The organism is Streptomyces sp. NBC_00631, from assembly GCF_045206895.1.
Lineage (GTDB): Bacteria > Actinomycetota > Actinomycetes > Streptomycetales > Streptomycetaceae > Streptomyces.
This window is the reverse complement of the sequence record NZ_CP107734.1, coordinates 6,048,015-6,104,140: the sequence shown is the minus strand read 5'-3', so window position 1 is coordinate 6,104,140 and position 56,126 is coordinate 6,048,015. Positions and strand designations below refer to the sequence as shown.

Sequence of the window (56,126 nt, the reverse complement as noted above, 5' to 3'; positions counted from 1 at the left end):
TTCGTCGCCCCACGACGTCGAGCCGTCCAGGCCCGAGTGGTCGGTGAGGAAGACGACGTCACAGCCGAGGGCGCGCAGCCGCGGCACGTACTTCTTCGCCTGCTCGACCAGGCCCGTGAAGGCCATCTTCCCGGAGACGTTGTCCTTGTCCCACAGGGCGATGCCCGGGTTGGTGAGGCCGAGGATGCCGACCTTGATGTCCGGGCCGTGCGGGACCTTGATGTGCTTGACGGTGTAGGGCCGGAAGGCGGGCTTGAGCGTCTTGGCGTCCAGGGCGTTGGCGCCGAGCAGCGGGAAGTCGCACTGCTTCTCGAAGGTGCGGACGACCTCGATGCCGTAGTTGAACTCGTGGTTGCCGAGGGCGGCCGCGTCGTACCGCATCTCGTTCATGGCGATCGCCATGGGGTGCTTCGGGCCGCGCTTGCCGTCCTTGCCGGTGATCGGGTCGACGTTCGCGAAGTAGGAGGCGAGCGAGGTGCCCTGGATGATGTCGCCCGCGTCGACGAGGAGGACCCGGTCCGCGCCCTTCTCCTTGCGGATGTTCTTCACCAGGGTGGCGATGCGCGCGATGCCGTACGTGTTGCCCTTGGAGTCCACCGGGACGGCGTTGGTGTAGTAGTCCCAGTTGAAGACGTGGCTGTGCAGGTCGGTGGTGCCCAGGATGGAGAAGCTCCAGGTCTTGGGCGCCTTCGGCGGCTTGGCGTGGCCGTGGCCGGCCTCGGCGGCCTCGGCGCTGCCGGTACCGACCGTTCCCGCGACGGCCACGGCGGCGCCGGTGACGGCCGACTTCTGCACGAACTCACGGCGGTTCATGGGATTGACGGGCATTCAGGGCTCCTGAAAGGCGGAGAGGGCGGGTGTGGCATGCGGGAGGCGGCGGGCTACCCGCGTAGATGCTGACCCCCGCCCGTTACCGGCGTAACCACGGAAAGCCCAAGGGCCGGTCAAGGATTCCCAAGACCGGCCCAAGTGGACGCGCGTACACACGACTTCACGACCTACAGGAACGAGTTGATCTCGATCGTCTCGTCCCGGCCCGGACCCACGCCGATCGCGGAGATCGGGGCACCGGACATCTCCTCCAGCGCCTTGACGTAGTTCTGGGCGTTCTTCGGCAGATCGGAGAACGACTTGGCCTTGGTGATGTCCTCGGACCAGCCGGGCAGCGTCTCGTAGACCGGCTTCGCGTGGTGGAAGTCGCTCTGGGAGTACGGGAGTTCCTCGACGCGCTTGCCGTCGATCTCATACGCGACGCAGACCGGGATCTGCTCCCAGCCGGTCAGCACGTCGAGCTTGGTGAGGAAGAAGTCGGTCAGGCCGTTCACGCGGGTCGCGTAGCGGGCGATGACGGCGTCGAACCAGCCGCAGCGGCGGTCCCGGCCCGTCGTCACACCGCGCTCGCCGCCGATCCGGCGCAGCGCGTCGCCGTCCTCGTCGAAGAGCTCGGTCGGGAACGGTCCGGCGCCGACGCGGGTCGTGTACGCCTTCAGGATGCCGATGACCCGGCTGATCTTCGTCGGGCCGACACCGGAACCGGTGCAGGCACCGCCCGCGGTCGGGTTCGAGGACGTGACGAACGGATACGTGCCGTGGTCGATGTCCAGGAGCGTGCCCTGGCCACCCTCGAAGAGGACGACCTTGTCCTCCTCCAGGGCCTGGTTGAGGACCAGGACCGTGTCGGCGACGTACGGAGCGAGCTTCTCCGCGTAGCCGAGCAGCTCCTCGACGACCTGCTCGATGGCGATGGCGCGCCGGTTGTAGAGCTTGGTGAGCATCTGGTTCTTGGCGTCGAGGGCCGCCTCGACCTTCTGGGTCAGGATCGACTCGTCGTAGAGGTCCTGGACCCGGATGCCGACCCGGTTGATCTTGTCGGCGTAGGTCGGCCCGATACCGCGCCCGGTCGTACCGATCTTCCGCTTTCCGAGGAAGCGTTCCGTCACCTTGTCGACGGTCACGTTGTACGGCGTGATGATATGCGCGTTACCGCTGATCAGGAGCTTGGACGTGTCGACGCCACGCTCGTTCAGACCGCTCAGCTCGGAGAGCAGGACCGACGGGTCGACGACGACACCGTTGCCGATGACCGGGACACACGTGGGCGAGAGGATTCCGGAAGGGAGGAGGTGGAGCGCGTACTTCTGGTCGCCGACGACGACCGTGTGGCCGGCGTTGTTGCCGCCCTGGTAGCGCACCACATAATCGACGGAGCCACCTAGCAGGTCCGTCGCCTTTCCCTTGCCTTCGTCACCCCACTGAGCACCGAGCAGCACAAGTGCGGGCACGCGCGTACACCCCTTCCGGGCGGGGCATGTCCAAGGTCAGGGGCGTACGCGTAAGGTTCGTCGCCGCGTACCACCGCGACCGTCGTCGGCCGCACAACCGTCGGACCCGGATGCCCCGGAATAGACGAAGCCCCTGGCGCAATAGCGCAAGGGGCTCTTGCACAGTGATGCTACCCGAGGAAGCGAGGCAGGACCGAGGTGGCGACTTTCGCGACGTCCGATCAGCTGCTGGTGATCATCGATCCGGCGGCACGGGAAACGGACGGCGAATCCGTCCGGATCGCGAAAGACGTGCTCAGCGCGGGTGCGGCCGCGAAGGTGTGCATGCCGGACGGGCCCGAGGAATTCGCCCGCGTACTGGCCCGCCGGGGCGCGCGCCGGCCGGTGGTCATCGGCGACGACAGCGCCCTGATCCGTGCGGTGACGCTGCTGCACCGCCGCCGGGAGCTGACCGGATGCGTGCTGTCCATGGTCCCGGTCGGGGGCGCGCTGAACGTCGCGCACACGCTGGGGGTGCCCGCCGGCACGGTGGCGGCGGCACGGGCGGTCCTGGACGGGGTGGAGCGCCGGATGGACCTCCTCGTCGACGACAGCGACGGGGTGGTGCTGGGCGCGCTGCGGATCCCGGGGGTGACGGCCGTGGCCCAGGCCGCGGAACCGGCGGCGGCGCGCGGGTGGCTGCGGCCGTACCAGCACCTCGTACGGTCCCTGTCGGTCGCCCGCCCGGTCCCGGCCGTGCCCCGCCCGCCGGCGAGGCTGCGGGTGGAGGTCGACGGGGAGACGGTGGTGGACCTGGACCAGCCGGTGGAGAACATCTCGGTGACCCCGGGCGGCCGCCACGGCCTCGCCGACGTCGAGATACGGCCCCTGTCGGTGGGCGCGGAGGCGACCCCGGTACGGGCCGCGGGCCGCACGGTCACGGTGACCGGCGCCGACTTCCGCTACCGGGCCGACGGCGGCGTGGCGGGACCGGTACGACGGCGGACGTGGCGGGTGGTGGAGGGGGCCTGGGGGCTCACGGTGCCGGGGGCGCCGTGACGGGGGGAGGGAAGCCCGTGGTGTCAGGGTCGAGGTGACACGGACCGGCCACCACTCAGGGCGTCCGACCGATCACCGCTCCGTCGTCGCTTTCGTCTTTGAGACCCACCCCCGTCCGCCCCAGCTCCCGTCCCCTCCTCATCAGCGCCGCCAGCTTCTCCGCCGCCGTCTGGTACGTCAGACCTCGCGGCGGGCGGATGTTGCTCAGGCAGTTGCGGTCGGCGTCCGTGGTCACGCCCGGCACCGGCCGGTACGTCAGGTACGCGCCCAGGGAGTCCGCCGCCGACATGCCGGGGCGTTCGCCGATGAGGACGACCACCAGTGCCGTACCCATGGCGTGGGCGATGTCGTCGCCGAGGGCCACCCGCGCCTGTTCGGCGAGGACGACCGGGGCGATGCGCCAGCCGGCGAGGCGGGCCGCCGTGGCCCGCAGCACCGCCGCCGCGTGTTCGTGCACGGCCCGGCTCGACAGCCCGTCGGCGACCACGAAGACGACGTCCCAGCCGTCACCGGCCGGCAAGTGCGCCCGGTCCACGGGGTGGAGCCGACGGCCCAGGTCGGGGCGCTGGAGAAACGTCAGCCGATCCCCGGCGGCACTGCGCACCCGTACCGTCGGCAAGCCCGTCAGCCCCGCCGCCACCACGTCCGGCTCGAACGCCGAGTGCACCGCGTCCCGCGCGGCCGCGTGCGCGGCCTGCAGCTCCAGCCGGTGCCGGGTGGGAAGCCCCGCCCCGAACCGCCCGAGCCCGATCCTGGCCTGGGTGTGGCGGCGCAACAACGGCCACAGCTCCTCCCCTCCGGGGGAGGCCACCGCGGCCACACCAACCGCCTCGCCCGTCTCCGCCACCGCGGCCACGCCAACCCTCTCGCCCGTCTCCGCCACCGCGACCTTCCCGACCGTCTCAGCCATTCCAGCCATCTCGCCCATCTCCGCCGCCTCCGCCGCCTGGGCCGACTCGGGTGTCTCAGCGGTCTCCGCCGTCCCCACCACCTGGACCGCCTCGGATGTCTCAACCACTTTCGCCATCCCCACCGACCTCGGCCACCTCCGCCGTCTCCGCCGTCTGGGCCGTCTCCGCCGTCTGGGCCGTGTCGGCGGGACCAGTCGCCTCGGTCGGCTCCGTCATGCGGCCAGTTCCCTTCCGATCGCTGTCAGGGGGTGGCTGTCGGTCTCGCGCAGGGTGCCGGTCTCGTCCAGGAGGCCGGTCGACTCCAGCCACCTCTCGAACTCCGGGGCCGGGCGCAGGCCCAGCACCTCTCGTAGGTAGAGCGCGTCGTGGTAGGAGGCGGACTGGTAGTTGAGCATGATGTCGTCACCGCCCGGTGTGCAGATCACGAAGGACGCGCCCGCGACGGCGAGCATGGTCAGCATGGTGGCGATGTCGTCGTCATCGGCGTCGGCGTGGTTCGTGTAGCAGATGTCCAGGCCCATCGGCAGGCCGAGGAGCTTGCCGCAGAAGTGGTCCTCCAGAGCGGCCCGGAGGATCTGGCGGCCGTCGTAGAGGTACTCGGGGCCGATGAAGCCGACGACGGTGTTGACCAGCAGCGGACGGTAGCGTCGGGCCACCGCGTACGCCCGTGCCTCCACCGTCTGCTGGTCCACGCCGTGGTGCGCGTCCGCCGACAGGGCGCTGCCCTGCCCGGTCTCGAAGTACATGACGTTGTCGCCGACGGTGCCGCGGCCGAGCGCGAGCGCCGCCTCGTACGCCTCGTCCAGCAGACCGAGGGTCACCCCGAAGGAGGCGTTCGCGGCCTGCGTTCCGGCGATCGACTGGAAGACCAGGTCGACGGGGGCACCGCGCGCCATCAGGTCCACGCTCGTCGTTACATGGCAGAGCACGCAGGACTGGGTGGGGATGGCGTAGCGGGTGATCACGCCGTCCAGGAGGTTCAGCAGGTCACGGACCGCCTTCGGGCTGTCGGTCGCCGGGTTGATGCCGATCACCGCGTCGCCGGAGCCGAGGAGGAGGCCGTCCAGGAGGGCGGCCGCCACTCCCGCCGGGTCGTCGGTCGGATGGTTCGGCTGCAACCGTGTCGCCAGCCGGCCCGGCAGGCCGATCGTCGAGCGGAACGCGGTGACCACCCGCACCTTGCGGGCCACGGCCACCAGGTCCGCGTTCCCCATCAGCTTGGACACGGCGGCGGCCATCTCCGGCGTGATCCCCGGCGCGACCGCGGCCAGCGCCCCGGTGTCCGCCGTCAGCAGCCACTCCCGGAACTCGCCGACCGTCAGCCCGGCGACGGGGGCGAAGGCGGCCACGTCGTGCGTGTCCAGGATCAGCCGGGTCACGTCGTCGTCCTCGTACGGGATCACCGGCTCGGTCAGGAAGGTCGCGAGCGGCACCTCGGCGAGCGTCCAGCGCGCCGCGACCCGCTCCCGGGCGCTCGCGGCGGCGAGGCCGGCCAGCCGGTCGCCGGAGCGTTCGGGGCTCGCGGCGGCCAGCAGGCGGGCCAGGGAGCCGAAGCGGTGGCGTTCGCCGCCGAGGGTGGCCGTGTACGTACTCATGGCGGCGACCGTACGAGCCGGGTGTTGCCGACAGATTGCGCCAGATTTCTAAAGGTCTGGTTGACAGATATTTAACACTCCGAGACCCTCTGCCGACTCATTCGGCCTACAGAGTTCCGGTCCAGTACAGCCGGCGAACAGCAGGAGAGGGGCCACCCCGATGGCAGTGGACGAGGGAGTCGCCCCGGCGACGGAGACAGCAGGGCAGGCAGGGGGGGACGGCACGGTCCACCGGCTGAAGCCCAACGCGATCGGCCTGCTCGGCGTGGTCTTCATGGCCGTCGCGACCGCCGCGCCGATCACCGCGATGACCGGCAACGTGCCCTTCATGGTGTCGTCCGGCAACGGCATCGGCGCCCCGGCGAGCTATCTCGTCGCAATGGTCATCCTGGCAATCTTTTCCGTCGGTTTCACGTCGATGGCGAAGCACATCACCTCGACGGGCGCCTTCTACGGCTTCATCTCCTACGGCCTGGGCCGCACCGCGGGCCTGGCCTCGGGGCTGCTCGCCACCTTCGCGTACGTCGTCTTCGAACCGGCGCTGATCGGCATCTTCTCGGTCTTCGCCAACACGACGCTCAAGGACCAGACAGGACTCGACATCCCGTGGTGGGCGTTCGCGATCCTGATGCTCGCCATCAACGCGACCGGCACCTGGTTCGGCGTCAGCGTCGCCGAGAAGCTCCTCGTCGTCCTCCTCGGCACCGAGGTGACCGTCCTCGCGGCGATGGCGATCTCGGTCGCCCTGCACGGCGGCGGCCCACACGGCTTCACCTTCGCCCCGGTCAACCCGGTCAACGCCTTCAAGGGCACCTCGGCCGGTCTCGGCCTCTTCTTCGCCTTCTGGTCCTGGGTCGGCTTCGAGTCGACGGCGATGTACGGCGAGGAGTCCCGCGACCCGAAGAAGATCATCCCCAAGGCGACGATGATCTCGGTCCTCGGCGTCGGCGTCTTCTACGTCTTCGTCTCCTGGATGGCCATCACCGGCAACGGCGAGGCGGCGGCCGTGAAGGCGGCCTCCTCCGCGAACCCGCTCGCGCTCTTCTTCGACCCGACCGAGCACTACGTCGGCCACTGGGCGGTCGTCCTCATGCAGTGGCTGATGATCACCGGCTCGCTCGCCTGCGGCATGGCCTTCCACAACTGCGCGGCCCGCTACATGTACGCGCTGGGCCGGGAGGGTGTCCTCCCCTCGCTCCAGCGCACCATCGGCCGCACCCATGCCCGGCACGGCTCCCCGCACATCGCCGGCCTGGTGCAGACAGTGGTCTCCGCCGTCCTGATCGCCGCGTTCTGGATCGCGGGCAAGGACCCGTACAACGCCCTGTACGTCCTCCTCGCCATCCTCGGCACCATGGCGATCCTGGTCGTGCAGGCGGTCTGCTCGTTCGCGGTGCTGGTCTACTTCCGCCGCAACCACCCCGAGAGCCGGCACTGGTTCCGGACCTTCACCGCCCCCCTCGTCGGCGGCGTCGCGATGCTCGGCGTGGTCGCCCTGCTGGTGTCCAACATGGGCGCCGCGGCAGGCGCCGAGTCCGGCTCCCTGCTGCTGAAGGCGACACCGTGGCTGGTGGCCCTAGTCGCGGCGACGGGCGTCGGCTGCGCGCAGTACCTCAAGCACCGCTCCCCCGAGCGGTACGCGCTGCTGGGACGGACGGTCCTGGAGGAGACCAGGGAGCGCTAGGAACGCCGGTCGCGCCCCGCGCCCGCCGCCTGGCGATGCAGGTGGCGGGCGCGGGGCGTGCGGACGGTCAGTTCGGCGGCGGGCCGCTCAGCACTCGCCGCTGCGGTTGTCGGCGAACCGCTTGAACGCGGCCTGGGTGGCCGGTCCGGCGATTCCGTCGATGCTGCTGTCGTAGCCCCAGAACGCCTGCAGCAGGCGCTGCAACGCCGAGACCGTGCCGCCGCCGACGTCGCCGTCGATCGCGCCGGTGTAACCCCAGTACTCCTGCAGGTTGCGCTGGAAGGCCTTCCAGCTGTCGGTGCCGAGCTGCCCGTCGATCCCGTCGGTGTAGCCCCAGTAGTTCCGCAGCCAGCACTGGACGTACTTGGCCTGGGTCGTGCTCAGCCCCAGGTTCACCGTGGCGCGCGGGGCGACGGTCCGGGAACTGACCGCCTGCGTCGAAACCCGTGCGGAAGCCGGCGTGGCCGCGAAGCTGGTGCTCGCGCCCGCCAGGGTCCCGGCGGCTATCGCGACGGCGGTGGCGAGGGCGGCACATGTCCTCGGAACAGTATTCGGTCGCACTTCATCTCCTCCTGGAGCCGTGGATCACATCGCGGTGGCGGGCGGGGCCACCCGGTCCGGCGCACCGGAACGGGGGACCACCCCGCCGCCGACGATGCTCCGGTGGACCGGATCCAGGTGTCGACGACTGGCGGAAATCTGCTGGAACGACGGAACCGTACCGGCTCTGACCTGCGCCGATTCGGTGCCGGATGACGGATTCGCGGGTCGTACCGACTCAGGGCGCCGGGGCGGAGAAACACCTCGGAGCCTGCGCCGGTCCCCTCAGACATGCGGTGAGCCGGGAGGCACGGCCGACGACGGCGACCAGGTCCGTGTAGACGAACCCGGTGGTGTCGCTCGGGCGGGCGACGGTGACGCTCTGCGTCGGCCCGCCGGGAACCGTGAAACTGAGGATGTCCCCGAGGGAGGTGCTCCAGACCCTGGCCCAGGCGGCACGGCACATCGGGCTGTAGCGGATCTCCAGGCCGAAGCCGGACCGGATCTGCGTGTGGAGCAGCGTCTTCGGCTCCACACCGCACTTCTCCACTCCCGGGTCCAGCCCGTCGCAGGCGCTCCCGGTGCAGCCGACGTGGAAGGCCGCGGCCGAGGGCGCGGACAGCGCGGCGACCGCGCCGGGCCCGGAGGCGGTCCACCCGTGACCGGTGACCGCCAGAAGCGCGGCAAGCAGCATCACGGCAACGCCACCGGCCACCCCGAGACGCCATCGCGACGACCTCCGCGGGCCGGACACGGGTGGCTCGGACACGGGAGGCTCGGGCACGGGCGCCCTGGAGACGGATGGCCCGGACGCGGACGCCCCGGACGCGGACGCCCCGGACGCGGACGCCTCAGTCGCAGATGACCTGGACGCGGACGACCTGGACCCGGAGGACCCGGACGCGGACGACCCAGACCCGGAAGGCCCGGACGCTGACGCCTCAGACCCGGAAGGCCCGGACGCGGACGACCCAGACCCGGAAGACCCGGACGCGGACGCCTCAGACACAGATGACCTGGACCCGGAGGACCCGGACGCGGAAGGCCCGGACGCGGAAGGCCCGGACGCGGAAGGCCCGGACGGGAGCGTTGATTGCGGTCCGGACGTGGTCGTGGCCGCGGCCACTGCCACACGGCCGTCCCCCGTCGACGGTCTCTCCGCCGGCCTCGTGGGCTCCGTCGTCGCGATCGCGCCGCGGCGGCTCCAGTCGGACTCGGCCAGCTCCCACAGGGCCCGAAGCCGCGGCTCGGGCTCGTTCGCGAGGACGCACAGCGCGCGTACGGCGAGCCACGGCGGCAGCGCACGGCCCGTCAGGTACCGCTGCCAGGACGACTTGCTGTACGCCGACTCGACGGCCAGCGCGGACAGGCTCAGCCCTGAACGCGCACGCAGCAGGCGCAGTTCCGCGGCGAGGCGGGCGCACTCCGGCGGTGTCGGGGTCATCGTCTCAGCGCCGCCCAAGTCCGCGGGCCCACCTGGCCGTCGACATCCAGGTGGAACGCCTTCTGCGCACTGATCACCGCGGCCTCGGTGAGCGGGCCGAAGTTGCCGTCGACGCCGCCCGGCGATTCCCCCGCGTGCTGCAGCAGACACTGCAACTCGGCGACCTCGGGCCCCCACATGTCGACCTGAAGATGATCGGTGCGGGTCGCGCTGTTGCCCGCGTACCACAGCCCCGCCTTGCGGACGAAGTGGCAGGTGTACGTCACCGGTTTCGCCGCCGCCACGGTCGTACCGGGCTTGGCTGTCGCTGACGCGCTGTGCCCCGGTTCCATCACCAGCACCGCGATCACCGCGCCCGCCGCGGCCGAGAGACCGACCGTCGCCAACTGCCGCAGCAGCCTCCGGGCCCGGGAACCGGTCTCCTTCCCGGCCACGGCGGCACCGTCGTACCCGCCCTCGCCCCCGCCCTCGCCGAGTTCCCCCGAGGACACGAAGGCGTCCGCATGCTCCCGCAGCGGCTCCTCGCCCGCCCCAGCGTCGCCGAGATGGTCACGGCGCCATGCGTCGCTCGCCCTGTCGTACCGTGCGAGCAGCCGGGCCGTGTCCGCCGCCACCATCGTGGCCATCGACTCCACCGCCTCGCGCGGCGGCAGCAGCCGGCCGCCGAGATAACGCTCCCAGGACGAGGAGCTGTAGCCCGTGCCGGTGGCGAGGTCCCGCAGACTCAGCCCGGATGCGTCTTTCAACCGCCGTAATTCCGCGACGAATTCGACGACAGCCGGGTCGAGCCCGGCCGGCAACGCTTTCCAACGCGCCACGTCCGCCCCCTGTTTCGAAGCCGGGTGGGGCGCCTCGCGCCTCCGCGCCCCAGAAGGGATAGTAATGTCGCCGTTCTTCCGGCTGCGAACAGCTTCGAGGCGTCGGCCTGTCGCGCCGTCCGGGGCGCTGCCGCCTGCCGCTCAGGCCGGCCCGAAGGTCTTCTCCCGGTGCACCCGCCACCGCTCCATCATGGCCGCGACCTCCCCCTCGACGAACTCGAAGAAGGCGAGCGTCTCCGCCATCCGGCGGCCGGCCGGAGTGTGCTCGCCGAGGCTGGTAACCCCCTCTCGCAGCGCCCCCTCCCACCGCTTGATGAGGGTCTCGCGGTTGGTCAGCGCCTCGTACCACTGGTCGCCGTGCACCCGGTACCGCTCCCGCCGCGAACCGGGCTCCCGCTCGCGCGAGACCATGTGCGTCTGGGCCAGGTAGCGCACCGCGCCCGACACCGCGGCGGGGCTGATCCGCAGCCGTTCGCCCAGCTCGGCGGAGGTCAGCGCGCCCTCGTCGGAGGAGAGCAGCGCGGCGAAGACCCGGGCGGGCATGCGCTGCATCCCGGCCTCGACGAGCTGCGCCGCGAAGGACTCGACGAACTTCGACACGGCCTCCGCGTCCCGGCCACCGGCTGTTTCCGTCATGGACTCACCCTATCCGAGCTTCAGACCCTTCCTTAACTTCACAATTTTCTGAAAGAAGCGTACGTTCTGAACCATGACGAAGGCAATCACGGTCGCCGGGCTGCAGAAGTCCTTCGGCCGCACCCGCGCCCTGGACGGCCTCGACCTGACCGTCGAGGCCGGCGAGGTGCACGGCTTCCTCGGCCCCAACGGCGCCGGGAAGTCGACCACGATCCGGGTGCTGCTCGGCCTGCTGCGCGCCGACTCGGGCGCCGCGCGGATCCTGGGCCGCGACCCCTGGACGGACGCCGTGGAGGTGCACCGCCGGATCGCCTACGTCCCCGGGGACGTGACCCTCTGGCGCAACCTCTCCGGCGGCGAGGTCATCGACCTCTACGGCCGCCTGCGCGGAGGCCTCGACGCCCACCGCCGGGCCGAACTGCTCGACCGGTTCGAACTCGACCCGACGAAAAAGGGCCGCACGTACTCCAAGGGCAACCGGCAGAAGGTCGCCCTGGTGGCCGCCTTCGCCTCCGACGTCGACCTGCTGATCCTCGACGAACCGACCTCCGGCCTCGACCCCCTGATGGAGGAGGTCTTCCAGCGCTGCGTGGAGGAGGAGCGCGACCGGGGCAGGACGGTCCTGTTGTCGTCCCACATCCTGAGCGAGGTCGAGGAGCTCTGCGACCGCGTCAGCATCATCCGCGGCGGCCGGACCGTCGAGTCCGGCTCCCTGGCCGACCTGCGCCACCTCACCCGCACCAGCGTGACCGCCGAACTCGCCGGTCCCCCCAACGGGTTGGCGCACCTTCCCGGCGTCCACGACCTCGACGTCCAGGGCCGCCGGATCCGTCTCCAGGTGGACACCGACCAGCTCACCGCCGTACTCCGCGCGCTGTCCGAGACCGGTGTCCGCTCCCTCACCTCCACGCCCCCCACCCTGGAGGAGCTCTTCCTCCGCCACTACCAGGACGAGGCGGTCGTGCGATGACGACCCTCGCCGGCACCGGCACCCTGCTGCGCTTCGCGCTCCGCCGCGACCGCGTGACGACCCCGGTGTGGATCGCGGTGAACGCCCTGATGGTCCTCTCCATGCCGGACACGCTGAAGAGCCTGTACGGCACGGCGGCCGAACGCGCCGACCTGGTCCGCCAGTTGCAGACCAACGCCTCCTTCCGCGCCCTGATCGGCCCGCTCCACGACACCTCCCTCGGAGGTCTGACCGCCTGGCGGGTGGGCGTGTACGCCGGGCTCCTCACGGCCGTGACCAGCCTGCTCATCGTCGTACGGCACACCCGCGACGAGGAGGAGAGCGGCCGTGCGGAACTCGTGGCGTCGGGCGCGGTGGGCCGCCGGGCGCCGCTGACCGCGGCCCTGCTGGCGGCGGCGGTGGCCAACGGGGTGGTGGCCCTGCTCATCACCGCCGGCCTGGCGGGTCAGGGCACGGCCGGTGCGCTCTGCCTCGGCCTCGGCCTGGCCGCGACCGGCATGGTCTTCGCGACGACGGCGGCGATCGTCGCCCAGCTCACGGAGAGCGCCCGCCTGGCGCGGGGCCTGACGTCCGCCGTCCTGGGCGCGGCCTTCGTGCTGCGCGCGGCGGGCGACTCGGCGACGGCTGGGGGCACCTCCCAGGCTTTCGGCACTGGGGGAGGAGGGTCGGTGTGGACGTGGCTCTCCCCACTGGGCTGGCTGGAGAACCTGCGCCCCTTCGCCGCCGAACGCTGGTGGGTGCTCCTGCTCTTCGCGGCGGCGGTGCTGGCGCAGGGCCTCACGGCGTATGTGCTGGCCGGCCGCCGGGACCTCGGCATGAGCTTCTTCCCGGCCCGCCCCGGCCCGGCCACCGGCCGCCTCGGCTCCACCGCCGCCCTGGCCTGGCGGCTGCAGCGGGGCGGTGTGCTCGGCTGGTCGCTCGGCTTCTTCCTGGCCGGCGTGGTCTACGGCGGCCTGACGCAGGGCGCGGCCGACCTGGTCGGCGACAACAGGAGCGCCCGCCAGATCTTCGAACGGATGGGCGGCCAGAGCGGGCTGACGGACGCGTTCCTCGCCTCGATGGTCGGCATGCTGGGCCTGGTCGCCGCGCTGTACGTCGTGGCGTCGGTACTCCGGCTGCACGGCGAGGAGACCTCGGCGCGCGCCGAACCCCTCCTCGCCGCCCCCGTGAGCCGCCTGCGCTGGGCGGCCGGCCATCTGACGATCGCCTTCGGCGGCCCGGCCCTGATCATGCTCCTCGCGGGGGCGGGCTTCGCCGTCGGCTACGGCAGGCAGGCGGCCCCGATCCTGGGCGCCTGCCTGGTGCAGCTCCCGGCGGTGTGGGTGATCGGCGGGGTGACCGTGCTGTTGTACGGGGTCGCGCCCCGGTTCGCCCCGGCGGCCTGGGGTGTCGCGGTGGCGGTGCTGCTGATCGGCTGGGTGGGCCCGGCGCTCGACGCCCCACAACTCGTCCTGGACCTGTCCCCCTTCGGCCACCTGCCGAAGCTGCCGGGCGGGGAGATGGCGTGGGGACCGGTGCTGACCCTGCTGACCCTGGCCACGGCACTGACGGCCGGCGGCCTGGCGGGGCTGCGGCGCCGGGACCTGACGACCTGACCGGCGGGAGCCGGGAACCCGCGCGCGGCCGCACACGTCCCTCCCGGACATGCGACAACGTACGCAGGCCGCGGCGGGCTGCCTGACCGCGGCCGTCGGCGCGGCCACCGGACTCGCCGTACGGACGATCGACGTACGCTCACGGCTGTGGCGCTTCGAACAGGCCCCGGACCGGAGGGTCCTCTACGCCGAACTGCCTCCCCAGTGCCGAAAGCCTGGGAGGTGCCCCCAGCCGTCCTCGGCGGGACCGCCGTCGCACTCGCCGTCCGGGCCCTGGTCCACCGGCTCAGAGCGTGACGGCGAGCCCCTCAAGGCCCCGGATCACGAAGTTCGGCTTCCGTCGCGGCTCCGCCGCCAGGCTCAGCGCCGGCGCCCGTTCCAGCAACGCGGTCATGGACGCGGCCAGCTCGATGCGGGCCAGCGGTGCGCCGATGCAGTAGTGGATGCCGGCGCTGAAGGAGATGTGCGGGTTGTCGCGGCGGGTGAGGTCGAGTTCCCCGGGCCGGTGGAACACGTCGGGGTCGTGGTTGGCGGAGCCGAAGAGCATGGCGATCTCCGCACCGCGCGGGATCGTGCTCCCGTCGATCTCGATCTCGTCCAGCACCCAGCGTTCGAAGAGCTGGAGCGGGGTGTCGTAGCGCATCAGCTCCTCGATCGCGGTGGGGATCAGGGAGTGGTCGGCGCGGAGGGCGGCGAGCTGGGCGGGGTTGCGGAAGAGGGCGTACCAGCCGTTGACCGTGGCGTTGACGGTGGCCTCGTGACCGGCGTTCAGCAGGAGTACGGCGGTGGAGATCATCTCCTGCTCGGTGAGGCGGTCGCCCTCGTCGTGCGCCTCGATGAGCCCGGAGATCAGGTCGTCGCCGGGCTCCTTGCGCCGCTCGGCGATCAGTTCCCGCAGGTAGTCGGAGAACTCGACGGACGCCCGCACCGCCCTCGCGGCCGTCTCCTGCGACGGGTTCAGCTCGTACATCCCGCAGATGTCCGCCGACCAGGGGCGCAGGGGGGCGCGGTCCGCCTCCGGGATGCCGAGCATCTCGGCGATGACGGCGACGGGGAGGGGCTCGGCGACATCGGTGAGCAGGTCGCCCCCGCCCTTCGCCACCAGCCCGTCGACGAGCTCTCCGGCGAGCCGCGCCACGTACGGCTTGAGCCGCTCGACCGTGCGCGGGGTGAACGCCTTCGACACCAGGCGGCGGATGCGGGTGTGGTCCGGCGGTTCGAGGTCGAGCATGCCGTGGTCGTTGAGCGTGTGGAACGGCTCGTGCTCCGGCGGGGGCGCACTCCGCCCGAAGTCCTCGTGCGTGAACCGGTGCTGGTACGTCCGCCCCAGCCGCCGGTCCCGCAGCAGCGCCGAGACATCGGCGTGCCGTGGAACCAGCCACTGGTCGGTGGGCTCGAAGTACCGCACCCGACCGCCGGCCCGGAGCTCGGCGTAGGAGGGGTACGGGTCGGCCAGAAAGTCCGGGTCCCACGGGTCGAAGGCTGCCATGGACGGACGTTAGACCGCCGGTACCTCTTCTGACCAGGGGGTCTCGGCGCTCACCCGTCCGACGCGGCCTTGAGGTGACCGAGGAAACCGTTGGAGACGCGGTACCGCAGCGCCGTCTCGTGGATGCCGGGCGCGTGCCGCGGCATGGCCCGGCCAACACCCGGCTGAGCTCGGGATCAGGACATGTAACGCCGTTCCGCCGCCGATCGCGGATAGTCGGTGGGCTGCCAGGACTGCATGGCCGGGGCGGCGGCGGGGGACGGCGTGGCCGTCCGGTCGCGTTGGCCGCCCACGACCTCCGGGTCGAACATGACGATCGCCGCCGCCAGGATCAGGGCCGCCACCGGGCCGGCCAGCATGACCAGCAGGAAGGCCAGGAGGCTGGTCGAGGACTCGGCGTTCGTCTGCGTCTGGGCGACGTGGACGCTCACCGCGGACATTCCGGTGTAGTGCATGGCCGACACCGCCGCGCCCATCACCAGGCTGGCGCCGACGGTCGCCCAGACCGCGCTGATCGACACCGCCGCCCAGAGCGCGGCGGTCGCGGCGACCACGGCGATCACCACAGAGAGGACGACGACCGTGGTGCCGTAGCGCACGGTGCCGCCGGTGTTCATCGCGGTCATGCCCAGGTAGTGCATCGCCGCGACACCGAGACCGGTGAGAAGGCCCGCGGCGCCCAGGGTCGCCGGGCCCGAGCCCCGGTAGCCGACCAGGAAGACGCCGACGGCGACGACCGCGATGCAGACGACGAGGCTCAGCACCGTCCGGTCGGCGTCGTAGCTGACCAGGGTGCCGTCCACGCTGAAGCCGATCATCGCGATGAAGTGCATGGTCCAGATGCCGCAGCCGAGGGACACCGCGCCCAGAGCGAGCCAGCCGAAACGTTTCTCTCCGCGCCCGCGGCCTAGCGAACGGGTCGTGCAGCGCAGGGCCAGCACGGCGCCCAGACATGCCATCAGATACGCGGCGATCGGGGTGATCAGGCCGTAGTGGAACTCGGACACGTCAGCGGTCATCGCGGCAACTTTCTTCACGCGAAACGGGGACGGGGAAGGGAGCGGAGAAGGGGACGGCGACGGCTCCCGCGGGAAAACGGGAGTCGGGTCAGGAGGGGAGGATGCGGGGACGGGGGTGGCCGGAATCAGCCACCTGGCCGATTCCTTCACCATCCAAACACAACTTGAGCACACTGCGTCCACACCTGTACCGCCTGCGATCGAATCGCAACAACGCCTGTGCTCATGGCATGTGCGCCACCCCGCCACCTACCTCGGCGTCACCAGCCGTGCCTCGTACGCGAACACCGCCGCCTGGGTGCGGTCCCTGAGGCCCAGCTTCACCAGGATCCGGCTGACGTGGGTCTTCACGGTCGACTCGGCCACCACCAGGCGTTCCGCCATCTCCGCGTTGGACAGGCCGTGGGCGATGAGGACCAGGACCTCCGTCTCACGGTCGGTGAGGTCGCCGTAGGCCGCGTGGGCCGTGCGCATCAGGCGCGGGCTGTCGGAGAGCTTGGAGAACTCGGTGATCAGGCGTCTGGTGACCGAGGGGGCGAGAAGGGCCTCGCCCGACGCCACCACCCTCACGCCTTCGGCCAGCTGGCGGGCGGAGGCGTCCTTGAGGAGGAAGCCGGAGGCTCCGGCGCGCAGGGCCTGGTAGACGTACTCGTCGAGGTCGAAGGTGGTCAGGACGAGGACCTTGGCCGCGGTGTCGGCGGCGACTATCTCGCGGGTCGCCTCGATGCCGTTCAGCTCGGGCATGCGGATGTCCATCAGGACCACGTCAGGGGCGAGTTCACGGACACGGTCCACCGCCTCCCGGCCGTTGACCGCCTCGCCGACGACCTCGATGTCCGGCATCGCGTTCAGCAGGACCGAGAAGCCCTCGCGCACCATCATCTGGTCGTCGGCGATCAGTACGCGGATGGTGCGGTCGGTCATGCGTCACCTTCGCGGGTGGTGGCGACGGGAAGGAAGACCGTCACCTCGTAGCCTCCCTCGGGCGTCGGGGCCGCCGTCATCTCGCCGTTCAGCATGGAGACGCGCTCCCGCATGCCCGTGATGCCGTGACCGGCGCCCGGGGACGGTTTGATGAGGGCGGGCCGCGGCGGCGGACCGTTGACTATGCGCAGGCCCAGGCCGCCGATGACGTAGCCGATCTCGACACGGGCGCTCGCTCCGGGCGCATGGCGCAGGGTGTTGCTCAGCGCCTCCTGGACGATGCGGTACGCCGACAGCTCCACGCCCTGCGGGAGTTCACGCACCGCGCCTGTCACCCCCTTGTCGACGGCCGTCCCCGCCTCCCGCACGTTGTCCAGCAGCGCGTCCAGGTCGGCGAGGGTGGGCTGCGGGGCGTCCGGCGCCTCGTAGTCCTCGGCGCGGACCACGCCCAGCACCCGGCGCAGTTCGGTGAGCGCCGCCACCGCGTTCTCCCGGATCGTGACGAACGCCTTCTCCAGCTCCGGCGGCGGGTTCTCCACCCGGTAGGGGGCGGCTTCCGCCTGGATCGCGACGACGGACATGTGGTGGGCGACCACGTCGTGCAGTTCGCGGGCGATCGTGGTGCGCTCTTCGAGGAGCGTGCGCCGGGAACGCTCGTGTGCCGTCTGCGTCTGCTGCGCGGTCACCGTCTGCTCGGCCTCCCGGCGGATCTGCCGGATGGTGAGCGCCAGCAGGGCTATCGCGGAGGCGACCAGCATCGAGCCGACGTCGTTGTCGTAGTGGCCCGCGCCGAGGAGCTGGACGTTCACGACACCGTAGAACGCGGTGATCGCCCACATCCAGGCCGCGGTGCGCGGACGGGTGCGGACCGCGACGACCGTGAGCACCACCAGGTGGGAGAGGAAGTTGCCAGGCGCCCAGGGCCATTCGTCCCAGGCGTTGCTCAGCACGGCGCCGAGCCAGGACACGACGAGGGACAGCCAGAAGGCGGCGACCGGACGCACCAGCGTGAGCAGCACCGGCGCCAGGACGAGCAGCCCGGCCAGCAGGGCCACGGCCGGTCCCTCCGGTTGCCGTTCCGCGACGGACACCAGCAGCGCCAGCACGCCGGCCGCGGCCACTGCCAGATGCGTGCTCCAGGCCGCGTACTCGCGCAGCCGGCCGGGCAGCCGGCGGGCGAACGGACGCTCGGTGCTCAGCGGCGGCAGCGGCCGGTAGGCGAAGGCGTCCTGGAACAGGTCCTGTCGCAGCCTGCCCAGGGCGTCCAGCACCGCCCGGACCTCCGGGCTGCGCGGCTTGTACGGTTCGAACGAGCCGTCCGGCGGCTGCGGCGGCATCGGCTGCGAAGGGGTCGTCTCGGTCACGTACACGACCGTAGGCGGAGGCCGGGGTAGCCGTCGTCACCAGTGAGGCTGGTCCTCGGGCATCCCTCTCAGGTACTACGGGTGCGTCAAGGAGCAGCGGGAGCCCTCCGGTCAGCAACCGCACGGCTCAGTAACCGGAGGGCCGTACCAGCCCGGACTCGTAGGCGAACACCGCGGCCTGGGTGCGGTCCCTGAGGCCCAGCTTCACCAGGATCCGGCCCACATGCGTCTTCACGGTCTGCTCGGCGACGACCAGCCGCTCGGCGATCTCCGCGTTCGACAGGCCCTGCGCGATCAGCGTGAGGACCTCCGTCTCGCGCTCGGTCAGCTCGCCGACGCGGGCCTTCAGCGGGGCGCGCACCCCGCCGCCGTCCAGCCGGGAGAACTGGGTGATCAGCCGCCGGGTGATGCCGGGCGCGAGCAGCGCGTCACCGGCCGCCACCACCCGGACCGCCTCGGCGAGCTTGTCCGCGGACGCGTCCTTGAGCAGGAACCCGGACGCGCCGGAGCGCAACGCCTCGTACACGTACTCGTCCAGGTCGAAGGTGGTGAGCACCAGCACCTTGATGTGCGGGCGTTCACCGACGATCCGGCGAGTGGCCTCGATGCCGCCCAGCTCGGGCATGCGGATGTCCATGAGGACGACGTCCGGGGTGAGTTCGGCGACCTTGGCCACGGCCTCCAGACCGTCCACCGCCTGGCCGACCACCTCGATGCCGGGCTGGGCGTTCAGCAGCACGGTGAAGCCCTGCCGGACCATCTGCTGGTCGTCGGCGATGACCACGCGGATCGGGTCGCCACTGCTGCTCGTCATACGCGGTCGTCCTTCGGATCGGGGGCGGCACGGTCCGTGCCGGTGGCGGGGTCCGCCGGGTGACGGGGCACCAGGCCGGTGCCGGGCCCGGCGGCCGGGAGCTCCGCGAAGACCCGGTAGCCGCCGTCCGTCCGGGGCGCCGCCGTCAGCGACCCGCCGAGCATCGCGGCCCGCTCCCGCATCCCGAGCAGTCCGTGGCCGGCGCCCGGCGACGGCGGCGCCGGCCGGGTCGGCCGGGAGTTCGCGACGGACACCAGGAGTCCGTAGGGGATGTACTCGATCTCGACATGAGCGGTCGCTCCCGGCGCGTGCCGCAGGACGTTGCTCAGCGCCTCCTGCACGATCCGGTACGCCGACAGCTCCACGCCCGACTGCATGGGGCGGCGCTCGCCGTTGACCCGGGCGGTGACGGTCAGACCGGCCGCCCTGGTGTTCTCGACCAGCGCGTCCAGCCGGTCCAGGGTGGGCTGCGGGCTGTGCGGGCCGGTGCCGGGGTCGACCGGCGCGTCCTCGTCGGGGCTCTCGGAGCGCAGGACACCCAGCACCCGGCGCAGTTCGGTCAGCGCCTCCAGCGCGTTGTACCGGATGCCGTCGAGGTTCTCGCGCAGCTCGTCCGACGGGTTCTCCACCAGGTGCGGGGCGACCTGTGCCTGGATGGAGATGACCGACATGTGGTGGGCGACCACGTCGTGCAGCTCGCGCGCGATCCTGCTGCGCTCCTCCAGCAGGGTGCGCCGGGCCCGCTCCTCCTCGGTGAGCGAGGCCTGGTGGTCGAGTTCCGCGCGCGCCTCGCGGCGGCCCCGCAGCGCCGTGCCGAGCGCCACGACGATCACGGCCAGGACGACGGTGATCACCGACGTGGACTGGTGCGGCAGCGCTCCCCAGACGCCGTCGAGGAGCCAGGTGACCACTACGGTCAGGGCGAGTGCCTCGGCGGCCACGCGGGCACGGACCCGCAGCGTGAGCAGCAGCAGGACCAGCAGCTGCGCGATGATCCCGGCCACGGTCCAGGGCCACGTGAACAGGACCACGGGGGTCGTGCCCAGCCGGCCGTGCAGTGTGATGGCGGCCACCAGCATGGCCCCCGTCGACAGCCACCAGGCCGGGACGGGCCGCCACATCGCGAGGAGCACGGCGCCGCCCGGGGCGAACCCGAGCAGAGAGGCGAGACCGGCACCCAGATGCCCGTTGTGCTGGAGCTGTGCGATGCCGCCGATCGTGATGCCGAAGGCCGCCAGGCACAGCACACCGTGCGGCAGCCAGCGCAGCCATACGGAGGGGGGCAGCGGGTCCAGGCGGGCCGTGCACAGGTCGTCGCGGAGTATCCGCAGCCAGCGCGGCAGGCGGCCGGTCCGCTTAGCCCGCCGGGTCCCCGTGTCCATCACAGCGATCAGCCTAGACATGGCGGGCCCCGGCCGGTGCCGCCCGATCGGACGAGGGCTGCGTCCGCACGACCCGCGAGCGGGTCCGGGGCCGCCCGCGTTCGTACGCGTGGAACGCCGCCCAGCAGACGCCGAGCATCAGGGCGAAGGCCGGGAGCCAGAGCAGGCGGGCGGCGATCCAGGTGAGACCGCCGGGGGGTGTGTGCAGGCCGGGGAGGCGGCCGAGCAGGAGGCCCATGGCCGTGGTCGCCATCATGGCCGTCTGGTGCCAGAGGAAGATCGTCATCACGGAGAGGTTCACGAAGGCCACCGCCGCCCAGGCGAGAGGGCGGCGCATCGCCTCGCGCAGCCGCTCGCGCAGCAGCAGGGCCAGGCCGCACTGGGCCAGCCCGAAGGTGACGGCGGCCAGCGTGGGCGGGTCCAGGTTGGACACGGTGGATCCGGGGACGCCGACCATCGACGCCGGGTAGCCCGCCCACACGACGAGTCCGGCCGTCGCCGCCGCACCGCCGACGAGCAGGACCCAGCCGGCGCGCGGGCGGTCGAGCTCGCCGCGGGTCCAGGCGGCGCCCAGGGTGTAGGGCACCAGCCAGCCCGCCGCCAGGTTCACCCAGCCGACGGCGGGCGGGGCGCCGAGGCCGAAACGGAGCAGGTCCACGTGGAGGACGACGGCCAGCGGCCACAAAGGGTTGAGCCGGGTGACGAGGGGAGTCGCCGCCGTCAGCGCCGCGAAGACCACCAGGAACCAGAGGGGCGACAGGGCCAGTTTGGCGAGGGTGCGGACGGTGGTGAGGTCGGTGCCGGACAGGAGCAGGGCGGTGGTCGCGAGCGTCCAGAGGATGAGCAGCGCGGCGACCGGTGTGAAGAGCCGGGACAGACGGGCGGTCAGCCAGCGGTGGTAAGGGGTGCCCTGGGCCTGGGCGGTGGCGTAGCTGCGGGTGGCGACGTGGCCACCGACCAGGAAGAACACGGCGAGGGTCTGGAAGAGCCAGGAGACCGGGGCCAGCCACGGCAGGTGCTGGAGGGGGCTGCTGGTGTGCAGTTCGCCGCCGTCCGCCACCAGCGCCGTGACCAGCCAGTGGCCCAGCACCACACCGAGCACGGCGAACGCGCGCAGGGCGTCCACGGCACGGTCCCGGTCGGGTGGGGTGGCCGCGTCGACGCGGTGGGCGAGGCGCCGTATCGCTGCCAGGGGTCGCGCTGTGGGCTGTTCGGCCTTCCCATTGCGGGGTGTCGGCGGCTTACGCACGGGTGACCTCCGTTGTCTCGCCGAGGACGATCCGGGCGAGGTTGGCCAGGGAGGCCGAGCCCGGGGTGAAGTAGTCGCTGTGGCCGCCGGGGCCCGCCGCGAAGACGCGGGCGCCGAAGGCCGGGGAGACGGGGTCGGTGCCGAAGCCGACGGTCGTGCCGAAGAGGTCGGCGTGGACGTGCGGGACCTCGGCTATCCAGTCGTCGGCTCCCCGGGCCGCCCAGATACGGGCGGAGGTGTGCAGGGCCGCGGCCGAGTCGGCGCCGGTGCCGGGGCTGCCGACCAGGGCGATGTCGGTGACACCGAGGCCGGTGAGGGTGGGGGCGGTGCGGGCGCAGACCACCGTGCCGTAGGAGTGACAGAGAAGGGCGACGGCCGCCGGGCCTGGGGCGGTGAGGGTGCGCAGTTCACGGACGAACTCGCGCAGACGCGGGGCCGCCTGGCCGGCCCGGCCCGGGGTGAGGACCGTGGCGCTGATCGTGGCCGGGGGCCGGTAGCCGAGCCAGGCGATGACCGCGGTACGGGTGCCGCCGGGTGCCACATGGGTGAGGCGTCGGTACAGGGACTCGGCCGCCGCGTGGAAGCGGGCGTAGGTGTCGAGGGTGGTGTCCGAGCCGGGGACCAGGACGGCGATGCGCGTCGCGTGCGGCAAGTCGCCGAAGATCTCGGTGACTTGACCGTCGCCTCTTGCGTCGTAGCGGAGGAGGTGCCGGGCGGGGGACGCGAGGGCAGCGTCCGCGGCGGCCCGGGAGGCGTCGCCGTCGGCGGCGGCCATACGGGCGGCTTCGGCGGCGTTCTCGCGGTTCGCCTCGTAGGCGGTGGCGAGGGTGGCCGGAGAGAGTCGGGCGGGGAGAGCGGCGGGCGACGGGGCGGGGATCCGGGGCCGGACGGCGGCGGAGAGGGGAAGGACCACTGCGGCGGTGAGGAGCGTGGCGAGGAGGGTGCGGCGCACCCTCCCGCGCCGACGCCCGTCCCGACGCGGGCCCCAGCCGCCGCCCCAGCCCTCGCGCCACCGGCCCGGCCTCTTCCGCTCCCCCGTCGCCGACATCGTCAGCCCCCCGTTCAGTCGCCCGGCCATCGGGCTCGTCTGATCGGGAAATTACGGAGCGGACCGTGTCGTTCGCGTCCCGCCTGAGAGCTCACCTGCGAGCTAGCTCTCAGGTACTACGGGTATACGGGGGAAGACTCAGGGACGCCCCGCCACCAGGCCGGGTACGCCCCCCCAAGACGGTAGGGCCCGCCGGGCAGTTCGGCCCGCCGCGCCGGCCGGCCCCACCACACCGCTCGGCCGCACACCAACCGGCCTCACCACACCAGCCGGCCCCACCACACCGCTCGGCCGCACACCAGCCGGCCTCACCACACCAGCCGGCCTCACCAAGCCAGTTGGGCGATCTCCTCCGCCACCACCGCGCAGGCGTCCGCCGCCGGGTCGATGAGGGGGAAGTGGCCGACCTCCTCCAGGAGCGTCAGGCCCACCACCTCGCCCGCCCTGGCCGCCGCGTCCGCGTAGGACTCGGCGACGGCCTGGGGGACGACCACGTCAGTGCGGCCCTGGACCAGGGTGGTCGCGATGCCGGTCGGAAGCAGCAGCGCCGGGTCGGCACAACGCTGCCGTTCGGTGAACTTGTCCTCGCCGCCCAGGAGTTGCAGGGCCGCGTTGCCGCAGACGTCCAGCTTCTCGGCCATCGCGAAGTCCGCGATCGGGGCCAGGGCCACCACACCCCGCAGCGGCGCCGGTCCGGAGGTGCGCCACGCGGCGTCCGCCGGGAGGACGTGCCGGGCCGCCGCCCACAGTGCCAGGTGGCCGCCCGCCGAGTGGCCGGTGAGGACCGTGCGGCGCAGGTCCGCCCGCGGTACCGCCTCGCGGACCAGGTTCGGCAGGGCGTCCAGCGCCGCCGCCACGTCGTCGAAGGTGTCCGGCCAGCGGCCCGCCACCGGGGCCGTACCGCCCTGCGCGGGCAGCACCGCGCCGCGCCGGTACTCGACGTTGGCCACCGCGAAACCGCGCCGGGCCAGGTAGTCGGCGAACGGGGTGATGTGGCCGCGGTCGTACGCCGCACGCCACGCGCCGCCGTGCAGGACGACGACCAGGGGGGCCAGGGGCTCGTCGGTACGCGGGGCGTAGAAGTCGATCACCTGGTCGGGGTGGTCGCCGTACGCGGCTGTGGCGTCGGGCGCGACGTGCGGGTGCGAGAAGGCCGACTCCTCCTCGGCGGCGGCCCGGGCTGCTGCGGCGTCGTCCGGCATGCTCCAACCTCTCAGGCACGTAATGATGTTGGCGGACCAGGTGGGGAATTCGCCCGTTGGCCGGGACGGTATCAGGCCGGTGACGTGCGGGGACACGCGGATGTCACGCACGGTGAGGATTAAACGGATCTGTACCGTCCCGGCAATTTCCGCCGGGGTCGTCGTATCTTCAAGTCGACTCCGCGGAAGGGTCCTACGACCCGTCTACGACCTCCCCCAGCACCCGTGCCGCCCGCTCCACGTCCGCGAAGCCGACGTACAGCGGGGTGAAGCCGAAGCGGAGGACGTCGGGGTGCCGGAAGTCGCCGACCACGCCCCGCTCGATCAGCCGCTTCATCACGTCCCCGGCGTCGGCACAGCGCAGCGCGATCTGGCTGCCGCGCTCCTCGTGGGCCACCGGGGTCAGACAGTCGACGCGGCCCGCCGGAAGGTAGGCCTCCACGCACTCCAGGAAGAAGTCCGTCAGGGCGAGGGACTTGGCGCGGACCGCCTCGATCCGGACGCCCTCCCAGACGTCCAGCGCCGCCTCCAGGGCCAGCATGGAGAGGATGTCCGGGGTGCCGACGCGACCGCGTACCGCGCCCGGTGCCGGTGCGTAGGACGGGCTCATGCCGAAGGGCTCGGCGTGCGAGTTCCAGCCGGGCAGCGGGGAGTCGAAGAGGTCCTGAAGCTCGCGGCGGACGTACAGGTACGCGGGTGAACCCGGGCCGCCGTTCAGGTACTTGTAGGTGCAGCCGACCGCCAGGTCCACGCCGTGCTCGTCGAGGCCGACCGGCAGCGCGCCCGCGCTGTGGCACAGGTCCCAGACGGCCACGGCACCGGCCGCGTGGATCGCGGCGGTGAGGGCGGGGAGGTCGTGCAGCCGGCCCGTGCGGTAGTCGACGTGGTTGAGGAGGACGGCGGCCGTGCGGTCGCCGAGGGCGTCAGGCACCCCGGCCGGGGTGACCGGACGCAGCACGCAGCCGGTCAGGCGGGCCGCCGACTCGGCGATGTAGCCGTCGGTGGGGAAGGTGGTCGCGTCGACGAGGATCTCGTCACGCCCCTCCCCCGCCAGCCGTACCGCACCGACAAGTGCCTTGAAGACGTTGACACTTGTGGAGTCGCCGACCACGATCTGCCCGGCCGCCGCGCCGACCAGCGGGGCGATCCGGTCGCCGATCCGCTCCGGCGCCGTCCACCAGCCGCTCTCGTCCCAGGACCGGATCCGCAGCTCGCCCCACTGCCGCCGGACGACGTCCTCGACGCGGCCGGGGACGTGCGCGGGCAGGGCGCCCAGGGAGTTGCCGTCGAGATAGACGCCAGCGGCGCCAGCCGCATGATCGGACACCGTATCGAGGACGAAGCGGTCCCGCACACCGGCCAGTTCGTCCGCCGCGTCCGCCTTCTCCGCCCTCAGCGCGAGCTCAGACATGGGACCTCGCCGTCCACAGCTCCGGGAACACGTTCTTGCGGGCGCGCTTCTCCAGCCAGGCGACCCCGGCCGAGCCGCCGGTGCCGGGCTTGGCGCCCATGGCGCGGCGGGTGGCGACCAGGTGGTCGTTGCGCCAGCGCCAGACGAGCTCGGCGACGTCGGTCAGTGCCTCGCCGAGGCGGGCGAGTTCGGCGTCCTCGGCGCCGGAGTAGACGGCGGTCCAGGCGGCCTCGACGGCGTCGTCGGACTCATAACGCTCGGAGACGTCACGCCGCAGCACGGCGTCCGGGACGGCGTGGCCGCGGCGCGCGAGCAGCCGTACCACCTCGTCGTACAGGCTCGGCTCGTGCAGCGCCTTCTCCAGCTCCGCGTGGACGCGGGGCGCGCCGCGGTGCGGGACGAGCATGGACGCGGACTTCTCGCCGAGCAGGAACTCCATCCGCCGGTACATCGCCGACTGGAAGCCGGAGCCCTCGCCGAGCGCGGAGCGGTAGGAGTTGAACTGGGCGGGGGTGAGCTGGCCGAGCGGCTTCCAGGAGGCGTTCAGCGCCTCCAGCTCGCGGGTGGAACGCTTCAGCGCGGCGATCGCGGTGGGGATGTCGTCGCGGCGCAGGGCCGCCGCGGCCGTCTCCCACTCGTGGACGATGACGGTGAACCACAGCTCCATCACCTGGGTCGTGACCAGGAAGACCATCTCTCCGGGATCGTCGGAGAGGGTGTGCTGGAGATGGGTGAGCACGTCGGCCTTGACGTAGTCCTCGTACGGCGTGGTGCCGGCGAAGTCGAGATGCGGGGTCTCGGGCTCGTGGTGTTCGAGAGCCTCTTGGGACATCGCTGTCTCCTGTAGTACTCCGGGTAGCGGTCCGCCCCTGCCGATGCCGACACGGGGGCCCCGGTCCCCACCCGCATCTTCCGCAACGTAACCCGGATACGGCAAGGCCGCCCGCCGCCGGACCGGCCGCATCAGCCTCGCCCGGGAACCACATCACCCTGCCGGCCGAGCGTTCCGTGCCGCTGACATCAGGTGAGGTACGACGTTCCGGGCGAGCCCGGTCCGGAGGAGAGGTCGTAACCATCGGTCGCGAGGGGCCCTGGCCCTGGCCCAGGGTGTACAGGAGGTAACGGTACGTTCCGACGTCCGGGCCCATGTCACGGACGACGGCGGTCGGCCGGGGCGGCTGCGGACGCGCCGGGGCGGCTGCGGACGTGCCGCCGCAACCCACCGTCGTCTGGGAACCCGGCCAGTGGCCCGCACCGGTGCAGGGCGCCGCCTGCCGCGTCGTCCAGGAGGCCCTGACCAACGCGGTGCGCCATGCGGCGGGCGCCCGTATCGAGGTGAGCGTCGAGTCGTCCGCGCCTGACGGTCCCGCCGGACGGCTCGTCGTGGACGTACCCGACGGGCCCCCGCCCCTCGAGCGGGCACCGCTGCCACAAGGCGGGCAGTGCCTCGGCCCCGCGGCGGAACCGGGGACGGGATTCCAGGTACAGACGGTGTTCTGACCGGGTCCCCGGCAGCGGGTGGCAGACTTGCGCCATGACGACGCACACGAACCTGCTCGGCGGCCCGGAGCCGACGCATCTGCCGGAGAACGAAGAGGCGTACCGCCTGCTGGGCGAGGAGTCGCTGGCTCCCGTCGAGGTGGCGGCGAAGTTCCCGACCTTCTCGCTGGCCTGGGCGCTGCTCGCCGACGAGGCGTTCGAGCGCGGCGCGGTCGTCGAGTCGTACGCCTACGCGCGCACCGGCTACCACCGCGGGCTGGACGCCCTGCGCCGCGCCGGGTGGAAGGGGCACGGCCCCGTGCCCTGGGAGCACCAGGCCAACCGGGGCTTCCTGCGCTGCCTCGCCGCGCTCGCCCGCGCCGCCGGCGAGATCGGCGAGAAGGACGAGAACGAGCGCTGCTGGCAGTTCCTGAAGGACAGCAGCGCGGAGGCGTACGCCGAGCTGCACGGATAGCAGGGGGCGGTTCAGCTTCCGGGGCACCCGGCAGCCGTCCAGGCGGCGTACTCCTGGCGGACGTACAGCCGGCGTCTGCGGGCGAGCGTTACCGTGTCGGGACGGTACGGACCGGCCACCAGGTCGGGATGGCGGCGGTCATACCGGACGAGCCGCTCGGCGGTCTCCGCGGCGGCCTCGGCCGGGCCGGAGCCGCCGCCCAGGGCCATCCGGTCCATGAGGGCAGCCCTGCGCAGCAGCCAGGCCCGTTCGGCGGCCGTCGGGTCGACCGGGGGGCCGGTGACCGGCCCGGCCCGGCGGCCGTCGCGTTCGGCCCCGAGCGCCAGCAGCCGGTGCATCTCGCGGCGCAGATCGGGCGCGTCCGCGTAGGCGCGAGGGCCGGTGCCGCAGCGTCGGCACGGCACCGTGTCGTGGCCGGGCTCGCCGTGGTCGAGGGCCGTTGAAGGCGCCGTGGACCGTGTGGGAACGCGGGCCGGTCCCGGGCAGCCGTCGAAGGTGCACGGCTTGTGGGTCGCGAGGGCCCACTCGCGGGGTCGTGCGGCGACCCGGTGCCGCGGCTCGCCCGGAGCGCCCGGGCCGGTCACGCCGAACACCTCAGGCAGGCGCGGACCTCGCGGCCGCCGCGGGTCTGGTGGACCTCGGTCGACTGGGCGAGGTACTGGACGATGCCGGTGCCGCGGCCGTGTTCGTCGGGAGCCGCGCCGCGGCGACGGCGCTCCACCGTCGTGCCGGAGTCGGTGACCACGATGTGCAGAGTGCCGTGGTCGAGGGCGAGCGACAGGGTCATGTGCTCGCGGCCGTACTGGGCGGCGTTGGCGGCGAGTTCGTCGACGATGAGAACGGCGGAGTCCCGCTCGCTCTCGGGCACGCTCCAGGTCTCCAGCAGATCGGCCGCGAAGTGACGGGCGGCGGAGACGTGCGCCTCCTGCGCGGGCAGGGTGAGCAGCGCCTGGTAGCGGCAAGGCTGGCCGGGCAGTGGCCCCGGGCCGGGCGAATCGTTCACGAACATGGTCTTCTGGCTCTTCCGTGGAGGTGCGGAGACCGGAACGGGGGGACCGCCGACAGTGCCGGGGGGTCGGTGTACCGGTCCTGCATGGGTGCGCTCATTCAGTTCCACGGATGGCACGTGCCCGATGGTTCGAGGCGTTCGCACCTTTTGTCGGCACTCTCGCGAGTCACGTCATGACCGACGGCAAGTCTCCTACGGAACGGGCTGGTTGGCGGCACGCCGTAGTGGCATCGATCTCGGTGCCGCGCGATCGGACCGCACCTCACGACCGGAGAACGCCCCACGACGGTGCAGCACATCAAGCCCGGACGGTGACCAGCTTCTGGCCGTCGCCCGCGAGGATCTCGAAGTGCTGGATGTCCCCCGGGGACATGGCGACCGCCCCTGGGACCGTGGTGCCGCGAGGGTATTCGCCTGCCTGCCAGGTGGCGCCGTCCACCCTGGCGCCACCTGGCCCAACGGCCTGGAGCCGACAGGTGATTCCGGCCGGTGCCCCCTTGGCGTGGACCTGTAGGACACTCCCCCAGGCGGAGGGGTAGACCTGCACCGAGGCGGTGACACCGGTGGCGGGATCGCTTCCGGAGAACGTGCGCCAGGCGGTCGGCGCGGTCGCCCCGGGCGGCGTCGCCTGACTGGTCACGGATCCGACCGTCGCCAGCCAAGTGCCGCCGACCGCTGCCGCGGTGAACGCCAGAGAGGCGGCGGCACCGGCCAGTTGCAGCCGCCGGGTTTTGCGCCGCCGGGACGCGGCCCGCTGCAGCAGGCTCTCCAGCACACCCGTCCGTGGTGGTGTCGCCACCACAGGCGGCGCCGGCGAGGAGACCTGCGCACTCTCGGCCGCATGGGCCACCAGCCGGTCGGCCAGGTCGCCGTCGGCCGTCGGAATCGTCCGGCCCGCGGCTTCGGCCTCGGTCACCGTCTCCAGCAGCGCGGGCAGTCCCGCCAGCCGGACGTGTTCGGCCCGGCACTCGTCGCATTCCGCGAGGTGGACGCGCATCTGTTCCATCTCCGCCGAGGGCAGTGTGCCCAGGACGTATCCACCCAGCGCCAGCCGGAGGGCATCGTGCTCCGCGCTCACGGTCGCCACCTCCCGCACATCACGGTCATGGCTCCATCCCCCGTTCCTGGAGCGCCAGCCGCAGGGCGTGCAGGGCGTAGTACGTCCGCGACTTCACGGTGCCCAGCGGGATGCCCAGCACCTGTGCGGCCTCCGCCATGGTCCGCCCCCGGTAGTAGGTCTCCAGCAGCACCGCGCGGTGGTCCGGGGACAGCGCCCGGAGGGCGTCGGCGACCGCCCAGCTCTGCAGTGCCTGCTCGATCTCGTCCTCGCCCGGGGTCTGCTCGGCGGCCCGCTCCAGCGCCTCGCCGCCGACCTCGGCCGGCCTGGCCCGCCGGGCCCGGTGGGCGTCGATGACCACATGCCGGGCGACCGTACACAGCCACGCCCGAGCCGGGCCGCGTGCGGGCTCGAACGCGGCGGGGTGCTGCCACGCCCGCAGCAGCGTCTCCTGCACCACGTCCTCCGCCCATTGCCGATCTCCTGAGGTCAGTCGCAGCACGTAGTGGAACAGGGGCCCTGCGTGCTCCGCGTACAGAGTGCGCAGCAGCTCCTCATCCGCGGTCGAAAGCGTTCCTCTACCGGAGACACGGCGCGCGGAGCGATCCGGATCAACCCTTTGCTCACGCTTTCGGAAACTCCGGGGCATAAGTCGATGATCGCGCACATGTACTTCTTTGTCCTGTAACGCAGGGCGCGGTGCAGGTAGCGTTCCGCATCCGAGGGACTAAATCACAGAAAAGTGCATATAAGCCGAACCGTACGGCCGTCGCCGTCCGTGGAGCCGGACAAGAACCCCCACACGGCAAAGGACGGATCAGACGTGACCGCGACACACCACCCCCCGAACCCCCACACGCCAGGCCGACGCTCACGCACCGCGGTCGGGCTGGCCCTCGCCGCCCTCGCCACCGCCGGCACGCTGGGACTCCTCACCTCGTGCGGCCCGTCGCCGCACTCCGCGGCCATCGCGGCCGGTGCCGTCACACCCGGCCGTCCCGGCGCATCCCCGATGCCCAGCATGAGCATGCCGATGCCGACGAACCACCCGGGCAAGGGCACTCCGGTGACCGGGCACACCGTCGCGATCAAGAACTTCGCCTTCGCGCCGGCCACGCTGAAGGTGCCGGTCGGTACGACGGTGACCTGGACCAACCAGGACACCGACGCCCACACCGTCACCAGCGACGGGTCCGGCGGCCCGCTGCGTTCCGCCGCCCTGGCCACCCACGCCACCTACAGCTACACGTTCACCGAGCCCGGCACCTACGCCTACCTCTGCACCGTCCATCCCTTCATGACCGCCACCGTCGAGGTGACCCGATGACCGACTACGACGCCTACTACGACGACCGCCACGACGGTCACGACGGAGCGCCGGCCGGTGAGGCCGACCGGACCGACCGGGAGCACGGCATGACGCGTCGCCAACTGATGCGGCACGCGGGGTGGTTCGGCGGCGCGGTGGCGCTGACCGTGGCCGGTGGAGAGGTGATCAGCCAGATCGCCGGCTCCCGGGGCTCCACCGCCGAGGCCGCCGCCGGTGCCGCCGCGGCGGGAAGCGGCACGCTGCGGTTCGTGCAGGTCTCCGACAGCCACATCGGGTTCCAGGGCCCGGCCAACATGGACGTGGCCGGCTCCTTCACCGAAGCGGTCGACCAGGTCAACACGCTCGGATTCAGGCCCGACTTCGTCATGCACAGCGGCGACCTGACCCACCTGTCCACGGCCGGGCAGTTCGACCAGGTCAAGCAGATGATGTCCGGGCTGAAGACCGACCGGGTCTTCACCGTGCCGGGCGAGCACGACTCCATCGGCGACGCGGGCCGCGCCTACCGGCGCACCTTCGGCACAGGCACGCTCGGCGACGGCTGGTACAGCTTCGACACCCACGGCGTGCACTTCATCGCCCTGGTCAACACCCTGAGCCTGGAGAAGCTCGGCCACCTCGGCAATGACCAGATCGACTTCGTCCGCAAGGACCTCGCCGGCCTGCCCTCGGACACCCCCGTCGTGGTCTTCAGTCACATCCCGCTGTTCGCCATGTACCCGAAGTGGGGCTGGAGCACCGACGACGCCCTCAAGGTCATCGCCCTGCTGCGCCGCTTCTCCTCCGTCACCTGCCTCAACGGGCACGTCCACCAGCTGTTCACCAAGACCGAGGGCAACATCACCTTCCACTCCGCCACCACCACCGCCTACCCCCTGCCGAAACCGGGTCGTGCCCCCGCCCCCACCCCACAGGTCGTCCCCGCCCGGCAGCTCAAGGACGCACTCGGCATCCGCAGCGTCGGCTACCGCCAGGGCGACCGCGAACTGGCCGTCAAGGATCAGAGGCTGGCATGAACGGCCGAAGACTCCTCGTCCCCGCCCTGAGGTGGGCGACTGCCGGCACCCTCGCCGCCGGCGGATACGTCCACGCCCTGCTGTATGTCGACGGGTACCGCTTCGTCCACGTCATCGGCCCTCTGTTCCTCCTCCAGGCCGGTGCGGCCTTCGCCGTCGCCGCCCTGCTGGCGACGGGGACGCCGCCCCTGCTGCTGCGGGCCGCCGTGGCCGGCGTCGCGCTCGGCGCCCTCGGCGGCTTCGCCGCCTCGCGCACGGTCGGAGTGTTCGGGTTCACCGAACACGGTCTGCAGCCCGCGCCGCAGGCCGCCCTCAGCCTCCTCGCCGAAACCGGCACGCTGCTGTTCCTCGCAGCCTGGCAGCTGGCCGTGGCCGCGGGCAGGCGACAAGAGGCACCTCCCGGGCGCCTGGAACCACGCCCGGGAAGCGCCTGGCCGAGCCCGCGTCTGCGCGAACTGAGGGACACCGTGCGCGTCCTGCTCGGCCTGGACGACGACACCGCCGTCGTGATCCGCCAGCTCGGCTGTGACGCACACGGCTGCCCACCGCTGGAAACCGTCGTCGAGATACTGCCCATGGAGGGCGGCGAGCCTCACCGCTGGACACTCCACCGCCCCGCCGACCAGATCACCGAACACGACCTGCGGACCGCCCTGGCCCGCCGCCAGGAGTAGCCCCTCCCCTAGCGGCCCTTCGCCTCGATCGGCGGCGACGTCACGTTCCCGTGGGTACGGCACTCCGGGCGTACGCAGCCCGGAGCCGGTCGGCGTACGAGGCCGAAGGCCAGCGCCGCGCCGACCACCAGGACCCCCGCACAGATCGGCATCGCCCGGTCGAACGCCGCGTCGAACGCCGTGGCCGACCGGTACGCCTCCGGGCCCATCCCCGCCAGCAGCGGCAGCGCCGCCACCGCGAGCAGGCTGGCGGCGCGGGCCGCCGCGTTGTTGATGCCGCTGGCGATGCCCGCACGGGTCGTGTCCACGGAGGCGAGGACGGAGGCGGTGAGCGGGGCCACCAGGGTGACCATGCCGACGCCCTGGACCAGGACCGCCGGGAGGACGTCGGTCAGGTAGTTCGCGTGCTCGCCGACGCGCAGCATCAGGAGCATGGCGGTGGCACAGAGCAGGGGCCCCACCGTGAGGGGGATGCGGGGGCCGATGCGGTCGGCGAGGGCGCCCGAGCGGGCCGAGAAGAACAGCATCAGGGCCGTCGTCGGGAGCAGGGCCGTGCCGGCGGCCAGGGCCGAGTAGCCCGCCACCACCTGGAGTTGGAGCGCGGTGAGGAAGAAGTAGCCGCCGAAGGCGCCGTACACGCACAGGGTGACGATGTTGAGTGCCGTGAACTGGCGGGAGCCGAAGATGTCCAGCGGGAGCATCGGGTCCTGGCGGCGCTTCTCGACGTACACGAAGGCCACGCCGGCCGCGACTCCCGCCACCGCGAGCAGGGACGCGGCCCCGGCCTCGATCAGCGCGTAGGTGACCAGGCCGAGGGCCAGGGCGGCGAGCACCGCGCCGAGGACGTCGAAGCGGCCGTGGGCGCGGCCGTCGGCTGACTCGGGGACATGGCGCAGGGCGACGGGGACGCAGAGCAGGGCCAGCGGGACGTTGAGGAGGAAGACCCAGCGCCAGCCGGGGCCGTCCACCAGCCAGCCGCCCAGGAAGGGGCCGACGGCCGCGCCGATGCCGCCGAAGCCGGACCACAGGCCGACCGCGCGGGCCCGGTCGTCGGGGTGGAAGGAGGCCTGGATGAGGGCGAGGGAGCCCGGTGTGAGAAGGGCGCCGCCGATGCCCTGGAGGGCGCGGGCGGCGATCAGCACGGTGTCGGTCGGGGCCAGGCCGCACATCAGGGACGCGGCCGCGAACCAGACGACACCCAGCACGAAGATCTTCCGGCGGCCGTACTGGTCGCCGAGCGAGCCGCCGAGCAGGATCAGACCGGCCAGCGTCAGCATGTACGCGTTGATCGTCCACTGGAGTGCGGACAGGCTCGCGTCCAGGTCCTGCCCGATGCGGGGCAGGGCGACGTTGACGACCGTCGAGTCCAGCATCGCCATGCTGGAACCGAGGACGGTGGTGAGCAGGATCCACTTGCCCTGGGGGGAGGCCAGCCGGACGTCGGACATGGGTCCAGGTATACAGCGGACCCGGCGCTGTCGACAGATGCGGACAGACGCCGGGTCCGGACCGTGATACGGCTACTTGATCTTGTTGCCCGCGGAGCGCAGGTTCTGCGTGGCCTCGACGACACGCGCGGCCATGCCGGCCTCGGCCAGCTTGCCCCAGGTGCGCGGGTCGTACGTCTTCTTGGAGCCGACCTCGCCGTCGACCTTCAGGACGCCGTCGTAGTTCCTGAACATGTGGTCGGCGACCGGACGGGTGAAGGCGTACTGGGTGTCCGTGTCGAGGTTCATCTTCACGACGCCGTTCTCCAGCGCGGTGCGGATCTCCTGCTCGGTGGAGCCGGAGCCGCCGTGGAAGACGAAGTCGAACGGCGACTGCTTGCCGAACTTGGCGGCCACGCCGTCGCTCAGCTCCTTCAGCAGGTCGGGACGGAGCACGACGTTGCCCGGCTTGTAGACGCCGTGCACGTTGCCGAAGGAGGCGGCCAGCAGGTAGCGGCCCTTCTCCCCGAGACCGAGGGCCTCGGCGGTGCGGATCGCGTCCTCGACGGTCGTGTAGAGCGAGTCGTTGATCTCGTGGGAGACGCCGTCCTCCTCGCCACCGGTCGGGGTGATCTCGACCTCAAGGATGATGTTGGCGCGGCGGGCCTGCTCAAGGAGCTCCTGAGCGATGGCCAGGTTGTCGGCGAGGGTCTCGGCGGAGCCGTCCCACATGTGCGACTGGAAGAGCGGGTTACGGCCGTTCTTCACCCGCTCCTCGGAGATCGCGAGCAGCGGACGGACGTATCCGTCGAGCTTGTCCTTGGGGCAGTGGTCCGTGTGCAGCGCGATGTTCACCGGGTACTTCTCGGCGACGATGTGCGCGAACTCGGCGAGCGCCACCGAGCCGGAGACCATGTCCTTCTTGTACTGGCCGCCCAGGAACTCGGCACCGCCGGTCGAGATCTGGACGATGCCGTCGCTCTCCGCCTCCGCGAAGCCGCGCAGCGCCGCGTGCAGGGTCTGGGTCGAGGTGACGTTGATGGCCGGGTAGGCGAACTTGCCTGCCTTCGCCCGGTCGAGCATCTCGTTGTAGACCTCGGGGGTTGCGATGGGCATCTGTCCGCTCCTTGGGTGTGCGGGTCGGGTACTGCTGTTCTCTACGGCCCTGACCTAGACCTGTGTGGGGGCGACGTCATCGTCGGCCCCATCTTTCCAGACCTGAACCGATGCTCCCGGCACCGGTCAAATCCGGGTCAATCCCACTCGTCGACCGGGGCGTCAGTCCAGACCCAGTTCATCCTTCGAGAAGGCGAACACGTACGGCACGCCGGCCTGCTCCGCGATCGCCTCGGCCGCGCCCGTCGCCCGGTCCACGATCGTCGCGACGGCGACGACCTCGGCGCCGGCCTCGCGCAGCGCCTCCACCGCGGTCAGCACGGAGCCGCCGGTGGTGGAGGTGTCCTCGACGGCGAGGACGCGGCGGCCCTTGACCTCCGCGCCCTCGATACGACGCTGCAGACCGTGCGCCTTGCCCGCCTTGCGCACCACGAAGGCGTCCAGCGTCCTTCCGCGCGCGTGGGAGGCGTGCAGCATCGCGGTGGCCACCGGGTCCGCGCCCAGGGTGAGCCCGCCGACGGCCTCGAAGTCCAGCTCGGCGGTCAGGTCGAGCATGACCTGACCGACCAGCGGGGCGGCCTGGCCGTCCAGCGTGATTCGGCGAAGGTCGATGTAGTAGTCGGCTTCCTTGCCCGACGACAGGGTCACCCTGCCGTGCACCACGGCCTTGTCCTTGATCTGTTGCAGCAGCTCAGCGCGTACGTCCGTCATGCCGACCAGCTTAGAGGCGCGCCCACGTCCAGGTGGTCGCGGCTTCCAGCGGCTCCAGCGGGGTGACGAGCCGCGGCAGCGTGTTGAGCCCGTTCGGCGGACCGGTCTGCGGCTCCACGCACACCGCCGCCTCCTGCTCGTCGTAGACCACGACCCACTGCTCGCGGCTGGCGACCTTCAGCTCCAGCTGTCCCGGCCAGGTGAGGGTGACGTCGACGCCGTCGGGCATGCCGAAGCAGTCGTCCCAGGGGCCGGGCTTCGGGTCGATGCGGTTGCCGGTGGGCAGGTGGTCCTCGCCGCGCTCCTCCTGCCAGGCGGGCGTGAAGTCGACCTGGACGTCCTGGCCGCCGAGGTTCCGGTTGAACCACGGGTGCCAGCCGATCTGCGCCGGGAAGGAGTTGTCGTACGTCTCCACGGACATCGTCAGGGTCAGCGAGTCCTCGGCGAGCTGGACGACGTGGGTGACGCGGGCGGGGTGCGGCCAGGGGGCGCCGAGTTCGCACGTGATCACGGCCTCGCTCGCCGAGACGCGTGCGGTGCGCCAGGCGCCGTCGCGGGCGGTGCCGTGGATGGCGTGCGGCGGGGAGTTGAGGGGCATCTGGACGACGGTGGCGCCGTCGAGGAAGCGGCCGTCCCGGATCCGGCCGCACCACGGCACCATCGGGAAGCAGCCGAAGCGGTCGCCCTGGCGGAGGAGTTGGAGGGAGCCGACTTCGAGACCGGCGATCCGGCCGCCGTTACCGGGGTGCAGGTGGAGGATGGCGTCGCCTGCGGTCAGCGTGATGTCTTCGTTACTCACGGGATGACAGTAGCCGGGGTAGCCACGTTGAGTGTCGGGTGCGGGTGGGTGGGGGTTGGTCGCGCAGTTCCCCGCGCCCCTTACGGGGCACGTCTTAGCTGCGGGCAGTCGTGCCGCTGGGGCGGCACGGGTGGGCGCGGCGGCACCCTGCGAGCGCCGGTAAGCGAAACCCCCGGCCCCGCTCAACGCCGGCGTCGCAACGCCCTCGTCACCACGATCGCCGATGCCAGGGCCAGTGCCGCCGCCGGTGCGGCCCACCGCAGCGCCGAACCCCCGGCCACCGTCTGCGGCGCCGGAACCGGCGCGTACCGCCCCCGCGGTGGCGCGTGGTCGACCTCCTCCGCACTGCGCCCGATCATCGTCCGACGCGCGTGCGCCGCCTCGGCGAAGATCTCGGGAAGCGGCTCCACCACCGACTCGCTCACCGGCTCACTCACCGGCTCCGGCTCCGGTTCCGGCTCGGCCGCCAGGGACGGAGGCGGGACCTCCGTCTCGAAGATCGAGGCCGGTTCCGGTTCGTCCGCGGCCTCCCCCAGCCCTTCCACGAAACGGCTGAGCAGCCTCGCCGCCGCCGACTCCACCGCCTCCGCCGGCAGCTCCGCGACCCGCCCGCCGGCGGAGGCCGTACCGCTCACCGAGACCGCGCACCCGTCGTCCGTGTCCGCGAGGCGGAACGTGAGCGCCAGCTTCACCGTGCCGGTGCCGCGGGCCTCGGTGGCGTCACCGTCGACAGCGTACGAACCGTCGTCGTGGGCGCTGACACGCAGGGAGCCCCGGTAGGTGATCGAGTGGCTGCCGATGCGGACCTTGAGGCGGCCGGTGCCGGGGGCGGCGCCCGCGTCCTGCTGGAGGCCGGGGACCGCCCGGGCGACCCGCGCGGGGTCGGCCAGCGCCTCCCTGAGCCGCGAGGCCGGGGCCGGGACGTACACCAGGTGCTCCATGCCGACTGAGCCTACCCACGAGTCGGTCCGGCATACCCTCCCCCGACCCACGGCACGCTGCGAGCCTCCTTGACGGCCGGTGTCCGCTCAGTACCTCAGTACCGCGGGTGCACCAGCGTCGACGGCGGCAGCCCGGCCGCCGGAGCCGGCAGTACGTCCCTCCGCAGTGCCTCCTGCGTCAGCGTCCGCAGCCGCGGACCGTCGGCCGGGAGCCGTAGGGGCGGTCCGCGGGAACCCGCCGCCGCCAGGATGAAGCCCCAGTCGTGCGGGGCCCTGGACTCGCCCGCCGAGCGGTCGGGGCCCGGGGTGAAGCCGGCGTCCTGGCCGAGGACCCGGTAGGCAGTGGTGGCGAGGCCCGCCGCGCGCATCGTCGCGGCGACCGTCCAGAAGGCGCGGGGGCGGGCCTGGACCGGCCCCGCGTGGACGACCAGGCGGCCGCCGGGGGCGAGGGCGCGGCGGGCGAGGCCGTAGAACTCCTGGGAGTACAGCTTGGTGCTGGCGGTGATGCCGGGGTCCGGCAGGTCGGCGATGACGACGTCGTAACCGGAGTGGCCGGCGCGGGGTGCCTCGCGCAGCCAGTGGAAGGCGTCGGTGGGGAACACATGGACGTGGGGGTCGTCGTACACGTGGCCGTTGAGCGTGGCGAGGGCGGGGTCGTGGCGGGCGAGGCGGACCAGGCCCGCGTCGAGTTCGACGATGTCGACGCGGTCGACGCCGGTGTGGCGCAGCACCTCGCGCGCGGCCATGCCGTCGCCGCCGCCGAGGATCAGCACGCGCGCGTGCGGGCCGGTCATCGCGGGGTGGACGAGGGCTTCGTGGTACCGGCGTTCGTCGCGGCCGCCGACCCGCAGCCGGCCGTCCAGGAAGAGGTCGAGGGGGCGGCCGTGGGTGCCGCCGGTGAGGACGATCTCCTGGACGCCGGTCTGCAGGGCGACGCGGACGTCGGCGCCGTAGACGGCGTGCCGTGCGGCCCGTTCGAAGTCGCCGACGAGGGCGGCGGCGGAGCCGAGGATGCCGAGGACGACCAGGTTGACGACGAGGAGGGTGCAGCGGGCCCGGCAGGACAGGTCGCGGCGGAACAGGCCGAGGACCAGGGCGCCTCCGGCGACGACGTTCACGGTGCCGGTGAGCAGTGTGCCCGTCAGCTGGCCGAGGAAGGGCAGGAGCAGGAACGGGAAGGCGAGGCCGCCGACGAGCGCGCCCACGTAGTCGGCCGCGAACAGGTCGGCCACCGCGCCGCCCGCGTCCTGGCGGCGGATGCGCTGGATGAGCTCCATCAGCAGCGGCACCTCGGCGCCGATGAGCAGGCCGATGGCGAGGGAGAAGGCGACCAGGAGACAGCGCGGGCCGACGGCCCACAGGCCGCCCCAGCCGCCGGTCCAGGCGAAGACGGCGTACAACGCCATCGCGCTGCAGCCCCCGACCAGCGCCAGCGCGGCCTCCACCGCGGCGAACCCGGCCGCCGCGTGCCAGCGCAGGCGTTTCGCGGCCAGTGAGCCGACGCCCATCGCGAAGACCATCACGGACAGCACGACGGAGGCCTGGGTGACCGAGTCACCGATCAGGTACGAGGCGAGGGCGACCAGTTCGAGTTCGTACACCAATCCGCAGGCCGCGCAGACGAACACGCACACCAGGACCAGGAACCGGCCCGTCCCCGGCCGCACGGGCAGCGGCGCGGGGGCGCCCCAGGGCGGCGGTGTGCCGGGAGGGGCGGGTGCGTGCGGATCGATCACTCTGCGACGTTACGTCACTCACTCGGTACGCTTCGTCACCCACACGTGTGGAACTCGGGGCCCTTTGACGCACTGTTGGTTTATGTCATCCGGTTATGTCATCCGGCCGCGGCTTGGGGCACCGGAGCCCGTACGCCGACCCGGGTCCGGGTCGCCACCAGCTGGCCGTCCTGCGGATACGCGTGCCAGGTACGCCAGTGCACCTGGCCCTCGTGCCGCTGGGCGAGCATCGCCGTGAACGCGTGCGGGCTGCCCGGGAAGACCCCGGCGAGGCCGCGCGGATGCTCGGAGACGAGGGCCAGCAACTCCTGGGCGCGGCCCGCGAAGGAGCCCGGTGACAGCACCTCGACGCGCGCCGCGAACTCGTACTCCCAGTCGCCGACGCGCTTGGCGACCCCGAGGGGCAGGGGGGTGCTGGAACCCGGGATGCACGCCACCGTCTCCGAACAGCCGCCCCGCTCCTCCTCCAGGAGCACCTGGTGGGACGCGCCGAGCAGTCTCAACTGCAGCTTCGCCCCGGTCAGCTCCAGGTCGAGGGTGGCCAGGGCGGGCAGCGGCTCGCGCCCCAGGGCCCAGGCGAGGTCGGCCGCGCGCGTATCGGTGTAGGTGGTGTTCAGGGTCGTGAGCATGGGTCGGCTCCGCTAACACGCAAAAGGGGAGGAGTGTGGTCCGGCGCACCTCGGTCGACACCAGGAGATCGGCCCGGCCGGCCCAGCCGGGGGAGGGTGTCGTCAGGACGTCCGAGGCGCTGCTTTCGTGATTTAGAGGGAATCATGAACTGTGGCGCTGCCACAGCGTTTTTACCCAACTTCGTGGGGTTTCCATCCCTCAGAGGGCTCCAGCGTTCAACTGTTCAACCAAGTTGTGCGCCCCACTCCTTCCGGCGCACGCCGGGGCGCCCGGCGAGAGCTCCCCCACGCTCCGCCCGGACGCCCGGCCTCCCGCCCCCGCGGGGCGGCTCAGTTGCCCCCGCCGCCGCAGCCACCCCCGCCGCCGCACGACGACCCGCCCCCGCAGGACGACCCGCCGCCGCAAGAGGAGTGCCCGCCGCCACAGGAGTGGCCGCCGCCGTGACTCCCGCCGTGACTCCCGCCGTGCGAGGACGACGAGCCCGAGTCCCCGGCCCACCAGCTGCCGGAGCTGTCGTAGGAAGACCCGCCCCCGCGTGCCCCCTTGACCCGGCCGCCCCTGCGGACCGCCGACACGAGGACCGCCAGGCAGATGATCGCGGCCACCACCACGATGAAGACGGTGCCCATGACGTCACCTTCTTTCCGTTCCCCCGAAGGCGACCCCCCGTGGGCGCCCCGGCCGCCGCGAGAACGCGACGTGGACGGGGGATGCCCGGCCGGCACGGCGGCCAAAGCGGAGTTGAGGAACTCCAGAGCTTGGGCGCAGGATGGCCGGCATGACCTCCAGCGAACGCCCGCTCCTGAACCGTCGGCTGGCCGAGTTCGGGACCACGATCTTCGCCGAGATGTCCGCCCTGGCGCTGCGCACCGGCTCCATCAACCTGGGGCAGGGCTTCCCGGACACCGACGGCCCCGAGGAGGTCAGGGAGGCGGCCGTGCGGGCGCTGCGCGAGGGACGCGGCAACCAGTACCCGCCGGGGCCGGGCGTGCCCGAGCTGCGCGACGCGATCGCCGCACATCAGCAGCGCCGGTACGGGCTGTCGTACGACCCGGACGCCGAGGTCCTGGTCACGGCGGGCGCGACGGAGGCGATCGCCGCCGCCCTGCTCGCCCTCCTGGAGCCCGGTGACGAGGTCGTCGCGCTGGAGCCGTACTACGACTCCTACGCGGCCTGCATCGCCATGGCCGGCGGCACCCGGGTCCCGGTCACCCTGCGCCCCGACGCCGGTGCCTTCCGCCTCGACCTCGACGAACTGCGTGCCGCCGTCACCCCGCGCACCCGGCTCCTCCTCGTCAACACCCCGCACAACCCGACCGGCACGGTCCTCACCCGCGCCGAGCTGACCGCGATCGCGGAACTGGCGGTGGAGCGGGACCTGCTGGTGGTGACGGACGAGGTGTACGAGCACCTGGTCTACGACGGGGCGGAACACGTGCCCCTCGCGACCCTGCCCGGCATGCGCGAGCGCACGGTCACCATCGGCTCGGCCGGCAAGACCTTCTCCTTCACCGGCTGGAAGGTCGGCTGGATCACCGCGGCGCCGGGACTGGTCTCGGCGGTCCGCTCGGCGAAGCAGTTCCTGACGTACGTGGCCTCCGGGCCCTTCCAGTACGCGGTCGCGGAGGCGCTGCGCCTGCCGGACAGCTACTTCGAGGAGTTCCGCGCCGATATGCGGGGCAAGAGGGAGCTGCTCGCGGACGGGCTGGAGCGGGCGGGCTTCAAGGTGTTCCGGCCGGCCGGCACCTACTTCATCACCACCGACATCCGCCCCCTCGGCGAGAGCGACGGCTTCGCCTTCTGCCGCGCCCTCCCCGAACGGGCGGGTGTCGTCGCCATCCCGAACGCGGTCTTCTACGACCACCGCGACGAGGGTGCCCCCTTCGTACGGTTCGCGTTCTGCAAACGCGCCGAGGTGCTGGCGGACGCGACGGAACGGCTCCACAAGGCATTCGCGCGCTGACCACCGCCATAGAGGGCCGGTCGTCTTCGGCCTAGGCCAGGTGCACCTCCAGTGCCGCCCGTACACCGGACTCGACGGCCCCCTCGATCCACGACGGCTTGACCGAGGTGTGGTCCCCGGCGAAGTGCAGCGAGCCCTCGGGGGCACGGATGTGCCCGAGGAGTTCGGTGTGCTGGCCGGGGAGCAGAACGGACGCCTCACCGTACGCGTACGGATCGCGCAGCCAGCTCTGGGTGCGGCCTGCACCGGTGTAGAAGACCTCCACCCGCTGTCCGTAAACCTGTTGCAGGCCGCGCAGGGCGTACGGGTAACGGGCCTCGTCGTCGAAGGAGTCCCAGCGGGAGGCGTCGTCAGCCCAGCAGTAGGAGGCCAGGACGACGCCTCCCTTGCTGCCGGGGACAGGATGCGACGGGTTGATCATGAAACGGTTCGAGTTGTCGGAGACAGATCCGCCGCCGATGATGTGAGCAGCCTCGGGCTGGTCGCGGCCGAACCAGCGGTTGGCGGCGTAGTGCGCGCGTTGTGCCGGGCTGACGTGGCCGCGCGGCACCGAGGGGTGCGCCCCGAGCAGGCTGCCGTCGGCGGGCGCCTTGCCGCGCAGATAGTCGTCGTACAACCCAGGCCGTACGCCGTCGAGTTCGCGTTTCCAGTCGGCCTCGGTGAACTCCCACCAGCGGCGGCTGAACTCCAGCAAAACCTTGGTCGCGCTGTCGTAGTGCAGCTCGGCGACGGCACGGCGCTTGCCGTAGGCCATCAGCGGGCTGATCTGCACCTGTCGCAGCCCGGAGAACGGCACGGTGACGATCGCCAGGTCACCGGTGAACTGCTCGCGCACCACCTTGCCGTCGCGGCCCTCCGACACGGTGTCGATCCACACGTGCGCACCGTCCCGGCGCACGTGCGAGGTGTCGTCGGCACCGGCGTGCTGCCGGTCGGCGTCCCAGTACTCGATGTGGGTGGCGCGCCGGTCGGGGCGCAGCACGTCGGACACCTGCCGCAGCAGCGCGTCCGGGAGTGTCGCCGTGCCGCCGACCAGCTCCCAGAAGGCGGTGCCCGGGCTGATCAGGGACTGGCTGATGAAGCTGTGGATGAAGGACAGCGGCAGCCGCGAGGTCAGGTTCTCCAGGGTGCCGACCAAATCGATGGTGCGCTCGTCGAAACCGGCCTGTTCGGTCAGGAACCGGTACATGGACCAGTCGCCGTAGCGTTGGACGACCCGTGCCCAGCCCCGCACCCGCTCCGGCATGGGTTTGTCGACGCGCTTGCCGTCCGGCCCGACCATGCTGAACTCGTCGCGTACGGGGTCGAGGGCATCGCCGAGGATCTTGGAGGAGGGTGTGTCCCAGTACTTGCGGGGTACTCCGAAGGACTGGTTGACGCGGCGGGGGGATCGGGAGTAATCGGAGCGGCGTACGCGGATGCCGTTGACGTGCAGCCATGCGTGGTTGACGGGTTTGCCGGATCCGTCGACGTCGATGAGGTGGAACGGGCGTTTCTCGAGACCGAGTTGCTCGATGAGATGCATGACCAACGCGTGGCTGCCGGGGATGCGCATGGCGCCGGCCTCCGCGTACTGCCGCGGATCCGCGAACGGCTGCGCGGCGTGCTCGTGACCACCGGTACGGAAGGTCTTGATACGTCCGCCGACCCGGTTGCCGTTGGCCTCCAGCAGCGTCACGTGATGTCCTGCGCGCTTGAGCAGCCAGGCGGCGACGAGGCCGGCCGGACCGGCGCCCACGACCAGCACCTTCTTGGCGGCCTTGGTCCGGGTGCGGGGCAGCCCGGAACCGAGAATCTTCTCGTACGTCGGTACGAGGGGCCTGTCGTGGGCATCGACGACCAGCAGCGCGCGGGCGACGGAAAGACAGGTGTCCCAGTCGGCGGTGGAGCGGGACGGACAGGGGGGCTGCCCCGGTACTGCGGGAGCGGCAGGGGCGGCCGGTGCCGCGGTGGCCAGGTCGGCGGTGCCCGATCCGAGGACGGTGACGCCGACGGCTGTGCCGGCGGCGACCGTGAACCCCCGCCGGGACAACGGCGGTTGGCTGGCGGTGGTGCGGAGTTCATCCATACGTCCTGGATAGGGGCCGCCAGAGTGCCGTGGACAAGAGATGATCATTGCTCACCCGAACGGGCGAGCGCGGGGGCTCGACTCCACACCCGTAGCGCAAGCGCGCGGAACAGCTGCTTCCGCGCGCGCCCTCACGCGTCCGGCGGCCGAAGGCCCACGGTTCGCGCCGCGCGCTGTCCCATGCTGCCTGCTGCCTGCTGCCTGCTGCCTGCTGCCTGCTGCCTGCTGCCTGCTGCCTGCTGCCTGCTGCCTGCTGCCGAACGAGTCCGGGCCGTCCGTCGGTCAAGCGCGTCCCCCGACAGTCCACGGCGCCCCCGTGGCCCGCGGAACTATGAGGAGCGCACCGTTCGGATGGTCCTCGGGTTCCGTGAGCAGAACGGGACGAGAACGGATTCGGCCGCGCGGGTCGCCGAGCGGCTCGCTGGTGGGTGGACGCCCCCTGCCCGACCGGGTGCGGCAGGCCGCGATCCACGGCCGCCGCCGATCAAGCCCGACCACGCCCGGCAATGGGGGTGCCGACGGCACGGCCGCACCGGGAGCCGCTCGTCAGCGGGCGTCCGCCTCGGGTTCCGGGCGCGGGAGTTCGTCGAGGTCGAGGGTGAAGGTCCGGCCGTCGGCCAGGGGGATGGGGAGCTTGCCCGTGCCGTACTTGTGGGTGTGCGCGGCGATGTAACCGGTGCCGGTCGGCTGGGTGTGGAGGACGACTTCCTGGGCGTAGGGGTCCACGACCAGGTAGATCGGGATGCCGTAGCGGCCGTACTTCGCGGTGCAGTCGTCGTAGTCCTTGCGCGCGGAGGTGGTCGAGACGACCTCGGAGATCAGCAGGACGTCCTCGAAGCTGTAGCGCTTGCCTTCCTTGCGTGCGTCCTCGCGCAGGATCGCCAGACCGGGGGCGGAGTTCTCGTCGGCGGGGAAGTCGATGTAGACATCTGAGGTGACCTTCGCGTGACGGCCGAGGGCGAGAGCGGAGTCGATCTGCATCGACCTGATGGTGCTGGAGTGCTCTTCGCTCCGCGGGGTCATGATCACCTTTCCGTCGGCCCCGAACAGGACCGTGTACCCCTTGGGGAACTCGGTGTGCACGATCGCGTCGACGCTCATGGACGGCTCCTTCCCGTGTGTGGTCAGGATACGGCGGACAGTGCCGCGTCACCGAGCGCGTCGGTACGGCCGGCAGACCGGTCCGGACAGGTTGTACGGCCCGGTCACCGCCGGTGCCGGGCCTGTCGCACGACATGGGAATAGGCAAGCCAACGAGGAGTCGCCTGGATCACGGCGGCGCCCGGTCTGGTCTCGGCGGTCCGCTCGGCGAAGCAGTTCCTGACGTACGTCTCCTCCGGCCCGTTCCAGTACGCGGTCGCCGAGGCCCTGGCCCTGCCCGACAGCTACTTCGACGCGTTCCGCGCGGACATGCTGGCCAAGCGCGACCTGCTGGCGGCGGGGCTCACGGACGCGGGCTTCGCGGTCTTCCGCCCGGCCGGCACGTACTTCGTCACCACCGACATCCGCCCCCTCGGCGAGAGCGACGGCTTCGCCTTCTGCCGCTCGCTGCCGGAGCGCGCGGGCGTGGTCGCCATCCCGAACGCCGTCTTCTACGACCACCGCGAGGCGGGCGCGCCCTTCGTACGGTTCGCGTTCTGCAAGCAGACGGCGGTGCTGGAGGAGGCCGTCTCGCGGCTCAAGTCGCTGGCCGCGTAACAGCCGTACGGTCTGGGCTCCTCCGCAGACCTCACCCCCGCTTCGGAGGAGTCACGTGCCAGCAGACACCATCGCGGCGCATGGCCACGACGCCAAGCGCTCCGGCGACACGAAACCGCGCATCGCCCCTCCCGTGGCACGGTCTCCACTCTCACTCCGGTCGGCCTGGCGCCTGCGTCCTCTGCGGTGCGGGCGCCAGGTCCGCTCCGCCTCCTGGATCGGTGCTGAACATGCTGACCCGATGTCAGGAGTGCTCAGGCGTCGTAGACGGTGGAGCGATGCCCGACGTGGACGACCCACACCACCAGCTCGCCGTTGTCGATGGTGTAGATCACACGGTAGTCGCCCACCCGTAGGCGGCGCCGGTCTGGCTGAGAGACGAGGGCCGTCGTGTTGAACCCCATCGGGTCGCTCTCCAGCTCAGTCAGCTTGGCCAGAATGCGGAGGGCCATGTCTCGCGGGACCTTGCGGAGTTCGGCCTGAGCCTCGGCCCGGAAGACGGTGCGGTACTCACTCACTGCGCGCCAGCGTCTCCCTCATGATGTCCTCGATCGGGATGCCGGGTGCCGGGTTGGTCATGCGCTCGTCGATGATCCGGTTGATCTCGCGCTCTTCCCACTCCTGGTATTTGCGCAGCACCTCGATGGACACCACGGCGGCGACCTGCTTGCCGCGCCGGGTGATGACGGTAGGTACATCATCCCGGTCGGCCCGCTCAACGACCTCGGCCAGATGTGCCCGGACATCGCGGATGGACTCTATGGGCAGCGGCTGTGTCATGCGCCCAAGGGTACCGAGTGTCTCGTGTGTACACAACGGCGCGCGGTGCGGATCTGTGAGCCCGCATGCGAATGAGTATGTGAACGGGGAGTGGCCTGGGTGACGTCGACGCCGGAGCTGGTCACGGCGGTGCGGTCGGCGAAGCAGTTCCTGACGTACGTGGCCTCGGGCCCCTTCCAGTACGCGGTCGCGGAGGCCCTCGCGCTCCCCGACTCGTACTTCGAGGCGTTCCGCCGGGACATGCAGACCAAGCGGGACATCCTCGCGGCGGGCCTGACGGAGGCGGGCTTCGAGGTCTACGACACCGCCGGCACGTACTTCATCACCACCGACATCCGCCCCCTCGGGGAGACCGACGGCTTCGCCTTCTGCCGTTCCCTGCCGGAGCGCTGCGGGGTGGTCGCGATCCCCAACGCGGTCTTCTACGACCACCGCGAGCAGGGTGCGCCCTTCGTACGGTTCGCCTTCTGCAAGCGCACGGGGGTGCTGGAGGAGGCCGCCACCCGGCTCAAGACGCTGGCCGGCTGACAGCCGACAGCCGTACCAGCAAGGGTCCCGGCCCGACTGGCGGCACAGCGCGTAGATGACGCAGGTCATAGAGGGGCGCGGTGGATGGACCAGCGCGACTGCTGACGCGGAGCTGCACGACCGGCGGGAGCGACTGCCCGGTCGACCGACCTCGCCGGCCTCCCTCGGCGGGGCCTGCCGCGCGGCACGCGAGCGGGTGCGTGAACACGGTGCGGGCCGGGTCACGGCCAACGGCCCGCTCGGCTCCCTCGTCCCGACGGCGGAGCAGCACCTGACGTACGTCGGCGTCGGCCTCCGCCGCAGGTGCGACCTGCTCGGCAAAGGCCTGCGGGCAGCCGGGTTCGAGGTCGACCAGCTCCGTGGCGCGTTTTTCGTCACCACTCAGAAGATCCCCTTGTACCCCCGCCACCCGGTGGCGACCTTCGTGCGGGCGCCGAAAGTCCCCTTGCCGTTGCCGTTGTTGCGCCACAGGTTGCCGGAGGTGTCGCGGGACAGGAGGTCGGCCTTGCCGTCGCCGGTGAGGTCGCCGACGCCGATGACGGTGTTGTACGAGCCGCCCCAGGCGGAGAACAGCTTCACGCGTGCGGAGAAGGTGCCCTTGCCCGTGCCGAGACAGCGGTACAGGTTGTTGGACTTGTCCTGGGCGACCAGGTCGCCGATGCCGTCGCCGGTGAGGTCGCCGACGCCCGCGATCTTCTTGTACGTCTTCCAGTCGGCGTAGAGCTTCACTCTCGCGGAGAGCTTTCCGGTGCTCGTCCCCTTGTAGAGGTAGACCGCGCCGGTGGCGGAGTTGCGGGCGATGAGGTCGGGACGGCCGTCGCCGCTGATGTCGCCGGGCGAGGTCAGGACGTCGTACTGGTTCCAGCCCTTGCCCAGCGAGGTGTGGGGGGTGTTGGTGAGGAACGCCTGACCGAGCATGGTCCGGTACACCCGCAGTTCGCCGCTGCTGAACCGGACGAGGATGTCGTTGCGCCGGTCGCCGTCGAGGTCGCCGAACGGGACGAGCTTCACGGATGTGGGCCAGCCAGAGGCGGACATGGCCTGCGGTCCCGATCCATCCGCACGGTGCTTTCAGTCGTGCGGCGGAGAGCGGCGGACTTCTCAGCCCGCGCCTCGGCCGGCGACAGCTGACCCTGGTGGGCCCGGTGCGCCACGTGTGAATGGGTGTACGGACGAGGCGTGGCCTGGGTGACGTCGACGCCGGAGCTGGTCACGGCGGTGCGGTCGGCGAAGCAGTTCCTGACGTACGTGGCCTCGGGCCCCTTCCAGTACGCGGTCGCGGAGGCCCTCGCGCTCCCGGACACGTTACTTCGACAGCCCCCGCGCCGGCCTCCGCCGCAAGCGCGAGCTGCTAGGCGACGGCCTGCGGGCGGGCCGGGTTCGAGGTCTACCAGCCGCAGGGCACGTACTTCATCACCACCGACCTCACCCCTCTCGGCGAGAAGGACGCCTGCGCCTTCTGCCGAGCGCTCCCCGAACAAGGACGACGTCCTCCAGGAGACAGCCGACCGCTTGCGGCGCCTGGCGTGACGTCGGCGCGGCTCTTGACACACGGTCGGGGTCCATCCAAGATCTTCAGGCTGCTGCCCACCGGCCACCCACTCCCGCCCTTGACCGGGCTCCGAGCGGAGGCAGCGCGCGGACCGCACCAGGCGCCCTCCGCCGAGCCAGGGGCAGGCGCAGGAGGAGAGTCGTGGGTATATCCCGATCTGTCAGGTCGCTCACCGTTGCGGCGAGCGCCGCCGTGCTGTGCGCCGTCGCGCCCGCGCCGACCGCTGTGGCGGACGACACCGGTGCCGTGATCACGTTCGACGGCGTTTCCTCGGACGCCGGAGGGGACGGCACGGTCAGCGCCGGACAGACGATCACCGGCACGACGGATGTCACGTTCACCGTGCAGGGGGACCCGGACGACGAGCCGACCGAGGCCGTCGTCAGCATCACCGGCAGCGGCGAGTACCAGGGCACCGGTACCGTCAAGCAGACCATCGCGCTGAACCCGGGTGACTGCCTGCCCTCCTGCACCCTGCACGCGACCCTGGACACCGCCGCCACCCGGCAGTTCGGAGGCGCCACGAACGGGGTGGCCGCGCCACTGGTGAACGACGGCGCGAACACCATCCACGTCGACGTGGACAGCCCCCGCCCGCGGACCGTCATGGCCGACACCGCCGTCACCGTCGACAACGGTCGGCCGGTCGTCACCCTGCCCGATCTGCCCGGCCCCGACGCATGGACCTCCCACGAGCCCGTGGGCCTGTCCGCGGACGACGAGTTGTCGCTGCGTGCCACCGCGACCGGCGACGACGGCGTGTCGCGCGTGCGGTACTTCAGCTCCGGTAGCGCCTGGCCCGCCCCCGTCGACCTGACCACCCCGGAAAGCGGCGCGACCTGGACCGCCACGCTGGACACGAGCGCGGTCCCGGCCGGCCTGTACTCCGGAGGCGTCTACGTCGTGGCGTACGACAAGGACGGCCGCGCGGGTTCCCCGGTCCGGGCCGACACCCTGGTCGACCACGGCTTCACCATCACGCCGAAGCTCGACACCGTCATCCGCCCGGACCAGACGACGGCGAGCGTCACCTACGCCTACCCGTCGGCGCTCAACAAGGCGTTCCCGGCCAACCTCAACTACGCCTACCCGGTCAGCACCACCGTGTCGCTCGACGGCACGGCACAGGCGACGACACCGGTCAACGCCTCCACCTACGAGGGAAACACCGAGGGCTTCCTCGCCGGCCTCGGCAAGCTCACCTACGGCAGCCACACGCTGACGTTCGACACGGTCGACAACCGCGGTGCCCACGGCCGGGTGGCCCTGCCGGTCCGGGTGGTGTCCGAGGTCACGCCGACCTGGACGGACGGCTTCCAGGACTTTCCCGTGGCGGGCAGCAGCCGGACGTACGCCGCCACGACATCGGCCGCCGACGGCGTCAGCCGGGCCGAGCACTGGACCCTGGACGTCGACGGCACGACGTTCGCCACCGGCAGCTACCCCGCGCAGCCCTCCGGCACCTGGAAGGCCACGACCACCGGGGTGCACTACGTCACGCTGACCGTCGTCTCCCAGTACGGCGACACCACCGTCAGCACCGTGCCGATGCGCGTCCTGGCCGCCACGACCACCCAGCTGACCGGCCCGGCCGGCAGCGCCTACGGCAGCAGGGCGACCTTCACCGCCACCGTGGCCCAGACCGGCGCCAAGCCCGCGGCAGGCGCCAAGGTCGGTTTCCAGTACAAGCGGGCGGGGAGCACCACCTGGAAGACCCAGGCGACGGTCACCGCGGACAGCACCGGCAAGGCCTCGTACACAGCGACGGCCAAGTACAACGGCACCTGGCGCGCCGTCACGGCGGCCAAGAACCTGACCTGGGCGTCCTCGACCAGCAAGACCCTGACGTCGCACGTCAAGGCCGTACTCACGGTCAGCAAGCCGGCCGCCACGGCGGTCCACGGCAAGCCCGTGTCCTTCACCGCGCTCAGCTCCCCCTACGTCAAGGGGACCGCACTGCGCTTCCAGGCCCGGCAGAAGGACGGCACCTGGCTGACCCTCACCAGTGCCGGGCTCTCCACCGGCGGCAGCGCCACTGCGAAGATCACCTTCTCGCGTGCGGGGACGTGGACGCTACGGGTCTACCGCCCGGGTACCACCGATCTGACGGGTACGTACTCCTCGTCCTGGACGGTCAAGGTCAGCTGATCCGGGGGCCGTCGTCTCAGCGCCTGTCGTAGGTCCGGGCGGTGAGGAATCCCGCAGGCGGTGGGTTGTTCGGGGCGACCCGGGCTGCGGGTGCGTGGGGGGCTGGTCGCGCCCACGCGGTGGAGCCGCATGTCGATTACAGCCCGGCGCCCCCAAGAGGGCGCAGCAGCTCGCGCTTCTCAAGGGGCGACTCCCCCATCGGCCGCACATTTCTCGCACCGGCCCCGATCCCCCGGCAGTGTGCGAATGTGAGCCACGTCAGCACCACCGCCACCGCCCTCGCCCCGTCCGTCGCACCGCAGCCCGGTACCCGGCTGTCCGTCGTCACCGCCGGCGGGGTCGCCGTGGGGCTGTTCGCGGCGGCGCGGCTCACCGGCATGGCCGTGCTGGCGCTGGCGGCCCGGGCGGCCGGCCGGCATCCCCTGAGCCTGCTGGGGAGGTCGTGGGACGCGGCCTGGTACCTGGGGATCGCGGCGCACGGCTACGGCCGGACCCTGTACTTCCGCGCCGACATCATCCACAGCGACCTGGCGTTCTTCCCGCTCTATCCGGCGCTGATCCGGACCCTGACGGCCGTGACCCCGCTCAGCGGGGCGGGCGCCGGGCTGCTGGTGTCCTGGGCCGCGGCAGCCGTCGCCGCGGCCGGTGTCTACGCGGTGGGCGCCCGGCTGCACGGGCGGGCGGTGGGCACCGCCCTGGTGCTGCTGTGGGGGCTGCTCCCGCACTCCGTGGTGCTGTCCATGGCGTACACGGAACCGGTTCTGACCGCCCTCGCCGCCTGGTCGCTGTACGCGGTCCTGGCCGGGAACTGGCTGTGGGCGGGCTCCCTCGCCGCCCTGGCCGGGCTCTCCCGGCCGAACGGCTTCGCGGTCGCGGCGGCCGTGCTGCTGGCCGCGGCCCGTGAGCTGTACCGCGCCCGCGGCCGGGTTACCCACAGGCTGTGGACGGGCGCGGCGCTGGCCCCGCTCGGCTGGACCGGGTACGTCGTGTGGGTCGGCCGCCGCACCGGCGACGCGCTGGGCGGCTACTTCGGCGTACAGCGGCTGTGGGGCTCGCGCTTCGACTTCGGCCGGGGGTCGCTGGCCTTCGTCCGCACACTGCTCCTGCGCGGCGACCGCTTCGTCTTCCCGATGGCGCTGGTGATCGTGGCGGCGGCGGTCGTCCTCTTCGCCCTGCTGGCCCTGGACCGGGCCCCGCTCCCACTGCTCGCCTACACCGCCGTGCTCCTGCTGATCGCCGTCGGCGGCTCGGGCTTCTTCGAGTCCAAGCCGCGGTTCCTGCTCCCGGCCTTCCCCCTGCTCCTCCCGCTGGCCCGGGCGCTGGTCCGCACGGCGAGAGCCCGGCCCTGGCACGCGACGGTGGTGGTCACGGCCCTGGCCGGGCTCTCGTTCGGCTACGGCACGTACCTGGTCCTGTACGCGCGCACACCGCTGTAGGTCTGCTGCTTACTCGTCGCCGTCTTCGGGCTTGTCGGCCTCGTTGACGGCCTCCTCCAGGCCGAGCTGCTCGACCAGCCACTTGTCGAACTCGATCGCGGCCCGCACCCAGCTGACCGTGGACGAGACGAAGTGGTTGATGTCGACACCCGTGCCGATCAGCATCTGGGCCTCACCGATGAGACGGACGGTGCCGTCGTCGTGGGTGTGGGTGTAGACCTTGGGCCACAGGGTCCGCCGGTTCCAGTCGTCGATGGACTCAAGCAGCTGCGGCTTCTCGTCGATCTTGTGGGGGCGGTCGTAGAACGTCCGCACCGAGAAGACGGCCTGCTCGTCCTCGCCGCGGAACATGAAGTACGTACGGAACTGCTCCCACGGCGCCGCGAGGTCGCCCTCGTCGTCGACGACGTACTTGAGCTCCATCTGGTCGAGGAGCTGCTTCACAAGATCCTGATCCGGGACGACGGGGCCCGCCGGTCCTTGGGGCTGCGGCTCGGGCTGGCCCCCGAAGTTCGGAATCGAGGACGGGTCGATGGTCACCGTGTTTTTCCCTTCATGCGGATCCCGCCATCCTCCCCCATCCGGGGAGGGGGGTGGCAACCCCCGCCCCGGCGGGTTCGTCTCCCGTTGGCGGAATTCCGCTCAGAGCGTTTTTCCGGGCTCCTGACCGGCGTTTTCCACGGCCTCCTCCGCCGTCGCCGGTCCCACGATCAGCCCCTCCCCGAAGGCGTCCACGCGGACCGTGTCGCCGTCCTTGATCTCGCCGGAGAGGATCTCCCTGGCGAGGCGGTCACCGATGGCGGTCTGGACCAGGCGGCGCAGCGGGCGGGCGCCGTAGGCCGGGTCGTTGCCCTCCTCGGCGAGCCAGGCCAGGGCCTCGGGGGTGATCTCCAGGGCGAGGCGGCGGTCGGCGAGGCGCTTCGCCAGCCGGTCGATCTGGAGGCGGGCGATCCGGGCCAGTTCGTCCTTGGCCAGGGCCGAGAAGACCACCAGGTCGTCCAGACGGTTCAGGAACTCCGGTTTGAAGGAATGCCGGACCGCCTCCATGACCTGCCGCTTCTTCTCCTCCTCGCCGAGGACCGGGTCGACCAGGTACTGGCTGCCCAGGTTCGAGGTGAGGACCAGGATGGTGTTGCGGAAGTCGACGGTGCGGCCCTGGCCGTCGGTGAGGCGGCCGTCGTCCAGCACCTGGAGGAGGATGTCGAAGACCTCGGGGTGGGCCTTCTCCACCTCGTCGAGGAGGACCACGGTGTAGGGCCTGCGGCGGACGGCTTCGGTGAGCTGGCCGCCCTCCTCGTAGCCGACGTAGCCGGGCGGGGCGCCGACCAGCCGGGCCACGCTGTGCTTCTCGCTGTACTCCGACATGTCGATGCGGACCATCGCCCGCTCGTCGTCGAAGAGGAAGTCGGCGAGGGCCTTCGCGAGCTCCGTCTTGCCGACGCCCGTCGGGCCGAGGAAGAGGAAGGAGCCGGTGGGGCGGTCCGGGTCGGCGATGCCCGCGCGGGAGCGGCGGACGGCGTCGGAGACCGCGCGTACGGCCTCGGTCTGGCCGATCAGACGGCGGCCCAGCTCGTCCTCCATGCGGAGCAGCTTCTGGGTCTCGCCCTCCAGCAGGCGCCCGGCCGGGATTCCGGTCCAGGCGGCCACGACGTCGGCGATGTCGTCGGAGCCGACCTCGTCCTTGACCATGGTGTCCCGGGCCGTCTCCTCCTCGGCCTCGGACGCGGCCTCCAGCTCCTTCTCCAGCTGCGGGATCTCGCCGTAGAGCAGCTTGGAGGCGGTGTCGAAGTCGCCGTCGCGCTGGGCGCGTTCGGCGGTGCCGCGGAGTTCGTCGAGCTTCTCCTTCAGCTCGCCCACCCGGTTCAGGGACTGCTTCTCGCGCTCCCAGCGGGCGTTGAGGCCGCGCAGGTCCTCCTCCTTGTCGGCGAGGTCGCGGCGCAGCTTCTCCAGGCGCTCCCGGGAGGCCGGGTCGGTCTCCTTCTCCAGCGCGAGCTCCTCCATCTTCAACCGGTCGACGGAGCGCTGGAGTTCGTCGATCTCGACGGGGGAGGAGTCGATCTCCATGCGGAGCCGGGAGGCCGCCTCGTCGACGAGGTCGATGGCCTTGTCGGGCAGGAAGCGGGAGGTGATGTAGCGGTCGGAGAGGGTCGCGGAGGCGACCAGCGCGGCGTCCGCGATCTGGACCTTGTGGTGCGCCTCGTAACGGCCCTTCAGTCCACGGAGGATGGCGATGGTGTCCTCGACCGTGGGTTCCGCCACCAGTACCTGCTGGAAGCGGCGCTCCAACGCCGGGTCCTTCTCGATGCGTTCGCGGTACTCGTCGAGGGTGGTGGCGCCGACCATGCGCAGTTCGCCGCGCGCGAGCATCGGCTTGAGCATGTTGCCGGCGTCCATCGCGGAGTCGCCGCCGGCGCCCGCGCCGACGACGGTGTGCAGCTCGTCGATGAAGGTGATGATCTGCCCGTCGGAGTCCTTGATCTCGGCGAGGACGGTCTTCAGCCGCTCCTCGAACTCACCCCGGTACTTGGCCCCGGCGACCATGGCCCCCAGGTCCAGCGAGACCAGCCGCTTCTCCTTCAGCGACTCGGGGACGTCCCCCTTCACGATCCGCTGCGCGAGCCCCTCGACGACGGCGGTCTTGCCGACGCCGGGCTCACCGATGAGGACGGGGTTGTTCTTCGTGCGGCGGGAGAGCACCTGCACGACCCGCCGGATCTCCTGGTCCCGCCCGATGACCGGGTCGAGCTTCCCGTCTCGCGCGGCGGCCGTGAAGTCGGTGCCGAACTTCTCCAGCGCCTTGTACTGCCCCTCGGGGTCGGCGGTGGTCACCCGGCGTCCGCCGCGCGCCTTCTGGAAGGCCTCGGCCAGCTTCTTCGCGGTGGCGCCCTGCCGGTCGAGCACCTCGCCGGCCGCGCCGCCCTTCGCGGCGATGCCGATGAGCAGGTGCTCGGTGGAGAGGTAGTCGTCGCCGAGGTCCTTGGCGCGTTCGCCGGCGTCGGCGATGACCGCGAGCAGGTCGCGGTTGGGCTGCGGGGGCGCGACCGTGGAACCGGTCACGCTGGGCAGCGCGGCCAGCGCGCGCTCGGCGCCCTGGCGTACGGCGGCCTGGTCGGCGTCGACCGCCGAGAGCAGGTCGGTGATGTTCTCGTTGTCCTGGCCCGCCAGCAGAGCCAGCAGCAGGTGGGCAGGGGTGAGGTCCGCGTGCCCCTCGGTCACGGCCCGGTTGCTGGCCGCGTTGATCGCGTCCCGGCTCCTGTTGGTCAGCTCGGCGTCCACGTTCGCGTTCTCCTCCTCGGCGTCGTACGGCTGACTCAGCCAACGTACACAAAGTTGAGTCTATTCCACTCAAGGTGCGATCGGGAGTCCTTCCGGGGACTACCTTCCGAGCCATGAGTACGTACCGCGTGAACCCTGCCGCACCGGACGAGGCATATCTGCGCTTCTGGCAGGAACGGCACTTGTGCACCCTCACCACCCTGCGCCCCGACGGCAGCCCGCACGTCGTCCCGGTGGGGGTGACCTATGACCCGGAGGCGGGACTGGCCCGGGTGATCACGAACAGGTCGAGCGCGAAGGTGTCCCACGTGCTGGCCGCGGGGCCGGACGGGGCACGGGTGGCGGTGTGCCAGGTGGCCGGCCGGCGGTGGGCGACGCTGGAGGGGCGGGCGCGGGTCCGGACCGACCCGGAGAGGGTGACGGAGGCGGAGCGGCGGTACGCCGAGCGGTACGGCCGGACGCCCGGGGTGAACCCGTCCCGGGTGGTCGTCGAGATCACGGTGGAGCGGGCGCTGGGGCGGGGGTGACGGGCGAGGGCGCGGGACCCGGGTGGCCGACCCGTTCCGGCGGCTGGTTTCAGCCACCGTGGGGTATGGCCGAAACCGATCGATACAGCGAAATGTCCCCCCAAAACTGCAGCGGCGTCACCGTGTTCAGGTCACGGTGACGCCGCTGCGGGGGGAAGCACCTGAGCGATCTTTTTACGACGGGGGAATCGCGTCAGGCACTGCGGGGGGTGGCCGAGATGGTCCTCACGTCCGGGACGTCCGGCTCAGCCAGCCGGTGGTCCCGTTGGTCCAGGTTCACAAAGATCATTCCGTACCGGATCGCACACCGCACGGGCTGCGGCGCACCCCGGGGC

At 71.7% G+C, this 56,126-nt stretch carries 52 protein-coding genes and 4 pseudogenes (2 of these 56 cut by a window edge); 16 read left to right on the top strand and 40 right to left on the bottom strand.

The window, feature by feature from the left end:
- Together OHB00_RS28060 and OHB00_RS28055 are read right to left on the bottom strand one after the other, a co-directional pair.
- On the bottom strand, positions 1-828 hold the start of the coding sequence (locus OHB00_RS28060; protein WP_406438677.1) for a bifunctional metallophosphatase/5'-nucleotidase. It extends 1,005 nt beyond the left edge of the window; only the first 828 of its 1,833 coding nucleotides appear in the window; its start codon is at positions 826-828; its stop codon lies off the left edge, out of view.
- 170 nt (positions 829-998) lie between these two features.
- Positions 999-2,282: an adenylosuccinate synthase gene (locus tag OHB00_RS28055; protein WP_406438675.1), complete on the bottom strand. Its 1,284-nt coding sequence runs from the start codon at positions 2,280-2,282 to the stop codon at positions 999-1,001.
- A 198-nt stretch (positions 2,283-2,480) separates the two neighbouring features.
- On the opposite strand from OHB00_RS28055, the gene OHB00_RS28050 reads away from it, so the two are divergent.
- A complete protein-coding gene (locus OHB00_RS28050; protein ID WP_406438673.1) occupies positions 2,481-3,320 on the top strand; it encodes a diacylglycerol kinase in 840 nt (279 codons plus the stop codon).
- A gap of 55 nt (positions 3,321-3,375) precedes the next feature.
- Here OHB00_RS28050 and eutC read toward each other — a convergent pair whose 3' ends face one another.
- Together eutC and OHB00_RS28040 are read right to left on the bottom strand one after the other, a co-directional pair.
- On the bottom strand, positions 3,376-4,230 hold the full coding sequence (gene eutC / locus OHB00_RS28045; RefSeq protein ID WP_406446006.1) for an ethanolamine ammonia-lyase subunit EutC: 855 nt from the start codon (positions 4,228-4,230) through the stop codon (positions 3,376-3,378).
- A 213-nt stretch (positions 4,231-4,443) separates the two neighbouring features.
- Positions 4,444-5,826, bottom strand: a complete 1,383-nt coding sequence (locus tag OHB00_RS28040) for an ethanolamine ammonia-lyase subunit EutB (protein WP_406438671.1) — start codon at positions 5,824-5,826, stop codon at positions 4,444-4,446.
- A 160-nt stretch (positions 5,827-5,986) separates the two neighbouring features.
- Between OHB00_RS28040 and OHB00_RS28035 the strand changes: the two genes are divergently transcribed.
- Positions 5,987-7,510 carry an APC family permease gene (locus OHB00_RS28035; protein WP_406438669.1) on the top strand — a complete coding sequence of 508 codons (1,524 nt, stop codon included), beginning with the start codon at positions 5,987-5,989 and terminating at the stop codon, positions 7,508-7,510.
- An 87-nt stretch (positions 7,511-7,597) separates the two neighbouring features.
- On the opposite strand, the gene OHB00_RS28030 is transcribed toward OHB00_RS28035, so the two are convergent.
- From OHB00_RS28030 to OHB00_RS28010, 5 genes and pseudogenes are all read right to left on the bottom strand, one after another.
- The gene (locus tag OHB00_RS28030) at positions 7,598-8,071 is read right to left on the bottom strand and encodes a peptidoglycan-binding domain-containing protein (protein WP_406438667.1); all 474 of its coding nucleotides are present in this window, start codon (positions 8,069-8,071) and stop codon (positions 7,598-7,600) included.
- 217 nt (positions 8,072-8,288) lie between these two features.
- Positions 8,289-8,744 (bottom strand): DUF2690 domain-containing protein, encoded by a 456-nt coding sequence (locus tag OHB00_RS28025; RefSeq protein WP_406446004.1) that lies wholly within the window; start codon positions 8,742-8,744, stop codon positions 8,289-8,291.
- Positions 8,745-9,293: 549 nt separating this feature from the next.
- A pseudogene (locus tag OHB00_RS28020) lies at positions 9,294-9,494 on the bottom strand (helix-turn-helix domain-containing protein); the annotation flags it as partial.
- Positions 9,491-10,312 (bottom strand): peptidoglycan-binding protein, encoded by an 822-nt coding sequence (locus OHB00_RS28015; RefSeq protein WP_406438665.1) that lies wholly within the window; start codon positions 10,310-10,312, stop codon positions 9,491-9,493. The pseudogene OHB00_RS28020 and the gene OHB00_RS28015, both read right to left, overlap by 4 nt.
- A 141-nt stretch (positions 10,313-10,453) precedes the next feature.
- Positions 10,454-10,948, bottom strand: coding sequence for a GbsR/MarR family transcriptional regulator (locus tag OHB00_RS28010; protein ID WP_406438663.1), 495 nt, complete (start codon positions 10,946-10,948; stop codon positions 10,454-10,456).
- Positions 10,949-11,021: 73 nt separating this feature from the next.
- On the opposite strand from OHB00_RS28010, the gene OHB00_RS28005 reads away from it, so the two are divergent.
- Positions 11,022-11,918, top strand: a complete 897-nt coding sequence (locus OHB00_RS28005) for an ATP-binding cassette domain-containing protein (RefSeq protein ID WP_406438661.1) — start codon at positions 11,022-11,024, stop codon at positions 11,916-11,918.
- Positions 11,915-13,513 (top strand): ABC transporter permease, encoded by a 1,599-nt coding sequence (locus OHB00_RS28000; RefSeq protein WP_406438659.1) that lies wholly within the window; start codon positions 11,915-11,917, stop codon positions 13,511-13,513. Before OHB00_RS28005 ends, OHB00_RS28000 begins: the two co-directional genes overlap by 4 nt.
- A gap of 286 nt (positions 13,514-13,799) precedes the next feature.
- Here OHB00_RS28000 and OHB00_RS27995 read toward each other — a convergent pair whose 3' ends face one another.
- The 11 genes from OHB00_RS27995 to OHB00_RS27945 form a co-directional block, all read right to left on the bottom strand.
- Positions 13,800-15,002 (bottom strand): cytochrome P450, encoded by a 1,203-nt coding sequence (locus OHB00_RS27995; protein ID WP_406438657.1) that lies wholly within the window; start codon positions 15,000-15,002, stop codon positions 13,800-13,802.
- Positions 15,003-15,178: 176 nt separating this feature from the next.
- Positions 15,179-16,021 carry an MHYT domain-containing protein gene (locus OHB00_RS27990; protein WP_406438656.1) on the bottom strand — a complete coding sequence of 281 codons (843 nt, stop codon included), beginning with the start codon at positions 16,019-16,021 and terminating at the stop codon, positions 15,179-15,181.
- Between the two features lie 249 nt (positions 16,022-16,270).
- Positions 16,271-16,945 carry a response regulator gene (locus OHB00_RS27985; protein WP_406438654.1) on the bottom strand — a complete coding sequence of 225 codons (675 nt, stop codon included), beginning with the start codon at positions 16,943-16,945 and terminating at the stop codon, positions 16,271-16,273.
- Complete coding sequence (locus tag OHB00_RS27980; protein ID WP_406438652.1) at positions 16,942-18,309, bottom strand: sensor histidine kinase; 1,368 nt, start codon at positions 18,307-18,309, stop codon at positions 16,942-16,944. The genes OHB00_RS27985 and OHB00_RS27980 overlap by 4 nt, the downstream gene beginning before the upstream one ends.
- Before the next feature lie 127 nt (positions 18,310-18,436).
- Complete coding sequence (locus tag OHB00_RS27975) at positions 18,437-19,123, bottom strand: response regulator (protein ID WP_406438650.1); 687 nt, start codon at positions 19,121-19,123, stop codon at positions 18,437-18,439.
- A complete protein-coding gene (locus OHB00_RS27970) occupies positions 19,120-20,505 on the bottom strand; it encodes a sensor histidine kinase (RefSeq protein WP_406438648.1) in 1,386 nt (461 codons plus the stop codon). The genes OHB00_RS27975 and OHB00_RS27970 overlap by 4 nt, the downstream gene beginning before the upstream one ends.
- A 13-nt stretch (positions 20,506-20,518) precedes the next feature.
- Positions 20,519-21,754, bottom strand: coding sequence for an acyltransferase (locus OHB00_RS27965; RefSeq protein WP_406438647.1), 1,236 nt, complete (start codon positions 21,752-21,754; stop codon positions 20,519-20,521).
- Positions 21,747-22,832 (bottom strand): alpha/beta hydrolase, encoded by a 1,086-nt coding sequence (locus OHB00_RS27960; protein ID WP_406438645.1) that lies wholly within the window; start codon positions 22,830-22,832, stop codon positions 21,747-21,749. The genes OHB00_RS27965 and OHB00_RS27960 overlap by 8 nt, the downstream gene beginning before the upstream one ends.
- A gap of 296 nt (positions 22,833-23,128) precedes the next feature.
- On the bottom strand, positions 23,129-24,004 hold the full coding sequence (locus tag OHB00_RS27955) for an alpha/beta hydrolase (RefSeq protein ID WP_406438643.1): 876 nt from the start codon (positions 24,002-24,004) through the stop codon (positions 23,129-23,131).
- A 193-nt stretch (positions 24,005-24,197) separates the two neighbouring features.
- Positions 24,198-25,415: a kynureninase gene (kynU, locus tag OHB00_RS27950; protein WP_406438641.1), complete on the bottom strand. Its 1,218-nt coding sequence runs from the start codon at positions 25,413-25,415 to the stop codon at positions 24,198-24,200.
- Positions 25,408-26,247: a tryptophan 2,3-dioxygenase family protein gene (locus OHB00_RS27945; RefSeq protein WP_406438640.1), complete on the bottom strand. Its 840-nt coding sequence runs from the start codon at positions 26,245-26,247 to the stop codon at positions 25,408-25,410. Before OHB00_RS27945 ends, kynU begins: the two co-directional genes overlap by 8 nt.
- A gap of 314 nt (positions 26,248-26,561) precedes the next feature.
- Here OHB00_RS27945 and OHB00_RS27940 point away from each other — a divergent pair, with 314 nt between their 5' ends.
- Both OHB00_RS27940 and OHB00_RS27935 read left to right on the top strand, forming a co-directional pair.
- Positions 26,562-26,915, top strand: a complete 354-nt coding sequence (locus OHB00_RS27940; RefSeq protein WP_406438638.1) for a hypothetical protein — start codon at positions 26,562-26,564, stop codon at positions 26,913-26,915.
- Positions 26,916-26,949: 34 nt separating this feature from the next.
- Positions 26,950-27,369, top strand: coding sequence for a DUF3151 domain-containing protein (locus tag OHB00_RS27935; protein ID WP_406438636.1), 420 nt, complete (start codon positions 26,950-26,952; stop codon positions 27,367-27,369).
- An 11-nt stretch (positions 27,370-27,380) separates the two neighbouring features.
- Here the strand turns inward: OHB00_RS27935 and OHB00_RS27930 are convergent, their stop codons facing one another.
- From OHB00_RS27930 to OHB00_RS27915, 4 genes are all read right to left on the bottom strand, one after another.
- The gene (locus OHB00_RS27930) at positions 27,381-27,953 is read right to left on the bottom strand and encodes a hypothetical protein (RefSeq protein WP_406438634.1); all 573 of its coding nucleotides are present in this window, start codon (positions 27,951-27,953) and stop codon (positions 27,381-27,383) included.
- Positions 27,950-28,378 carry an ATP-binding protein gene (locus OHB00_RS27925; protein WP_406438632.1) on the bottom strand — a complete coding sequence of 143 codons (429 nt, stop codon included), beginning with the start codon at positions 28,376-28,378 and terminating at the stop codon, positions 27,950-27,952. Before OHB00_RS27925 ends, OHB00_RS27930 begins: the two co-directional genes overlap by 4 nt.
- Positions 28,379-28,676: 298 nt before the next feature.
- Positions 28,677-29,456, bottom strand: a complete 780-nt coding sequence (locus tag OHB00_RS27920; RefSeq protein ID WP_406438631.1) for a zf-HC2 domain-containing protein — start codon at positions 29,454-29,456, stop codon at positions 28,677-28,679.
- Between the two features lie 25 nt (positions 29,457-29,481).
- Positions 29,482-30,084 (bottom strand): sigma-70 family RNA polymerase sigma factor, encoded by a 603-nt coding sequence (locus OHB00_RS27915; protein ID WP_406438629.1) that lies wholly within the window; start codon positions 30,082-30,084, stop codon positions 29,482-29,484.
- 174 nt (positions 30,085-30,258) lie between these two features.
- Here OHB00_RS27915 and OHB00_RS27910 point away from each other — a divergent pair, with 174 nt between their 5' ends.
- The 3 genes from OHB00_RS27910 to OHB00_RS27900 are packed head-to-tail and all read left to right on the top strand — an operon-like array spanning position 30,259 to position 32,455.
- A complete protein-coding gene (locus OHB00_RS27910; RefSeq protein ID WP_406438627.1) occupies positions 30,259-30,762 on the top strand; it encodes a cupredoxin family copper-binding protein in 504 nt (167 codons plus the stop codon).
- Positions 30,759-31,781: a metallophosphoesterase family protein gene (locus OHB00_RS27905; RefSeq protein ID WP_406438625.1), complete on the top strand. Its 1,023-nt coding sequence runs from the start codon at positions 30,759-30,761 to the stop codon at positions 31,779-31,781. The genes OHB00_RS27910 and OHB00_RS27905 overlap by 4 nt, the downstream gene beginning before the upstream one ends.
- Positions 31,778-32,455: a hypothetical protein gene (locus OHB00_RS27900; RefSeq protein WP_406438623.1), complete on the top strand. Its 678-nt coding sequence runs from the start codon at positions 31,778-31,780 to the stop codon at positions 32,453-32,455. The genes OHB00_RS27905 and OHB00_RS27900 overlap by 4 nt, the downstream gene beginning before the upstream one ends.
- A gap of 8 nt (positions 32,456-32,463) precedes the next feature.
- Here OHB00_RS27900 and OHB00_RS27895 read toward each other — a convergent pair whose 3' ends face one another.
- From OHB00_RS27895 to OHB00_RS27860, 8 genes are all read right to left on the bottom strand, one after another.
- On the bottom strand, positions 32,464-33,903 hold the full coding sequence (locus OHB00_RS27895) for an MFS transporter (RefSeq protein ID WP_406438621.1): 1,440 nt from the start codon (positions 33,901-33,903) through the stop codon (positions 32,464-32,466).
- Positions 33,904-33,975: 72 nt separating this feature from the next.
- Entirely contained in the window at positions 33,976-34,998 is a 1,023-nt protein-coding gene (gene fbaA / locus OHB00_RS27890) for a class II fructose-bisphosphate aldolase (RefSeq protein WP_406438619.1), read from the bottom strand.
- 162 nt (positions 34,999-35,160) lie between these two features.
- Positions 35,161-35,709, bottom strand: coding sequence for an orotate phosphoribosyltransferase (pyrE, locus tag OHB00_RS27885; RefSeq protein WP_406438617.1), 549 nt, complete (start codon positions 35,707-35,709; stop codon positions 35,161-35,163).
- A 10-nt stretch (positions 35,710-35,719) separates the two neighbouring features.
- Positions 35,720-36,508: an aldose 1-epimerase gene (locus tag OHB00_RS27880; protein WP_406438615.1), complete on the bottom strand. Its 789-nt coding sequence runs from the start codon at positions 36,506-36,508 to the stop codon at positions 35,720-35,722.
- Between the two features lie 182 nt (positions 36,509-36,690).
- Entirely contained in the window at positions 36,691-37,449 is a 759-nt protein-coding gene (locus tag OHB00_RS27875) for an SRPBCC domain-containing protein (protein ID WP_406438613.1), read from the bottom strand.
- A 95-nt stretch (positions 37,450-37,544) separates the two neighbouring features.
- Complete coding sequence (locus OHB00_RS27870; protein ID WP_406438611.1) at positions 37,545-39,185, bottom strand: polyamine aminopropyltransferase; 1,641 nt, start codon at positions 39,183-39,185, stop codon at positions 37,545-37,547.
- A gap of 98 nt (positions 39,186-39,283) precedes the next feature.
- Positions 39,284-39,814: a DUF2617 family protein gene (locus OHB00_RS27865; RefSeq protein ID WP_406438609.1), complete on the bottom strand. Its 531-nt coding sequence runs from the start codon at positions 39,812-39,814 to the stop codon at positions 39,284-39,286.
- A 330-nt stretch (positions 39,815-40,144) separates the two neighbouring features.
- Positions 40,145-40,444, bottom strand: a complete 300-nt coding sequence (locus tag OHB00_RS27860; RefSeq protein WP_406438607.1) for a hypothetical protein — start codon at positions 40,442-40,444, stop codon at positions 40,145-40,147.
- 140 nt (positions 40,445-40,584) lie between these two features.
- On the opposite strand from OHB00_RS27860, the gene OHB00_RS27855 reads away from it, so the two are divergent.
- Positions 40,585-41,778, top strand: coding sequence for a pyridoxal phosphate-dependent aminotransferase (locus tag OHB00_RS27855; RefSeq protein WP_406438606.1), 1,194 nt, complete (start codon positions 40,585-40,587; stop codon positions 41,776-41,778).
- Positions 41,779-41,809: 31 nt separating this feature from the next.
- Here OHB00_RS27855 and OHB00_RS27850 read toward each other — a convergent pair whose 3' ends face one another.
- Positions 41,810-43,846, bottom strand: coding sequence for a flavin monoamine oxidase family protein (locus OHB00_RS27850; RefSeq protein WP_406438604.1), 2,037 nt, complete (start codon positions 43,844-43,846; stop codon positions 41,810-41,812).
- Between the two features lie 546 nt (positions 43,847-44,392).
- Positions 44,393-44,947: a Uma2 family endonuclease gene (locus OHB00_RS27845; RefSeq protein ID WP_406438602.1), complete on the bottom strand. Its 555-nt coding sequence runs from the start codon at positions 44,945-44,947 to the stop codon at positions 44,393-44,395.
- Between the two features lie 159 nt (positions 44,948-45,106).
- Here OHB00_RS27845 and OHB00_RS27840 point away from each other — a divergent pair.
- Positions 45,107-45,544 (top strand): annotated as a pseudogene (locus tag OHB00_RS27840) (aminotransferase class I/II-fold pyridoxal phosphate-dependent enzyme); the annotation flags it as partial.
- Positions 45,545-45,798: 254 nt separating this feature from the next.
- On the opposite strand, the gene OHB00_RS27835 reads toward OHB00_RS27840, so the two are convergent.
- Positions 45,799-46,062, bottom strand: a complete 264-nt coding sequence (locus OHB00_RS27835) for a type II toxin-antitoxin system RelE/ParE family toxin (RefSeq protein ID WP_406438600.1) — start codon at positions 46,060-46,062, stop codon at positions 45,799-45,801.
- Positions 46,055-46,324 carry a type II toxin-antitoxin system Phd/YefM family antitoxin gene (locus OHB00_RS27830; RefSeq protein WP_093544945.1) on the bottom strand — a complete coding sequence of 90 codons (270 nt, stop codon included), beginning with the start codon at positions 46,322-46,324 and terminating at the stop codon, positions 46,055-46,057. Before OHB00_RS27830 ends, OHB00_RS27835 begins: the two co-directional genes overlap by 8 nt.
- A gap of 90 nt (positions 46,325-46,414) precedes the next feature.
- Between OHB00_RS27830 and OHB00_RS27825 the strand changes: the two are divergent.
- A pseudogene (locus OHB00_RS27825) lies at positions 46,415-46,852 on the top strand (aminotransferase class I/II-fold pyridoxal phosphate-dependent enzyme); the annotation flags it as partial.
- 381 nt (positions 46,853-47,233) lie between these two features.
- On the opposite strand, the gene OHB00_RS27820 reads toward OHB00_RS27825, so the two are convergent.
- The gene (locus OHB00_RS27820; protein WP_406438597.1) at positions 47,234-47,863 is read right to left on the bottom strand and encodes an FG-GAP repeat domain-containing protein; all 630 of its coding nucleotides are present in this window, start codon (positions 47,861-47,863) and stop codon (positions 47,234-47,236) included.
- A gap of 159 nt (positions 47,864-48,022) precedes the next feature.
- Here OHB00_RS27820 and OHB00_RS27815 point away from each other — a divergent pair.
- From OHB00_RS27815 to OHB00_RS27805, 3 genes and pseudogenes are all read left to right on the top strand, one after another.
- Positions 48,023-48,333 (top strand): annotated as a pseudogene (locus tag OHB00_RS27815) (aminotransferase class I/II-fold pyridoxal phosphate-dependent enzyme); the annotation flags it as partial.
- Positions 48,334-48,545: 212 nt separating this feature from the next.
- Entirely contained in the window at positions 48,546-50,552 is a 2,007-nt protein-coding gene (locus OHB00_RS27810) for a hypothetical protein (protein ID WP_406438595.1), read from the top strand.
- 248 nt (positions 50,553-50,800) lie between these two features.
- Positions 50,801-51,988, top strand: a complete 1,188-nt coding sequence (locus OHB00_RS27805) for a hypothetical protein (RefSeq protein ID WP_406438593.1) — start codon at positions 50,801-50,803, stop codon at positions 51,986-51,988.
- Between the two features lie 9 nt (positions 51,989-51,997).
- Here the strand turns inward: OHB00_RS27805 and OHB00_RS27800 are convergent, their stop codons facing one another.
- Entirely contained in the window at positions 51,998-52,528 is a 531-nt protein-coding gene (locus tag OHB00_RS27800; protein ID WP_133023494.1) for a YbjN domain-containing protein, read from the bottom strand.
- A gap of 102 nt (positions 52,529-52,630) precedes the next feature.
- A complete protein-coding gene (gene clpB / locus OHB00_RS27795; RefSeq protein WP_406438591.1) occupies positions 52,631-55,264 on the bottom strand; it encodes an ATP-dependent chaperone ClpB in 2,634 nt (877 codons plus the stop codon).
- Positions 55,265-55,377: 113 nt separating this feature from the next.
- Here clpB and OHB00_RS27790 point away from each other — a divergent pair, with 113 nt between their 5' ends.
- The gene (locus tag OHB00_RS27790) at positions 55,378-55,791 is read left to right on the top strand and encodes a pyridoxamine 5'-phosphate oxidase family protein (RefSeq protein WP_406438589.1); all 414 of its coding nucleotides are present in this window, start codon (positions 55,378-55,380) and stop codon (positions 55,789-55,791) included.
- Positions 55,792-55,984: 193 nt separating this feature from the next.
- On the opposite strand, the gene OHB00_RS27785 is transcribed toward OHB00_RS27790, so the two are convergent.
- A protein-coding gene (locus tag OHB00_RS27785) for a (2Fe-2S)-binding protein (protein WP_167449907.1) crosses the window boundary here: on the bottom strand, positions 55,985-56,126 show its 3' portion. The gene runs 155 nt beyond the window's last position; the window shows 142 of its 297 coding nt (coding positions 156-297); the start codon falls outside the window, past its right edge — the gene reads right to left on this strand; the stop codon is at positions 55,985-55,987.

Bases quoted from the DNA above. Each gene is read 5' to 3' on its own strand.
- OHB00_RS28035 (WP_406438669.1), top strand. From the start codon at position 5,987: ATGGCAGTGGACGAGGGAGTCGCCCCGGCGACGGAGACAGCAGGGCAG.
- OHB00_RS27935 (WP_406438636.1), top strand. From the start codon at position 26,950: ATGACGACGCACACGAACCTGCTCGGCGGCCCGGAGCCGACGCATCTG.
- OHB00_RS27915 (WP_406438629.1), bottom strand. From the start codon at position 30,084: ATGCCCCGGAGTTTCCGAAAGCGTGAGCAAAGGGTTGATCCGGATCGC.
- OHB00_RS27985 (WP_406438654.1), bottom strand. From the start codon at position 16,945: ATGACCGACCGCACCATCCGCGTACTGATCGCCGACGACCAGATGATG.
- OHB00_RS27940 (WP_406438638.1), top strand. From the start codon at position 26,562: ATGTCACGGACGACGGCGGTCGGCCGGGGCGGCTGCGGACGCGCCGGG.
- OHB00_RS27990 (WP_406438656.1), bottom strand. From the start codon at position 16,021: ATGACCGCTGACGTGTCCGAGTTCCACTACGGCCTGATCACCCCGATC.
- OHB00_RS27970 (WP_406438648.1), bottom strand. From the start codon at position 20,505: ATGGACACGGGGACCCGGCGGGCTAAGCGGACCGGCCGCCTGCCGCGC.
- OHB00_RS28005 (WP_406438661.1), top strand. From the start codon at position 11,022: ATGACGAAGGCAATCACGGTCGCCGGGCTGCAGAAGTCCTTCGGCCGC.
- OHB00_RS28010 (WP_406438663.1), bottom strand. From the start codon at position 10,948: ATGACGGAAACAGCCGGTGGCCGGGACGCGGAGGCCGTGTCGAAGTTC.
- OHB00_RS27945 (WP_406438640.1), bottom strand. From the start codon at position 26,247: ATGTCCCAAGAGGCTCTCGAACACCACGAGCCCGAGACCCCGCATCTC.
- OHB00_RS27860 (WP_406438607.1), bottom strand. From the start codon at position 40,444: ATGGGCACCGTCTTCATCGTGGTGGTGGCCGCGATCATCTGCCTGGCG.
- OHB00_RS27925 (WP_406438632.1), bottom strand. From the start codon at position 28,378: ATGTTCGTGAACGATTCGCCCGGCCCGGGGCCACTGCCCGGCCAGCCT.
- fbaA (WP_406438619.1), bottom strand. From the start codon at position 34,998: ATGCCCATCGCAACCCCCGAGGTCTACAACGAGATGCTCGACCGGGCG.
- pyrE (WP_406438617.1), bottom strand. From the start codon at position 35,709: ATGACGGACGTACGCGCTGAGCTGCTGCAACAGATCAAGGACAAGGCC.
- OHB00_RS28040 (WP_406438671.1), bottom strand. From the start codon at position 5,826: ATGAGTACGTACACGGCCACCCTCGGCGGCGAACGCCACCGCTTCGGC.
- OHB00_RS27875 (WP_406438613.1), bottom strand. From the start codon at position 37,449: ATGGAGCACCTGGTGTACGTCCCGGCCCCGGCCTCGCGGCTCAGGGAG.
- OHB00_RS27855 (WP_406438606.1), top strand. From the start codon at position 40,585: ATGGCCGGCATGACCTCCAGCGAACGCCCGCTCCTGAACCGTCGGCTG.
- OHB00_RS27900 (WP_406438623.1), top strand. From the start codon at position 31,778: ATGAACGGCCGAAGACTCCTCGTCCCCGCCCTGAGGTGGGCGACTGCC.
- OHB00_RS27955 (WP_406438643.1), bottom strand. From the start codon at position 24,004: ATGCCGGACGACGCCGCAGCAGCCCGGGCCGCCGCCGAGGAGGAGTCG.
- OHB00_RS27830 (WP_093544945.1), bottom strand. From the start codon at position 46,324: ATGACACAGCCGCTGCCCATAGAGTCCATCCGCGATGTCCGGGCACAT.
- kynU (WP_406438641.1), bottom strand. From the start codon at position 25,415: ATGTCTGAGCTCGCGCTGAGGGCGGAGAAGGCGGACGCGGCGGACGAA.
- OHB00_RS27865 (WP_406438609.1), bottom strand. From the start codon at position 39,814: ATGCTCACGACCCTGAACACCACCTACACCGATACGCGCGCGGCCGAC.
- OHB00_RS27850 (WP_406438604.1), bottom strand. From the start codon at position 43,846: ATGGATGAACTCCGCACCACCGCCAGCCAACCGCCGTTGTCCCGGCGG.
- eutC (WP_406446006.1), bottom strand. From the start codon at position 4,230: ATGGCTGAGACGGTCGGGAAGGTCGCGGTGGCGGAGACGGGCGAGAGG.
- OHB00_RS27905 (WP_406438625.1), top strand. From the start codon at position 30,759: ATGACCGACTACGACGCCTACTACGACGACCGCCACGACGGTCACGAC.
- OHB00_RS27960 (WP_406438645.1), bottom strand. From the start codon at position 22,832: ATGGCCGGGCGACTGAACGGGGGGCTGACGATGTCGGCGACGGGGGAG.
- OHB00_RS27975 (WP_406438650.1), bottom strand. From the start codon at position 19,123: ATGACGAGCAGCAGTGGCGACCCGATCCGCGTGGTCATCGCCGACGAC.
- OHB00_RS27845 (WP_406438602.1), bottom strand. From the start codon at position 44,947: ATGAGCGTCGACGCGATCGTGCACACCGAGTTCCCCAAGGGGTACACG.
- OHB00_RS28025 (WP_406446004.1), bottom strand. From the start codon at position 8,744: ATGCTGCTTGCCGCGCTTCTGGCGGTCACCGGTCACGGGTGGACCGCC.
- OHB00_RS27790 (WP_406438589.1), top strand. From the start codon at position 55,378: ATGAGTACGTACCGCGTGAACCCTGCCGCACCGGACGAGGCATATCTG.
- OHB00_RS27995 (WP_406438657.1), bottom strand. From the start codon at position 15,002: ATGGCAGCCTTCGACCCGTGGGACCCGGACTTTCTGGCCGACCCGTAC.
- OHB00_RS27895 (WP_406438621.1), bottom strand. From the start codon at position 33,903: ATGTCCGACGTCCGGCTGGCCTCCCCCCAGGGCAAGTGGATCCTGCTC.
- OHB00_RS28000 (WP_406438659.1), top strand. From the start codon at position 11,915: ATGACGACCCTCGCCGGCACCGGCACCCTGCTGCGCTTCGCGCTCCGC.